The following is a 56634-nucleotide window of genomic DNA, read 5'->3' on the forward strand; positions in this document are numbered from 1 at the left end:
GCAAGATGGAGGACATGCTGCGGCAAGCGTTGGGGGAATTGATCGAAGTGCGGATCAGCGTCGCCGGCAATCTCTGGAATACGCTCGTCGATCCCAATCAACTGGAGAGCGTCGTGCTCAATCTCGCCATCAACGCGCGCGACGCCATGCCCGAAGGCGGCAAGCTGACGATGGCGCTCTCCAACGCGACGATCGACGCCCACGACAGCGCATTCGCTGCTGATCTTGCCGAAGGCCGCTACGTGCTGCTTGCGATCACCGATACCGGCACCGGGATGCCGCGCGCCGTGCTCGATCGCGCGCTCGAGCCGTACTTCAGCACCAAGCCCGAAGGCGAAGGCACGGGACTCGGCTTGAGCATGGCCTACGGCTTCATCAAGCAAAGCGGCGGCGACATGCGCATCTACAGCGAGTCCGGGCACGGGACGACAGTCAAGGTCTGGCTGCCGAAGTCGAGCGGGCACGTGGCGGACATCGAGACCCTGGCGCCCGCGCGCATCGAAGGCGGGACGGAAACCATCCTCGTAGTCGAGGACGACGAGTGCATCCGCTCGGCCGTGGCGGAGATGCTCGGCGACCTCGGCTACACCGTGCTCACGGCGGGCGATGCGCAAAGCGCCATGGCGATCGTGAAGAGCGGCGCGAAAATCGATCTGCTGTTTTCCGATGTCGTGATGCCGGGCCCGATGCGCAGCACGGAGCTGGCCAGCATCGCGGTGCGCGAGGTGCCGGGCCTCGAGGTGCTCTTCACCTCCGGATACGTGGAAAACGCCATCGTCCACGGCGGCCGCCTCGACGAGGGCGTGAATCTGCTGAGCAAGCCGTATGGCCGCGCGCAGCTCGCGGGCAAGATCCGGCGTGTGCTGGGGGGGCGGCGCGATGCGCAAGCGCCTGCCGCCGCGCGCGGGGAGGCGTCCGCCGGCGCGGCGCCCTTATCGGCGCCCACATCGGCGTCCTCATCGACGTCCTCATCGACGTCCTCATCAGCGCCGTTATCGGTGCTGGTGGTCGACGACGACGCCGCTTCTCGCGAAGCGGTGAGCGAACTGCTTTCGGAAATGGGCTACGACGCGCGCCAGGCGGGCGACGAGCAAGAGGCGCGGCGCGCCCTGGAAGAGCAGGCGGTGCAGGTGCTCATCACCGACATCGCCCTGCCGGGCGGTTCGGGCGTCGACCTCGCAAGGGGCGCGCTGCAGCGGTATCCATGGCTGAACGTCATATTTGCTTCGGGTAACGAAGCGCCTGCCGCGGACGAAACTGGCTTCGAGTGCGCGGCCCTGCGCAAGCCGTTTACCGCATCTCAACTCGGCGCGCTGATTGAACGCATCCGCGCTGCGACGCGCGATTCCTGAAGCCGCGCATCAGGCACTCACTCGCGCCTTGCGGCCCACCAGGCGCCGCATGCGATGCCGAGACCAACGGCCACGCCCAGTGCCGCGAGCGGATTTTCGACGATGGTCTCGCGGGTGGCGAGCGTCGCGTTGCTCGCGAGCCGCTGCGACTTCCCGCACAGTGCCTTGATGCGGCCGGCGGTTTGCATGTCGGTGTCGCCGAGCAGGTCGCCGGCGAGCGCCTGCGCTTTGCCAGCCGCTTCATGAACGGCGTCGCTTGCGTGTGTCCTTGTCATGATCGTGCTCCTGAGGGTGCCGGTGATGCCATTGAACAGCAGTCCTCATGCCCGTGCGCGCGGCGGTGGCAGCAGTGGCGGCGCGCATGGGCGAGCGCTTCGGCGCGGCCCCTTCGTTTTCGACTTTTCACGGCTTGCGCCCGAACGCCTCGCGCAGCTTGGCTTTCGCCTGTTGCAGGGTTTCGCGGCGCGACTTCGGCAGATTCTTGCCGGCGCGATTGATATAGAAGTTCAGCATCGACATTGCCGATTGAAACGGCGTGCCCTTGCGCCGGCGGCTACGCTCGGACGATTGCTTCAGCGAGCGCGCGATCGCGGCGGGATCGTCGAGTTTGAAGACGCCCGAATCGAGGTCCATGGCATCGCTCGTTTCGGCGACGCGATGCGACCAGCGCCGGCCCGAGCCGCGCGCGGTGCCGGCCGTTTTCTTCGCGGCGCTTGCGTGCGCGTGCCGCTGGCGCGCGGGTTTGCGATTGCGGGTTCGGGTGGAGGAATGCGGTTTCGTGGTCATGGCTGGTGTCCTGTCTCTCGCTGCAGGGCGGGCGCGCAGGCATCATGCCCGCGGCGTGCATCGAGGCGCGTGGGCATCCCGGTGGGCATCCCGATTGCGAAGCAAACGCAGGACACCGGATTCGAGGGAGAGGCGATCATGCCGCGTGCGATATGGAAGGGCGCCATCAGCTTCGGGCTGGTTTACATTCCGGTGGAGCTCTACCCGGCTACCCAGAGCGAGCATACCGAATTCAACCTGCTCGACCGCCGCACCTTCGACCCGGTGGGCTATCAGCAGATCAACAAGCGCACGGGAAAACCGATCGGGCGCGAGCATATCGTGCGCGGCTACGAGTACGAGAAGGGCTCCTGTGTCGTGATGTCGGACGAGGAGATTCGCGCAGCGAAGCCGGAAGCGACGCAGACGGTGGACATTCTGGCCTTTGTCGATGCCGGCAAGCTGTCGTTCGTCTATCTGGATACGCCTTATTGGCTGATGCCTGAGCGGCGCGCGGAAAAAAGCTACGCACTGCTGCGCGATGCGCTGGCCGAGAGCGGCAAGCTCGGCATTGCCAGCGTGGTGATGCACAGCCGGCAGCATCTTGCCGCCGTCGTGGCGGCGGGGCCGGCCCTGGCATTGGAGACCTTGCGCTGGTCCACGGAGGTCCGCGAGCTCGATGCGTCGCATTCGTTTCCGGCGAGCGCGAAAAGTGCGGGCGTGAGCGCGGGCGAGCTGGAGATGGCGCGCAAGCTCATCGACGATATGAGCGCCGAGTGGCAGCCGGATAGCTATCGCGATACGTTTCGCGGCGCGCTTGTCGAACTGGCCCGACGCAAGGCAAGCGAAGGGAAGTCACGCGAGCTCACGCATATCGAGGCGCCGGAGCCCGAGCGGCGCGGCGCCGATGTCGTGGATCTTGCCGACCTGCTCAAGCGCAGCCTGGGCAAGCGCACCGGCGCGAGCAGCGCCGGCGCGAAGCCGGGTAAGCCGCCCGCCAGGCGCGGCCGCCGGGCAGCCTGACGGGCCGGCAGCGCAAAGTCGCGACGTGCCGCGACGGCTGCCCAGGCCGCGCAGGTTCAGTGAGGAAGCACGCATGGGAATAGACGATGACAGGCAAACGCCATAGAGGGAAAGTCCTCGACGCCGCACAGGCGCGATTCGCGGGATACGCGAAGCCGCTCGTCAGCGAGGCGCTCACGCGCGCGGCCCGGCTGGACGAGAACGAGGACGACTATCACAAGCTGCGGGTTGCATTGCGCCGGCTTCGCACCTTGTTGTGGGCGTGGCGGCCGCTGTTCGGGCGCGACCTCGACGAACCCGGGCGCGCCTCGCTCAAGCGCATGGCAGCCGCAGCGGGCGACGCGCGCAATTGGGATATCGCCGCGGGCCTGCTTGCGCAGCAGGGCGAGGAGAGGATCGCCAACCGCCTTGCGGCGTCGCGCAGCGACGCGCGCGAGGCGGCGCGCCGGGTCCTGGCAGGGCGCACCTTCGGGCGCACCCTGCTTGAAACGGTGCGGCGCGCGAACCGGATGCTGAATGCGTCGCCGCGCCGTGTTCCCATGAAGCGCTTCGCGCGCGCACGCGTGGCGTCGGCTGAACGCGCGCTGGACAAACGCATGCGCCGCGCGAAAAAAGCCGGGCGGCGCGATTACGCCGCCTTGCACGACGTGCGCAAGCGCGCAAAGCGGCTGCGCTACCTGCTCGAATTCTTCGGCCCCCACCTGCCGCGCCGTCGGGGCAAGCGCATGAAGCGGTTGAAGAAGATTCAGGATCGGTTCGGTAACCTTAACGATGTCGTGAGCGCCGAACACCTGCTCGCCTGCCATCGCGAGATCTTCGACGCGGACGCCGGCGCGGATGCCGCACTGGCGTCGCTTGGAAAATTGCGCAAGCGACGCCGTCGCGCGGCGATGAAACTGCTGGCGTGAGCGTGCTGGCATGAGCGCCGAAAGTGCCGCATCCGCGTGATGCTCGAGAGGGCGAGATGGCCGCGCCCGCGCACCAGACGCGCTAGCGTTGTGTGTGACGCGCCCGCGCCGCGCGTGTTTGCGCCGCTTTTTTGGCCGCTGCCGAGCGCCCCGCTGCGCCCTTCGTTTGCGCCGCCTTCTTTGCGGCCTCCGAGCGATTCCGGGAGCCTTTTGTCCGGGCGGCCTTGCGGGCGGCTTCCGCCCGGCTCGCTGGCGAGCGTCGGGACGCCGCGTTCTTCGACTGCGTCGACATGGCTTGCGGCGACGCACCCTCGCTGCTCTCTTTCTGCAACACGGCCGTCGTGGTACGCGAGCGCCGCGCTTTCGATTCGGTGCTGGCACTGGTCATTTTGTTTTTCGCGTGGGCGGCGTCCTGTTTGGCCTTCTTGCGTGTTGCTTCGCTCGCCTTGCCTTTTGCCGGCGGCGGCAGATCGACGCCGGCTCGCCGCGCCTTGGACAAGCCGATCGCAATCGCCTGCTTCGCGGAGCGCACGCCATGCTTGCCGGCGCGCACGCGGTCGACTTCTTCCTTGACGAATTCACCCGCCTGAGTGCTGGGAGATTTGCCGGCGCGCTTGTCAGCCTGCGCTCGCTCGATGGTTTTCCGTTCGGGCATGGTCGCTCTCCTAAGTCAATGCATCTACCCCTGGTGAGCGCAACGTTTATGCCGGGCAAGAACGCTCCAGAAACGCTGATGGCGGATTATCAGCGTTCAGGAAAAGCTGGCCTGCGCACTGATTATTTGGCCTTCGCCGCGCTCGCGGGCACATCGCGGGACATGTTGTCGTGCGTGGGCTTCTCGGGCTTTTTAATCGGCATATGGTCGGGGTTGGTCGTGCTCGCGGCGCCCGACGCGGCCGCGGGCGGTTTCGCCATCGATGCGGCCGGTCGCTGATCGGCGGTCTGCGCCCGCGTCAGTGGGGAAAAAGCCGATGTGCCCAGCAACGCCAGAATGATTGCAGCCCATCGCCGGGCAAGGAGCGTGCTCATACGTTTCTCCGCTTCCGGTATTCGCCGCTTCATGCGCGAATCGCGTGCCCGGGCCCAGCATCCAGTCCGTTCGGCACGAGCCGTGCGCACGACCCCATACATACCGACACCATCTACGGGAAGAGGAGGTCTGCCATGAGCTCCCAGCCGCATTACCAGGTCAACATCTGTCGAGGCGATTTCCAGCACGTCTGCGAACGCTTTCTCGAGTGGAAGCATGAACCGCTCGTCTATCGACCAGGACAAACGATGTTTGCGGGAAGGGACGAAGTTCACATGCTGTCGAAACAACGCTACGAAGATGCCGAGCAGGCGCGCAAAGCGTTGCAGCGGGCATGCCGGCCCGAGGATCCCTATGCGCTGGCCGCCGAAGTGAGCAATGGCGAAAACGACTTGTGGATCGTGATGGCGGCCTACGCGGAATAGTGCGGCAATGCGCGCCTCGGCTTAGCGCGATTTTCCTCCGCCATCCAACCCCGCGCCCTTGCGCCAGACTTCCTTGCCGCGCTGGGAGAGTTCCCCGCTGCTGTGGGTGCGGTCCGGTTCGGTGTCGGGCACGGCCATCTCGCCGCCGGGTGGTTCCTGGGCACGCTGTCTGGTGCGCTTGCGTATGGCCACGCGTTCGTCCTGCGAGCGTCCGGCGTATTCACTCATAGCTGCCTCCATGGGTGGTGTTGTCACAGGTTTAGAGGCCGCATCGCGTGTACCCGGCGTTGGGCGCGTCCCGCAGGAACGGGCATGCCCCATGCTGCCGCGACCACATGCGCCGACTCGTCGGTTTTGCGGGACCCTCGCGTGATGCACGCACGCTGTCTGCACGTCTGGAGGAGCCATGGAACCGGTGCGAAACGTGTTGCCCGAATCGATGCGCGCGTGGCGCGCCACGCGCTTTGGCGGGCTCGACGCGCTCGCATGCGAGAGCACATCGGTGCCGCTGCTATACGGCGACGAAGTGCTGGTCGAAGTGCAGGCCGCCGCGCTGAACCCCGTGGACCTGAAGACTCTGCACGGGCGCTACCCGGCCGTCGCGCAGCACGATTTGCCGTTTACGCTGGGACGAGACGTGGCCGGCGTGATTGCGCAGGGCTCGCGGCGCGCGGCAGGGTGGGAGCCCGGCACGCGCGTGTGCGCATTCGTGGGCCAGGGGCCGGGCGCACTGGCCGACTACGTGGCGGTTAGCGCAAGCGCGCTTGCGAACGCGCCGTGCGCGGGCGCTGTCGATACGGCGGCGGCTTTGCCGCTCGCTGCGCTCACGGCGTGGCAAGGGCTCTTCGATTACGGCAAGCTGCAGCGCGGCGAGCGCGTGCTGATCCACGGCGCGAGCGGCGCGGTGGGGCGCTTCGCGGTGCAGTTCGCGCGGCACTGCGGCGCGCATGTGATTGTGACGGCATCGGCGCCTACGCATGGCGCGTTGCGTGCATTGGGCGCGGCCGAGACGATCGACTACCGGCACGACGAATTCGAGGACCGCGCGGGCGAGGTCGACGTCGTGCTCGATCTCGTGGGCGGGGTTGTGCAGGCGCGCTCGTGGAGCGTTTTGAGGCGCGGCGGCACGATGGTGTCGGCGCTCGACGAGCCGTCGCAGAGCGAAGCCGCGGTGCGCGGCGCGTGCGCCACGCGGTTTACGGCGCGCCCCGATGGCGCGCAGCTCGAGCATATCGTTGCGCTGTTCGATCAGGGGATCATTAAGGTGGAGGTCGTGTCGCGCTTCAATTTCGGCGACGCGCGCGATGCGTTCGAGCGCGTCGAGCGCGGGCATCCACACGGCAAGGTTGTCGTCATGGTCGAGTGGCATCAGCCGGTGTGAAGGCGCATCGCCGGTGCGGCGCGCTCGGGCGGCGCCTTCGAGGGCGGGTCGCCTTCGGGCAGCGGCGGCGGTTCGTCGTCCGGGCGCGGCGGCGGCGGGGGCGTGCGTTCGGGGTCGTTCACCGGGTCGGTCGTCGGCAGATGGAATGAGTGGGTCGTGGCCATGGCGCTTCCTCGCGGATTCCGGCTGGATCGTTCGCCGGGTCATTCAATGTGGCCGCATCGGCCGTGCCTCGATCACCCGAATCCCGGTCGATGGACTTCGGTTGTGCTGGTTGTAGCCATTACACGGAATGCCTGAAACGCATCTTTCGGCCTTGACCGCCGGGCCCGGCTGCATCGCGGCCGGCGCTTTTGCGGTACTTCGCGTAGCATGAGCGCTGTTTCGCTGCCGACCGGAGGACCTCCACGCTGGAGGAAAACGACATGAACACTCAATCGGACAATCGCGCATTACTGCGCTTGCTGGGCATACGCACGCCGATCATCCAGGCGCCGATGGCCGGCGTCAGCACGCCCGCACTGGCGGCCGCCGTGTCGAATGCGGGCGGGCTTGGCTCGCTGGGCGTCGGCGCGACCGATGCTGGCGGCGCGCGCAAGATGATCCGGGACACGCGCGCGCTGACCGGCAAGCCGTTCAACATCAATGTGTTTTGCCATCGGCCGGCTGTTGCGAACGCAGCGGTCGAGCGCGCGTGGCTCGACTGGCTCGCGCCGGTGTTCGCGCAGTACGGCGCGACGCCGCCCGAAACGCTCTCGGAGATCTATACGAGCTTCGTCGTCGACGAAGCCATGCAGCAGATGCTCGCCGAAGAAAAGCCGGCGGTCGTCAGTTTCCATTTCGGGCTGCCGGCGGCGGAAGTCATCTCCGACCTGAAGCGTGCCGGCATCACGCTGCTCGCGAGCGCCACGAATCTCGAGGAAGCGGCCCAGGTCGCGGACGCCGGCGTCGATGCGATCGTGGCGCAGGGGATCGAGGCGGGCGGGCATCGCGGCGTGTTCGATCCCGATGCCGGCGACGCGCGTCTCGGCACGTTCGCGCTCACGCGTCTCATCGCCAGCGAAGGGCGGCTGCCGGTCATCGCGGCGGGCGGGATCATGGACGGCGCGGGCATTGCGGCGGCGCTCGCACTCGGCGCGCAGGCCGCGCAACTCGGGACCGCGTTTGTCGCGTGCCCGGAGACGTCGATCGACGACGGTTACCGTCGTGCGCTGCTTGGCGAAGCCTCGCGTCACACGACGTTCACCGCTGCAATTTCCGGACGGCCCGCGCGGGCGATGGCCAATAAATTCACCGCGCTCGGCGACGATCCGCACGCGCCGCAAACGCCCGCGTATCCGGTCACGTACGACGCCGGCAAGGCGCTGCACGCGGCCGCCAAGGCGCAAGGCGAGTTTGGCTTCGGCGCGCAATGGGCGGGGCAGGCCGCGGCGCTCGCACGCTCGCTGCCGGCCGCCGAACTATTCGCGCAGTTGGAGCGTGAAACGCGACAGAGCATCGAGCGGATGCAGGCGTTACCGTTCTGACGTGACATAACTTGACATCGATTTCTAACGATTCCGTAATCTGCCAGCCGGAGACAGCGCCTACACTTGCGTTCCCGACGAGCCGTGAATCATGGCTTCGTCAATCGTGGAGAAAAAATGAAACGCATTTGTCTGATGTTGGCTGCCGCACTGATGGCGTCCTCCGCGTTTGCGCAGGACGCCAGGACGCAGCAGGCGCAGTCCCGCTTCGAAGCGGCCGATACGAATCACGATGGCAAGCTCACACCCGCCGAGGCGCAGGCCGGCATGCCGCTCGTCGCGAGGAATTTCGATTAGATCGATACGGCCCACATGGGGTATGTGACGTTCGACGAGATCGCACAATTCGCGGCCAGGCACCGGCAATAAATTCGTTCACGTCGCGACGCAAATCCGCACGGTGAGCCGGCTGCTTGCCACGCTGCCGCCCGCGGTGCGGGAGCAGCAGCTTCTGGCCATCAATGGCGTGGCGCAAAGCGAGGTGCCTCCCGCGAGCGCCACCGACGCGCGGCCGCAAGGCATGGCCGCCCGGTATTTCGTTGCGCGGATGTCGAGCGAACTGGGCGCGGGCGAGCAGATGCGCTTCGAGCACGGCGGCGCGCAACGTGTCTGGGTCCGCGTGCGGGTGGAGGACGCGTATTACTGGATGCTGCTCGCGGGCGCGCCGCATGCGATTCCGGGCCTGCCGTGGACGTTGATCAGTCTGCTGCTGTGTATCGCCACGGTGCCGCCACTGGTGGCATTCCTGATACACCGTCCGGTCGAACGGCTGCTGATGCGGCTCGCACGCGCAGCCGACACGATCGAGCAGGGGGCGTGGCCCGAGGCAGTGCCCGTCGAAGGCGCACACGAACTGGCGATGGTTGCGGACGCATTCAATCGCATGGCTGCGTCGCTCCAGGATCTGGAGACGACTCGCGCGCAAATGCTGGCGGGCATCTCGCACGACATCCGCACGCCGCTCACGAAGCTGCGCATGGTGCTGCTGGCGCCGGATTCCGTCGACGCGCCTCTGGACAGCGCCGAACGGTTCGTCGAGGAAATCGACATGATCGTGCAGCAGTTCATCGATTTCGCGCGCGGCTGGGACAGCGAACCCGCAAGGCGCGGCGACCTCAACGCGTTGATCGAGCGCCTTGCCGCCGACTACGTCGGGCTCGAGTACGTATTCGATCTGTCGCTGGAGGCGCTGCCCGAGTTCTCGTTCCGGCCCACGGGCATACAGCGGCTATTGATGAACCTGATGCATAACGCGGCCGTGCATGGCCGCGTCGGGCTCGCGGTCAGGACCCGGATGGCGGGCGGGTATATGACGATCGACGTCGAGATCAGGGCCCCGGCGTGCCGGCGGAACTGTTGCCGTTGATGACGCAGCCGTTCAGGCGGGGGCCGCAGAGCGATCAGCGCGGCGGCTCGGGACTTGGTCTGGCGATTGCGGACCGGATTGCGACGCAGCACGACGGTGCGCTCGATCTGTTGCCGAACCGGCCGCATGGCCTCGTGGCGCGCGTGCGCTTGCCGGTGCGCTGAACACTTGACGCAGCGGCGCGGTGCGCAGCGCGTTCTCCTCATTATTCTGCATTGCAAATCAAATAGAGCGTGAGCCGAATCACAAGCCGCGGCGCGCGATTCTGACATGCGTTGAAACAAGTTTTGAGCAGCTTGTAATGCCGCATGCCGGTAAATTGAGTCGAAGGCGTTGCCTGCCGCATTGTTCGGTATGCAACGAGTGCCACTCATTACCTTGATCATCGAGGTCAGAATCAAAGATGTCTTTTAAAATCGTGCGCCTGGCCGCTGTGCTCTCGGGCCTGTTCGTTGGGGGGTGTTCCAGTCTGGGAGCGCAGGCTGCTTCGTTCTCTTCGGCCAGTGACGCGTCTCACGCGAAACTCGAGCAGGATGCGCGCGCGGCGCTGGCGCGGCTGTATGCGAGCACGCCTCGCGCCAGAGAGTTGGGCGCCCATTCCGTTGCAATCCTGGTCTTTCCGGACATCCTGAAAGCAGGGCTGATGTTCGGCGGTTCGGGCGGCAATGGCGTGTTGTTCTCGCACGCAGGAAAGGTGCTCGGCTACTACAACACGAGCGCGCTTTCCTATGGGCTTCAAGCCGGCGCACAGAGCTTTTCCGAAGCGATGTTCCTCACCAGGGCTGCCGCCATGCGCTACCTCGACAGCAGCGCTGGCTGGTCGATTGGCGGCGGCCCGAGCGTGGTTCTCGCGGACACGGGCATGGGGCGGGATGTTTCCACTACGACCCTGCGCCCGGATGTTTATGCGTTCATCTTCGGACAAACCGGACCCATGGCGGGCATGGGCGTGCAGGGCCAGAAAATCACCCGGCTCGGTTCGTGACGCGCAAGCCGGCATCACAGGATCACGCACCGTGCCAATTTTCGGAACGCGATTGAGCCGCCCATCGGAAAGGCGTTTGCGGCGGAATCCGCCGTCTCATGAAACATGCGGGACGTCCGGCATCGCGAGCACGCCCGAAGTCGCGCGCGCCGGTCCGCTCACGCATGAAACGTACAGACTGGCCGCAGCGTGGCTCGATCATCTCTGGAATCAGGCGCCAAGCGAGCGGAACTCGCGGCTCATGGAAGGTTTGCTAGCCCTCGTCGACGAATTCGAAGGCGCTCACAGGGCGGCTTCTTTACCGTCAGCGATGGCTTCGTGCGCTACGCCTTCCACGTCAAAAGATTGCGGCGCGTACCAAGCGGATCAAGCGTTTTAAGCGTATCAGGCGTAACTGCTGTCCGCCGGGGACTCCCCGAGCAGGTCGCGCAGCGCGTGCAGCCGCTGCCGATCCAGCGGCGACAGTCTGGGCTTTTCGAGCAGATTCTCGATCTGCGATATCCAGTAGTCGCGGCGGATCAGCCGGGGGCGGCGAATCAGGGCGTCCAGGGTGTTTTCCAGTTGCCGGATCTCTGTTTTCACGATGTCCACATGCACCTCCCGGGTTGGCGCAAACGTTTGCGCTTTCATGTCAATACTTCGGGCAACAGCCTGGCTGTAACGAACGAGTCATATCGCGAGGTATTACGGCGCGACGCATGATTTCTTTAGAGGGGCTTTCATCTATTGCACGGAGATGCAATGGCCGGGATGCATTCGCGAGGCAAGCGATGGCGCTAAAGATTTGGCCCGAAATTGCCGACATAGTGCTTGTTGTGCCGGTCGTGCTTGCAGTATCGTGCGCTGTCGCGATGCCACTTCGAGATTGCGGCCGACCGCATGGATTGCACTGCGAATATTCATCTTGCATCGTGAGGAAGGTCCATGCGCAACAACCAGCCTGTCACCCAAAACGAATACGAATTTCCGGACGACGCAACGTTGATGTCGACGACCGACACTCAAAGTTGCGTCACATATGCCAATGCGGCTTTCATCCAGGTCAGCGGCTTTTCGCATGCGGAAATTCAGGGCCATCCGCATAATCTGGTGCGGCACCCCGACATGCCGAAGGAAGCCTTTGCGGACATGTGGGCGACGCTCAAAGGCGGTGAGCCCTGGAGCGCGCTGGTCAAGAACCGACGCAAGAATGGTGATCATTACTGGGTGCGGGCGAACGCGACACCTGTGGTGCGCAACGGTCAGCCGGTGGGTTACATGTCGGTGCGCACCAAGGCGTCGCGTGAAGAGATCGCCTCGGCCGAAGCGCTTTATCGCGAGTTCAGGGAAGGCAAGGCCGGCAGCCGCCGCTTCCACAAGGGACTTATCGTGCGCGGTGGCCTCATGGGCTGGACGAGCGCGTTCAAGACCATGCGCGTGCGCTGGCGTATCCGGTTTGCCTTGCTGACGCTCGTGCCGTTGATGGGACTGGCGGCCTGGCTGCTCGGTTTGCGCACATATGCCCTCGGCGGCATCACGGGGGCGGCCTTGCTGGCTTCGCTGGTGGTGGCATTGTGGCTGGAAAGCCAGATTTCGCGCCCGCTCGAGAAGGTGCTCGAGCAAGCGTTGCGTGTTGCATCGGGGGAAAGCCAGAAGGCCGTCCACATGGATCGCGTCGATGAAATCGGCATGACGCTGCGCACGGTCAGCCAGCTTGGGCTGATGTTCCGCTGGTTGATCGACGACGTCAGCGAACAGGTCATCAATGTGCAGCAGGCCATCAACGAAATTGCCCAGGGCACCGACGACCTGAGCAAGCGCACCGAGCAGGCGGCTGCCAATGTTCAACAGACCGCGACCTCGATGACGCAGATGACGGCAACCGTCAAGAGCAATGCCGAGACGACCCTGCAAGCCAACAACTTGTCGTCATCGGCCAGCGATGCCGCCGCGAAGGGAGGAGAGGCCGTATCGCATGTGATCACGACGATGAACGAGATCACCGACAGCTCGAAAAAGATCGCCGATATCATCGGCGTAATCGACGGGATTGCATTTCAAACCAATATCCTGGCCTTGAACGCGGCTGTGGAGGCCGCGCGCGCGGGCGAGCAGGGACGGGGATTCGCGGTCGTCGCGGGGGAAGTTCGCGCGCTCGCACAGCGCAGCTCGAATGCGGCCAGGGAGATCAAGAATCTCATCGGCGAAAGCGTCGGAAAAGTCGAAGCCGGTTCAAAAATGGTCGACGAGGCCGCGCGGACGATGGACGACATCGTCGCGCAGGTCAAGCGCGTGTCCGATCTGATTGCCGAAATCCGCTTCGCTACCGAGGAGCAAAGCAGCGGCGTTACGCAGGTAGACCGCGCAGTGAGCGACCTCGATACGATCACCCAGCAAAACGCCGCGCTGGTCGAGCAGAGCACCGCGGCGTCGGATAGTCTCAAGCAGCAAGCCGCGCGCCTGGTCGAAGCCGTGAGCGTTTTCCGCTAACGGCATAAAGCGATTACTTTCATTCGGGCAAGCGCGGCACGCCCGAGCAAACCGATGTCTCCACTTGCACCGGGCCTCACGGCCCCGGTGCGCCGCCCGGTATCACCACGCAGTGAAAACCCCGGAGGAGACACACCGTGCGCCCAACACGCCGATATCGCAGACTCGCCATCTCCGTCACGTGTGCCGCAGTGGCCGCATTCAGCAGTATCGTTGCGCACGCAACCGATGAGCCGGTGGAAACGATCACCCTCGAAGGCCTCGCGCACCCGGTCGATATTCTGATCGATCATTGGGGCGTGCCGCATATTTTCGCGGACAACGAAAGCGATGCCTTCTTGGCGGCAGCGCGTACACACCGAACCAGTCCACTTACCGCGAGCGCGATTTCCGGCAGACCAAAGGGCCGTCGTTTCGCGTGATCGTGGACGTGGGCAACTGGGACAACTCGCGCGCGATGAACCTGCCCGGCGACTCGGGCGACCCGGATAGTCCGCATTATCGGGACCTGGCGCAGATGTGGCTCGATGGCCGCTATTTCCCGTTGCTCTACACGCGTGCGGCGGTGGAAGCGGAGACGGAAAAGCGGATTCATCTCGTGCCGGGGGTTAGCACGCGCTGAACGGGGGGCGGGAAGAAAGCGCAACGATTCGAGGTGCCGCTTGACGAGTCATTCGCGCAATGCCCGTTACTTATTGCGGGCGCGGGCGATCTCGGCCGAGACGAGGCGAATCGCGTTGATGAGCTCGCGCGCGGCCGGCGAGGGCGGGCTGCCGGTGCGCGTGGTCAGGCCAATATCGCGGGTCGTGTCGCGCATGGGCACATCGAGCACGGCCAGCATTCCTGAAGCGCACTCGTAGTGCAGCTGCTGCGCCGAGAGCACGGCAATCATGTCGGTATGCAGCAGCAGCCCCCGAATGATGGCGAGGTCCGCCGTTTCGACCGTCGGCATCGGCGGCCTGATTTTCGCGCGGCGAAACAGCGTCTCGAACAGCCGCCGCGTGGGCGAGTCGCTGCGCGGCAGTACCCACTGGGCATCGCCAAGATTCTTGAGGGGGAGGTCCTTCACCTTGGCGAGTGGATGGTCGTGCCGCGCGAGGATGACCAGATTCTCCGACATCAGCTTTTCGTTTTCCAGGCCGCTGGTGGCATCGTTCACCCGCAGCGCACCCAGGATGAAATCGATGTCGCCCGCGTGCACGCCCGCGACCAGCGCTTCATAGGCGCTCTCGTCGGTGATCACGCGCACCTTCGGAAAGCGCGTGACGACGCGCGCCACCGCTTCCGGCAGGATCAGCGTGCGGCCGAGCGGCAGCACGCCCACGGTGACGATGCCCTGGACGCTGCCATGCAGCGCGGCGACGTCGTCGGCGACGTGGCGCAATTCGTTCAACGCGCGGCGCACGTGCAGCAGGAAGGTTTCGCCGTCGGCCGTCAGGAGCAGTCCGCGCGGATGCCGATGGAACAGCGGAAATCCCGCGCCGATTTCGAGAATTCGCACCGCGCTGCTGACCGCGGGTTGCGTGACGTTCAACGCACGCGCCGCACTGGGCATGTGCCGGTAGCGCGCGAGCGTTGAAAACAACTGCAGCCGGCGGGTGTTGAGCAGGTAGGCCGGCAAGCCGCCTGCCCGCGTTGCGCGCTTGCGCGATTGGCGCATCGCACACCAGCTCGCCAGCTCGTTGAGTTCGGCGAACACCCGCTCGCTGCGCTCGAGCACCGCTCGCCCCATGGGCGTCGCGAGCATGCCGGATGGCTTGCGCTCGAACAGCGGCGCGCCCAGCGCGGTTTCGATCTGCTGCACGGCCCGCGTAATGGCCGACTGGGCGCGAAAGAGGGCGGTGGCGGCGCGGCTCACGCTGCCCATCTCGGCCACGCGCAGTACCGCATACAGACACGCGAGATTAGGAAGGTCGTTGTTGTCCATGTCAGCGGTGTTCCATGGCCGTCGACTTTACCGGAACGCCGATGGGCAGGCTTGCGGCGTGCTTATCCAGGTATCGATTTTATTTATTGGCATGTCTGCTGGGTAAGGCGCGGCGACCGCAGGCGCGGGGCCTGGCGGCGAGCCATGAGCCTTGTCGGACGGCCTTTCCAGGCATGCGGGAGAACGCGCCGAGCCGCGCCATACCTTCATTCGATTGATCGTTACATTGATGAGCAGGGTTTTCCCTTGCTGGTTCCGAAGTCGCGTTGCGCGCGGCGATCCTGCGCGCCGGCAGGATCGGCTTTTCGTCCGGGTGTTCCGGTTGGCGCGTTGATCGCGAAGCGTCACGGTATTTCCCGCCGCGATGTGCGTCGGATCGCGGCGGCGTAACGCATCTGTACTAGTAAATTAGTTATTCGAAATAATTCATGGATCGACGAGATTTGCTGTCGGCGCCGGGATCATTCATCGGTTTTGACGCGCTTCACGGGGAGCTCGAAGCGTGAAAAGGGAGCTTCAATGTGCCGGTGCTTCCGATTGATGCGCGAGTTTCGCTTCTGCGGCCCGCATGCTGGCCTCGTAGTTGTAGTCGGTCGCTTCGTATCCGGCTTGCTTGAGCTGGACATACTCGTTGCGAACCTGCGCGCGGGTCAGCGGCTGGGTTTGCGCGGCGAAACTGAGTGCCGGCACGGCGAGAGCCGATGCGACGGCGATGGCTTGAATCAGGGTTTTCATTTCGACTACCTCGGGAACATGGAGCGAAGCGACCGGCCTGTCTGGCGGTCGTTGAGTGAAGCTTAGGATTGGACGGTGAGGTAATAAATGCCCTGCGCCTCAATTCACTGTTCCTGCCGGAGTAAAAGTGCCCGGGCCGCTACGTTCCCAAACGTTGCATGAGGAGCGACGGATCCGATTTGTTACAAAAAATTTCAGTCCAACCGCTTTCGTGTGATCTAAATTCAAATGCACTTCCTGCAGATCGATGGAGCCGAAGTACGGCGTTATCGAATGGGTGTGACCTAGGTAGCCAGCGGGAAAAGGCTGATAGCAGGTGGTGCAATTGCGTGACCGTCGCGCTGGCGATACCCGTGCTGACGGCCCATGGCTGTTGCGGGCCGCATAGAAATAAGGAGTCCTTTCATGCATCGCAACAAGTCTTGCGCCGTGCTGCTCGGCGTTTCGGCGGCTGCCACGCTCATGGTTAGCGCACCGGCCTCGGCCAGCCCCACACTGGTTTCGGGTCCAAGCCCCTTTGCCACGTGCACCATTGGCGGATCATCGAGCAGCACTGTGTTTGTGAATAGCGAGGTCGAGCCGTGGGTGGCCGTCAACCCGAAAAACTCGTCCAACCTCATCGGCGCGTGGCAGCAGGACCGCTGGTCGGACGGTGGCTCTCATGGCCTCGTTGCCGGCTTCTCCTTCGACGGCGGTCACACATGGGGGCAAACGTCCTTGCCCTTTAGCGCATGTGCGAACGGGCTCGGATACGAGCGCGCCTCTGACCCATGGGTGTCCATCGGCCCCGACGGCACCGCCTATGCCGTCTCCATCTCGTTCAACAACTCCAACAACAGCAATGCCGTGGCCGCAGCGGTTTCCAGCGATGGCGGTCAGACCTGGGGAAACCTCAGCGTGATCATCGCCAACAACGAGCCTACCTTGCAGTACTTCAACGACAAGGAATCGGTGACTGCGAATCCGATCAAGGCCGGCGTGGCGTATGCGGTATGGGACCGGCTCGAACTGCCGAACGGCAACCCCTACGCGAATCTCCATACGGCCGCTTACCGCGGCCCGACATTGTTCTCGAAGACCGTGGATGGCGGCAAGACCTGGAGTACCGCCGCGGAAATCGTGAAGGTGCCCTCGCGGCAGCAGACGATCGGCAATCAGATCGTGGTCAATCAGCAGGACGGGACGCTCTACGACTTTTTCGATCTGATCACGCCGCCATTCAACCAGGGGGCAGGCAGGGTAGCGTTCATCAAATCCACCGACGATGGCGCCACGTGGACCCAACCTCAGATCATTTCGACGCTGCAAACGGTTTCGGTTTTTGATCCCAATTCCGGCACGCCGATACGCACCGGGGACATCATTCCCGAACCGGCGATCGATCCGGCGACGGGGCAGCTTTATGTCGTCTGGCAGGATTCGCGCTTCAATGGCGGGAAGTACGACGAGGTGGCGCTATCGACGTCCGCCGATGGTGGCAAGACATGGAGCGCGCCCATGCGGGTGAATACGCCTTCGGGCCGACCCGCATTCAATCCTGCCGTGCGGGTCAACCCTGCGGGCGTGGTGGCCGTCACGTACTATGACTTCCGCACGCTCAAGTCCACGGACACCACGCTGCCGACGGATTACTGGCGCATCACCTCGCCGCGCGGGGGCCAGAATTTCGGCAATGAACTGCATATCGCGGGGTCCTTCGATATGAAAACCGCGCCTTATGCCGAAGGGTACTTTATCGGGGATTATGAAGGGTTGGGTGCAACCGATACGGAGTTCGTGCCGTTCTTCGTGCAAACGACCGGGAATGCAAGCAATCCCACCGATATCTTTGTAGCGCCAGCGCCGTAAATCGCTCGACTAGTCAATTGCGCCGGATCCGCGCGACCCTTTCAGGGCGCGCGGATTCGCGCGCGCCAACGATGGCTTGAAGGGCATGGACTGAAATGCCGGATTGATTATTCAAGAAAATCAACTATTTGGCATTTGTTTTCGGCTATTCGGCGGCCATTTCCCGCGTGTCTGTCATGTCCCTGATTGAGCATAAGATCAGATTTTTTGCATATGTCCCTCTAAAGTTCCCTGGTGGGCGGTCGTTACCCCAAACATGGCGGTCGAAACAACGCGTTTGACAGTCCGCCGACGCCACGGTCGCCGTGGCGCAAACGGGCTCAGTCCCAATCAGGAGAATTTCCATGCTCGGAATCAACAGCAACATTAACTCGCTCATCGCGCAGCAGAATCTGACCGGCTCGGGCAGCGCGCTGTCGCAAGCGATCACGCGCCTCTCGTCGGGCAAGCGCATCAACAGCGCAGCGGACGATGCAGCGGGTCTTGCGATCTCGAACATCATGCAGACCCAGATCAACGGTCTGAACCAGGGCGTGTCGAACTCGAACGACGGCGTGTCGATGGTGCAAACGGCATCGAGCGGTTTGTCGTCACTGACGAACAGCTTGCAGCGTATTCGCCAACTCGCGGTGCAAGCATCGAACGGCAGTATGACCAACAGCGATCGCGCAGCCCTGCAACAGGAAGTGTCGCAGCAGGTTTCGGAAATCAACCGTATTGCGTCGCAGACGACATACAACGGTATGAATATCCTGAATGGCTCGCTGGGCAGCGTGTCGTTCCAGGTCGGGGCGAACGTCGGCCAGTCGATCAATCTGAATTTGACGCAAAACGTGTCGGCTGAAACCTTGGGCGGTGGCTTTGCGAGCTCCGGCTCCGTGCTCGGCTCGGTTTCCGGCCTGAGCCTGAATAGCAGTGGCACCGCTGTCACGTCCGGTGCAACGATTACTTCGGTGAACATCGTCGCAGACGGCAAGGGCGGGTTCACCTTCACGGACCAGAACGGCGTTGGCATTAGCTCGACGGCTTCCGGCAACCTGTTCACGGTTACGGCGAACGCTAACCCGAATCTTCCTTCGACGATCGAAGCGAAGGTAGGCAGCGCGCTTGATCCGTCGTCCGCGATCAGCACGATCAACACCAACAATGGCAGTGGTGGAACAACGATCATCGCTGCGGGTACCACGCTCGGCACCATCCAGAACATCAGCATCGACTCGACCGGCAAGCAGGTGCCTGCCGGTACGGCAAACGCCATCACGTCGGTCACGGTGAAGGCTGACGGCCAGGGCAACATGCTGTTCTACGATCAGAACGGCACCGCGCTGACCGCGCCGGGCGCGGGCGGGTCGCCCCTTACAAACTATATGAGCTACACGGCCGCGACCGGCTACACCGCGGGACCGCCGGCGACAATTACCGCGTCGGCCAAGCTCGTTGTGGGCGGGACGGATTTCACGAACACGGCGGTCGACAGCGTGAACACGGTGAACACTCCTGAGCAAGTGTCGAACATCGATATCAGCACTGCCGCTGGTGCTAGCGCAGGGATCTTGTCGATCGACAGCGCACTGAACACGGTGAACAACCTCCAGGCAACGCTCGGCGCCGCGCAAAACCGCTTCTCGGCAATCAGCACGACGCAGCAAGCCCAGGCAACCGACCTGTCGACCGCTCAATCGCAAATCCAGGACGCCAACTTCGCCCAGGAAACGGCCAACCTCAGCAAGGCACAAGTGCTGCAGCAAGCCGGCATCTCGGTGCTCGCGCAAGCGAACTCGCAGCCGCAGCAGATCCTGAAGCTCCTGCAGTAACAAACGCTTCATGTGAGTCAAGCAGTACGCGCCGCGCGCTCCGCCCACCATACCCGGGGCGCGCGGCGCTTGCCAACCGGGAGGACTACCTCCCGTTTGGCGTTTTCAAACCTGAACCGTACTTGAACCGATCCACCCGGCATCGCCGACGCACGGAGCCCCTTCATGTCCACCGTATCCGGTACCTCGAACGCGAATCTGGCCTCCAGCGCCGCAGCGTCGGCCAACACCGCGCTGCAGCAAGCCGCGCAGTCGGTCATCAGCGGCTCGACCGGCAATTCGTCGATGGACGTGAGCTCGCTCGTCACGGCGCTCGTCAACAGCAAGATCGCGGGCCAGGCAGCGACACTATCCACTCAGCAGCAACTGGACAACACACAGATCTCCGCATACGGTACGCTCTCGGCCGCGCTTTCGGCGTTGCAGGCGGGCCTTACCTCGCTCTCGAACGGCACGACCGTCAATGCTTTCACGGCGAGCGCGAGCGGCACGGGCATCGCGACCACGGCGGCCAGTGGGGCGGTGGCTGGGACGTATTCGATCGACGTCGCGCAGATCGCGGCCGCGCAGGTGCTTACGTCGAAGGGCTATGGCGCTAGCCAGCCGCTGGCTTCGGTGCCGAGCACGATGACGCTCTCGATCGGCGGCGCGAGCACCACGATTTCGCTGGACAGCAGCAACAGCACGGTTTCCGGCATTGCGGCGGCGATCAACAGCGCGAGCAATAATCCCGGCGTGACGGCCACGGTCGTTAATGGCGCCGATGGTGCGCACCTCGTGCTGCACGCGAACGCCACCGGATCGCAGAACGCCATCAGCATCCAGATCAGCGATACGGCTACGGGCGACCCGCTGAACGGCCTCGCGGTGACCGGCAACGCCGGCACGTCGCTTGACGGCAATGCGAGCGCAACCAGCGCGCAGCTCAAGGCCAACCAGTCGACGCTCAGCAACGTGCAGTCTTCCGGCTCGCCGGCCACGCCCAACTGGACCCAGACCACCGCCGCGCAGGATGCGTACTTCACGCTCGACGGCACCGGCGTGACCAACGCGACGAACTCGGTGACTACCGCGCTCGCGGGCGTCACGCTGAGCCTGAGCGCAGCATCGGTGGACACCACGGGAACATCGCCGCAAACGCTCACGATCGCACAGGACACGAGTTCGCAGTCGAATGCGATCAACAATTTCGTCACGCTCTACAACACGCTCGTGACGACCATGGGCACACTCACCGCGTACAGCTCGACTGCGACTTCGCAGGGACCGCTGCTCGGCGACTCGACGCTGAACCTCGTGCGCAACCAGTTGGCCTCGATCGTCGCAACCGGCGTGAAGAACGGCAACACGACCACGAGTCTCGCGACGATCGGCGTGACGCTGAACGCAGACGGTTCGCTCTCGGTCGACAGCAGCACGCTGAGCAGCGCGCTGCAAAACAACCAGGCCACGGTGGCCAAGTTGTTCAGCTCGACCAACGGCGTGGCCGCGCAGTTGAACACCAATATCACGAGCTACCTTTCGAGCAGCGGTGCGATCGAGACGCGCACCACGGCGCTCAACACGGACCTGACGAATCTCTCGACGCAGCAGGCGTCGCTGGCGACGTATCAGTCGCAGCTCACGAGCATGTACAACGCGCAATTCACGGCGCTCAACACGCTGATGGCGACGATGAACAACAACCAGCAATATCTCACCCAGCTATTCGGCGGCCAGAACAGCGCGGGCGCGATGGCCACCAACAAGAACTGACGAGGTCACCGGTCATGCAAGCACTGGCCCAGATCGAACGCATCCAGCGGTTCACGAAAGACATCGAGCAGGCGGCGGCCGTGGGCGAATGGGAGCGCGCCGCGCAGCTCGCGAGCGAGCGCTCGCCGCTGCTGATGGCGCTTTCCGCGCAGCAGTCAGCCGATGCGCTCGCCATGCTGCGGGAAATCCAGGCGATCGACCTGCGCATTGCACAAGCCGCGCAAGCTGCCCAGGAGTCCTTGAGCGCCGAATACCGCACGGCCATGCAGGCCACTAGCAACGCCAATCAGTATCAGCGCATCGCTCAGTTCTGAGCCTTTGGGCGGCGCCCGCCGCTCCAATCCCGACCCAATTCCCGCCAATGGGGCATCTCCCGGGTATCTCCCGATACCTCACCCTCCCTGTAGCACCTCGTTGAATCCCTCATTTCCCCGGGCTTGATGACTAAAGCGCATCAGGTCGTGCATAGATATCGGTTGATGCCGGTCCGGTGGCTGCCGACAATGCCACTGCATCTTCAAAACACATTAGTTTCCGATACGAAAATTTCCGAAAACCGCGGCCGCGGCTTGGCTTGCCTGGAGCATTGCCGGGGCTTCGGTCTGCGTGTATAGTCTGTTTCAGCAACAATATTTCCTATCGGAAACATCGACGAGGTCTCCTAGTGAACGCATCCACCATCCTTTCGGAACTTGGCATTTCCCATCTCGCCGAGGCCGGCGACATCGCCGTGCATTCGCCCATCAATGGCGAACTGATTGGCCGCGTGGCGAGCCAGTCCGTCGCTCAAGCCGACGCCGCGCTGGCGAAGGCGCACGAGGCATTCAAGACCTGGCGCAACGTGCCGGCGCCGCGACGCGGGGAACTGGTGCGCGTGCTCGGCAACAAGCTGCGCGAGCGCAAGGCCGCGCTGGGCGCCATCATCACGCTCGAAACCGGCAAGATCCTTCAGGAAGGGCTGGGCGAAGTGCAGGAGATGATCGACATCTGCGACTTCGCCGTGGGCCTGTCGCGTCAACTGTACGGCTTGACCATCGCTTCGGAGCGCCCCGGCCACCGCATGGCCGAAAGCTGGCATCCGATGGGGGTGTGCACGGTGATCTCGGCGTTCAATTTTCCGGCAGCCGTGTGGTCTTGGAATGCCGCGCTCGCGCTGGTGTGCGGCAACGCGGTGATCTGGAAGCCGTCGGAAAAGACGCCGCTGACCGCACTGGCCGTCGACAAGATTCTGCAGGACGCGCTCAAGGAATTCGGCGGCGCGCCCGAGGGGCTTACGAGCCTCGTGACCGGCGGGCGCGACGTAGGCGCGAAGCTGGTGGCCGACCCGCGCTCGAATATCGTGAGCGCCACGGGCAGCACCGAAATGGGCCGCGCGGTGGGCGTGGAAGTCGCGCGCCGCTTTGGCCGCACGATTCTGGAGCTCGGCGGCAATAACGCGGGCATCGTTTCGGGCACCGCCGACATGGAGCTCGCGCTGCGCGGCATCCTGTTCTCGGCGGTCGGCACCGCCGGCCAGCGCTGCACGTCGCTGCGCCGCCTGTTCGTTCACGAAAGCGTTTATGAGCAGACCGTGGAGCGCCTGAAGACGTTCTACGGCAAGGTTTCGATCGGCAATCCGCTGGAGCAGGGCACGCTGATGGGGCCGCTCATCGACGAGCAATCGTTCAAGCGCATGCAGGCCGCGCTGGAAAAGGCCCGCAGCGAAGGCGGCAAGGTCTTCGGCGGCGAACGCCATGTGGTCGCGGGCAACGAGAAGGGCTTCTATGTGCGCCCGGCCATCGTCGAGATGCCCGCGCAAACCGAGGTCGTGCTCACCGAGACCTTCGCGCCCATTCTTTACGTGCTCAAGTACAGCCGTTTCGAGGACGCCATCGAAGCCAACAACGCCGCGCATCACGGCCTGTCGTCGTGCGTGTTCACGACCGATCTGCGCGAAAGCGAGCGTTTCCTTTCGGCATCGGGCAGCGACTGCGGCATTGCCAATGTGAACATTGGCCCGAGCGGCGCGGAAATCGGCGGTGCATTCGGCGGCGAGAAGGAAACCGGCGGCGGCCGCGAGTCGGGCTCGGACGCGTGGAAGGCCTATATGCGGCGCGCGACGAACACCGTGAACTTCTCGTCGGCGCTGCCGCTCGCACAAGGCATCGACTTCAACATCGACTAAAAAAACGCAATCTGGAGCGAGTCGTGAGCGCAAAAGTCGTAATCGTTGGCGGCGGGGTGATCGGTAGCTCTATTGCGTACTTCTTGCGCGCAACGGACCCCACGATAGGCGTGACGGTGATCGAGCGGGATCCGAGCTATGCGAGGTCGTCGTCGGCGTTGTCGGCGGCCTCGATCCGGCAGCAGTTCTCTACGCCGCTGTCGATTCAGATGTCGCTGTACGGCATCGAATTTCTTCGCGATATCGGCGAGCGTCTCGCGGTGGACGGCCACAAGCCGTCCATCGACCTGCACGAGGGCGGCTATCTGTTTCTGGCCACGCCCTCGGGCGAGGCCACGCTGCGCGAGAACCACGCGCTGCAAACGCGCCTGGGCGCGGATATCGCGCTGCTCTCGCCGGACGCGCTCAAGCAAAAGTTTCCGTGGCTGAACGTGGACGATATTGCCGCCGGCGCCTATGGCGTGAGCGGCGAAGGCTGGTTCGACGGCTATGGGCTCGTGCAGGCGCTGCGCAAGAAGGCGCAGTCGCTGGGCGCGCGCTACGTGGCGGCGGATGTGCATGGTCTCGAGCTCGATGGCCGCAAGGTCACGCACGTGCTGGCGAGCAACGGCGAGCGTTATGCCTGCGATACGCTCGTGAATGCCGCGGGTGCATGGGCGCGCCGCATCGCCGAAATGATGGGCATCGACATTCCGGTGTATGCGCGGCGGCGCAGTATTTTCAATGTGTCGTCGCCGGCGCGTCTTGCGAATAGCCCGCTGCTGATCGATCCCACCGGCGTTTACTTCCGACCCGAAGGCACGACGTACATCACCGGGACCTCGCCGGGCGAGGAGAACGACCCGAACGATCTGCCGCTCGACGAAGTCGATCACAATCTGTTCGACGAAGTCATCTGGCCGACGCTCGCGCACCGGGTGCCGGAATTCGAGGCGCTGCGCGTCGAGCATTGCTGGTCCGGCTACTACGAATATAACGTGTTCGACCACAACGCGATCATCGGCTATCACCCGGCGATCGAAAACTGCGTGTTCGCCAATGGCTATAGCGGCCACGGCTTGCAGCAGGGGCCGGCGACGGGGCGCGGCGTGAGCGAGCTCATTATCGGCGGCAAGTACGCGAGCCTCGATCTGTCTTCCCTGAGCTGGGACCGTGTGCTGGAGAATCGTCCCATCGTCGAAAAGAACGTCGTGTAGTTCGTCGTGTAATTCGGGCGTATTTCACCCTTCCTTACTGGACTGGCTGGCTGGCGCTTCTCGGCGCTTCCTGGTGCTTGAAGCGCAACGCCAGCCAGCAGACTCCCACGCCCAGCCCGCCCACGAGGCCGCCAAACGTGCCGGTCCACGGCAGCCCGAAATCGTGGGCGATATGGTTGCCAAGCAGCGCGCCGGCGCCAATGCCCACGTTATACAAACCTGAATAGATCGACACGGCGAGATCCGTTGCTTCGGGCGCGAGCTTCAGGATCCAGGCCTGCATCGCCAGACCGAAACACACGATTGCGCCGCCCCAGACCACGGTATGCACGGAGAGCATGACGATGCCGAGCGCGCACGGAAACAGGACCAGCAGGCACGAGGCCAGCGTGACGATCGACGCCAGCAAAAATTGTTTCGGATACCTTGGGAAAATGCGGTTGAAGCAAATCGCAGCGGGAATGCCGGCGCTGCCGAACAACACCAGAATATAGGTAATGCGGCTTTCGCTCGCGTGATTGACGGCCTGCACGAAGGGCTCGATATACGTGTACGACGTAAAGTGCGCGGAGACGACCAGAATCGTGATCAGGTAGAGCAGGGCGAGCGTCGGCTTTCTGAATAGCGTGGGCAGGTTCCTGAGCGAACCCGATTGCAGGCTATGAAGCTGGGGCACGGTGGCGCGCAGCATCAGCAAGACAATGGCCGCCGCGCCCGCAATCGCGAGGAACGTGACGCGCCAGCCCAGCGTCTCGCCAATGACGCGTCCGAGCGGGATGCCGGCCACCATGGCAATCGAGGTGCCCATGGCGAGCAGGCCGAGCGCCTGGCCTTTCCTCGATGGCGGCGCGATCCTCACCACGAGCGAGACTGAGATCGACCAGAAGATCGCGTGCGCGCAGGCAATGCCCAATCGGCCCGCTATCAGCGCGGGAAAGTTCCAGGCGATCGAAGTGACGATGTGACTGACGATGAACAGCACGAACACGCCGGTCAGCAGCTTGCGGCGCTCGACGGCGCGCGTGAGCACGGTCAGCGGAAGCGACACCACGGCCACCGTCCACGCATAAATCGTCAGCATGAGGCCGACGTTGGTGGCCTGCATGTGAAGGCTGTCGCCAATCGCGCTGAGCAGAGCGACGGGCACGAATTCGGTGGTATTGAAAATAAAGGCGGAAAGCGCCAATGCCACCACACCCCACCAGGCGTGTTCGGCGGGCGCCAGTTCAGATTTGGACATACCCGGATCGGACAAAAAACGACGAAGGCGAATTATCGCGCGTATTGAGTCGTTTACTCCGGAGCGCGTGCGGCGGCGGTGAGGCACGGCGCGATCCGGCCCGCCGTGCGGGCATGAATGGTAAGCTTGCCGGTGTCAAATCGCCGGGGTCCGGAAAATCCGGCGCCCCACGCCCACCCTGTTTCTTTCGTCAGATGGATACGCTCAACTGCATGCGGATCTTCGTCCGCGTTGCCGAAGAAGGCGGCTTTACGGCTGCCGCCCACCGCCTCGACATCACGACCGCATTTGCGTCGCGCGCGGTGGCGAGCCTCGAAACGCATCTGCAAGCGCGCCTGCTCAATCGCAGCACACGCCGCGTCGCGCTCACCGAAGCCGGCGAGCGCTATTTGCGGCGCTGCGAGCAGATTCTCGCGTACATCGATCAGGCCGAAGCCGAGGCGGGCGACGCGCAAGCGCTGCCGTCCGGCAGGCTGCGGGTTCATGCCACTACGAGCTTCGGGCAGGCTTATCTGGTGCCCGCCATCATGGAGTACCAGAAGCGCTATCCCTCGGTAGCGGTGGAACTCACGCTCTCGCAGCACGTTCCCGATTTGCTCGACGAAGGGTATGACGTGACGCTTCAACTGAGTTCGGCGGAGCTGCCCGACTCGGCGCTCGTTTCGCAGACGCTAGGCTGGGTGCATAGCGTGCTGTGCGCTTCGCCCGGCTATCTGGGCGAGCGCGGCGCGCCGAACAGTGTGGCCGAGCTGGCGGACCATGCATGTCTTCAGTTGATCACGCCGGTTTTCCCGCGCGATCGCTGGCATCTCGAAGGGCCGGACGGCGCGGAAACATTTGAATTGCCGCCCTCGACGTTTCAGGTGAATGTTGCGGACGCGCTCGCCGGTGCATTGCGCGAGGGCGCGGGGATTGGGTCGTTGCCCATGTCGAGCGCGGTGCCTGCGCTGCGCAGTGGGTCTTTGCTGCGGGTATTGCCCGATTATCTGCTGCAGAAGCTCACGGTGTATGCGATGTATGCATCGCGGCAATATCTCGACGCGAAGATCAGAACTTTCGTCGACTTTCTCAAGGAGTTCATTCCGCAGGCGCTCATGGCCGACGAGGCGGCGCTGCGGATGCCGGATCATTGCTCGCGGGCGGCGTAGGGTAAGGGCGGTGGCCGAATCCTGGTTTTGGTCGCCGGTTTTCCTTGGCTACGTACCCGCGTGCATACCGCAATGGAGTCGTTCAGTAGTTCACGCTCATTCACGATGAGGTAGAGGCTCGTCAATATTCGGGTACATGGACCCGATTACGATGTTGAACCTGGTTAATCGCGGCTCGCTGTTCTCGGGTAAGCCGCAAAACGTTCTGCTTGCTCCTGGTACGCACAGCAGAGACAGTCCAAGGTTCAAAGTCCATGAGCACGCGCGTTCCTCCTGTACCCACAGCATCGCCAGCGCCCGCCTATACCCCGCCGAACTGGGCCTTTCCATTCACGCCGTCCGGCAAATGGTGGCGCCACCGACCCGTTGACGTACATGAAGGCGCTGGCGAAGACCGACGACGGTTTCTATCCGCTTGGCGTCAGCGGAATATGGCACGGCGGCGTGCACTTCGACCGCAACACCGCGGCGATGCTCAAGCAGGACGAAGGCGTGCGGGCCATCGCGGATGGCGAGGTCGTGGCCTACCGGCTCGACAGTAAGTATCCCGAACAGATCTGGCGGGACAATCGCAAGGCGCTCTACTCGACGGGCTTTGTGCTGATCCGTCACAGGCTGCCGTTGCCGCCGGCGCCTGGTGTTACGGGCAAGCCCGCGTCGGACGAAACGCTGACGTTCTTCAGCCTGTACATGCACCTGATGGACTGGAACAGCTATCAGGCTGCGAAGAAACAACCTGATCCGGCCATACCGCACCTGGAGCCGATGCCGTTCTGGGAAGGCGAGCGCTACTACCGCGTGGGCGACAGGTCGAACGACATGCAAACGCTGCCGAAACCCAAGCCGCCGCAGCCCGTGCCGGTGGACATCGCGAACCGGGACCTGCTTGGCGAATTCATCGATGCGGATTTCGTCGTTCCACCCCAGCCGCCCGTCGTCCAGCCGGTTGACAACACGCCGCCCCCCGTGCCCGTGAAGGGCATCCACATTCGCGACCTGGCGAACGGCAGAATCATCGGCATCCTGCCCCGTGGCGCTGAACTGCTGCTGTCCGAATCGGACCCGAGGCATCCCGGCTGGCGAAAGATCAAGGCGCTCAGAAGCGGCGGGCCGGTTGCGCCGGTTGCCGGCCAGCGGGTATCGGAGCACGCCCGGTGGAGCTGGGTGTATGCGAAGGAACTCGACGAGGTTCTCGATCCGAAGCCACTCGATACGGTGGTGGTGCTGAAACAGCCCTATCCCGTGAAGGCCGGCGACGTGGTGGGCCAGATGGGCCACTACGTGCGCTACACGGAAGCGAAGCTGCTGCCGCCGAAGCCGACCCGGCCGCTGCTGCATCTCGAAGTATTCGCGGGCCCGGAATTGCCGGCGTTCATCGAAAAGAGCCGCGCACGCGCAAAAGCGTTGCCGGCGGCGAAGACGTTTCTGGAGATTTCGCCCGGCGCGCGGCTCGTCATGGAGATCCCCGAGCCGGACCGGACGCTGCCCCAGAGCGCAGGCGGCCTGAAGCTCGTGCCAGTGGGCAAGGCGGAGGGTTCGCGATGGGTCAGGGTCCAGCCGAAGACGGTGACGATGCCCGCCCGTGGAGGACACCGGGGCCAGCGCCCAACCCCGACGCTGACGAACGCCGGTTCCCCGGTGTGGGTGGAAGCCCAACTCGCGAACACAACGGCAACCGGCATCGTAAAGGGATGGTCGGATTTCCCGCTGAATATCTCCAATGCGAAAGGCCCAGGCGCGGACTTCCGCGACGTATTCCGGCGCACCGATCTGGACCGGCTGGGCGCGGGCAATGTCGCCGTCGACGACAAGGGGCTGCGCTGGTGGAACATCACGATCGGGACGAAGGATGGCTCAACCCTGCAAGGCTGGGTGTGCGAGGCACATCATCCGCTCGCGCGCCTGTGTGGCCCGTGGGACTGGCCGGGGTTCGAACTCATCGACAACATCAGCTTCAGACCGGTCGACCTGTTCAAACGGCACCTCCATGTCACGGACCAGTATCTGGCCGACGAGGACAAGACGGCGTTCGAGCCGAGCGCGCTGAAGGTGAATGCTGGCGATCTGATCGTCAGGCTGGAGAAGGCGATTGATACGAACCACGACGGCAAGGTGACGGCGTACGAGTTGCAGCAGGCGCGGGAAACCCCGTGGATGGCCGAGGCGATCACGCATCTGGTGGTGCGCTCGGAAACCGAATGGGGCGGCGGGATGGGCAAGTGGGAAGAGATGTCGCCGCTGATGAAGAATCTGATGTGGCTGTGGCAGTCCGAGATAGAGCGGATCGGCAAGCTGCAGTGGTGGGAGCAGGTGGCTTCCGTCGAGGGATTTCCGCAAGAGCCGACGCCGTGGCATTTTCATCCGGTGGGGGTGGTGGGGAATTTTTTACAGCGGTGCCAAAATGGTTGCATTCACTACGATGTAATGTATGCACCCCGCGGCCCCGCGTACAGAGATGAGCAAATCAGGTCGTATAGCCATTACAACGTACCCATAGACAACTCCCCCGGCCGTCTTGCAGGCAACAGTCGACGGCATGGTGATGCGAATAAAGAAGTGCAGAAAGGTGTTATTGATCTTATCGTCGATGCTGCAAAAGCGCATGGACTTGATAGAAACGATACGGTGATGGTTCTAGCGATGGCGCGTGTTGAATCGGGATTTAACCCTGATGCTGCGGCTGGAACGACTTCTGCGTCAGGTGTGGGTCAATTTGTTGACTTGACAGCCAGGCCATACCGAATCGTTACTGATGCGCAGCGGTTTGATGCAAAGATTGGTGCTGACGCATTAGTCAGGCATTACCTGGAGAACAAACAACTGGCAAAAAATTACTTGGGCAGAGAATTATACGTGATGATTCACGCTTACCAACATGATGGTCCCTCATTGGCTTATGGCGGGAGAGGTATATCGGAATCACATGTAATGCCGTTTTTTTAATTTATTTCAGAAAAATATTTGCGATGATGTTTTGAGATAAAGGTCATGCATTATTTTAAATATTCTTTCCTCGTCTTGCTGGCTATTTGTAAAAACACTTTTTCAGAGGGTGTCAATCTTACCATCGAGGATACTGCCTTGAGCCGTATCGATAGAAAGGCAAATGCAGCTATTGCGAATGATCCATCTTTCTCCCCTTTTAAAAATATGGGGTGTAAGCTTGCAGGAACAAAAATTCCACTGACTCCATCACTCACAGTCACCACATACTTTGTCACTACCGAGAATGCCTGTGGTTGGGGGGCTGCGCTTGGCCCCATCTGGATCGTAGACGAATCACGCGAAAAAGTAATTCTGAATACCGGGGGCTACGCGGTAGCAGTCAAGCACCGTCTGCAGAACGGCTTCATGGACATTGATGTGTCATCAGGGACTGCGGGCGAGGTGAACAATGTTTACTATTATTTCAATGGCAATAAATATATGTCAGATATGAGACGTGCAAAGCGCCGTACTAAATAATACGAAAGATGGGAAAAGATGTCGCCGCTGATGAAGAATCTGCTGTGGCTGTGGCAGTCCGAGCTAGAGCGGATCGGGACGCTGCAGTCGTGGGCACAGGTGGCTTCCATCGAGGGATTTCCGAAGGAGCCGACGCCCTGGCATTTTCATCCGGTGGGGGTGGTGGGGAATTTCAGTTTTGCTACAGACAACCTGGACGAATTCATCAAGAAAATAGGCGATGCTATATCGGACGGTGAGGGAACATACGAATCATATAACACGGGAACCAAGAACGTTCCAGGCGGGCGTGTTGGCCATTCATATATGAGCCCCCCTTCTGGAACAGTTACGTCAAGAACAATTGATGAAATCCTGGCAACAGATCCACTATCTGGCACCAATCCAAACCGAATGTTCGCAACAGGAAAATATCAAACAACCTTATATTCTCTTAGAATTGGAAAATTAGCTTTGGGGCTAACGGTTAATGAAAAATACGATGCCGAAATGCAGGAGCGCTTTTTCAGAGACTATCTCTTCAAAAAGGCTTGAGGTGGTGCATTGGCCGCCTTTGTAAAGAATGGGCGGGGAACCATAGACGGCGCCCAGTATGCGGCTGCTCAGGAATGGGCTTCCATCTCGGCCCCGCGCGGTCGCCCAATTCAAGATGGCAGAATATCGAACGGCCATATGTCATATTACCAAGGCGTGGCTAACACGAACAATGATGCATCCACAAGGAAATTGAGAGAAATTCTCAATGAAATTGACGAAATTCGGAGATAAATATGAAGTCCGGCTTGATTTGCAAATGCCACCTTCTCGCCCTCTCGCTTGTTATTTCTTCTTGTGTACTTGCAGAACCTGACGCCAACACATTGAATATTCCATTCATAAAAATGGAGACGCCATATAGCAAGGTTCGTGAGATCATGCTAAAGAATCGATGGAACCCACACCATAGCGTCAATGCTTTACCGTGTACTCCAGAAGACCAGCGATGCACAGCGCGCCCTGAGATGCAAGCATGCTCCGATGTGGGACTTGGCCAGTGTTCGTGGCTGTGGAAAAAGAAAGGGAAAATTGTTCTGATAAAAACACAGGATGATGATTTATTTTACGGCGCTACACGATACTATGGCCAATGAAGTAAATATTTGATACCTGCATAATTGCCTAACCATTGCAACCAAGCCATATAGAAATTGGCAGTCCCATCTGGAGGCCCGGCGCGCTTCATTATTATTTTTGTGCGAGATTGCGTTCGTTGAACCGAATACAAGCTCATCGCGCCCACATTAACATGCTATCCCGTGATCAACCTAATCCGCATCAACGACAAAACCACCCACGGCGGCAAAGTAGAAACAGGCTCGCCAACATGCGCTTCGAGGGACGCTACGTCTTCAGCGCTCTTGTATTTTTCTTTACATATTCAATTCGTTTGGTGCGACGCTGCCAGACTTCCTCTCTGGCACATGGCAGGTCAAGGAGATTCACCTTAATACGGAATTCGGACGTACCACCCAGTACACATGGAACGATCCACGCCTGACAGGGCGCATATTCAAGTTCACGCGCAACGATGTCACTGACGACACCGACGACTTCCCGGACGGTTGCGTGAACCCCGAGGTGCGTTACATCGGAACATCGTTGAATGATCTGATGCGTTCGAAAGGCGTGTGGCAAGGCGACCTCGGCGTGTCCTATGCCGCACTCGGAAAGGAAGCCGTGCCGGGCGCCTGGATCGTCCTAAATGTTCGCGAAAAGATGTACCTGCGCTGGCACGACGAGACCATTCTCGTGCTCAGGAAGATCCCAAACAACGCGCCGATCGAAGTTTCGTTTCGATGTGATAAGGCGTCCACAGCAACCGAGCACGCGATTTGCAATTCGTACCAGTTGGCCGCTTTCGATCAGAGTATTGCGGAAGCCTACGGACGCGCGATGGTGCAGGCAAAAACATCGGGAACACAGACAGTCACGCTCAGCCGCAGTCAGCGTCAGTGGATCAAGCACCGAGACGCGTGTGGTCCGGATGCAGCATGCATACTCAAGTCAATGCGAGTGCGTCTCGAAGCACTCCCCACAACGAACCCCAATTGAGCTTGACGCGCGGATACCTATGCAGCCAGATCTGCAAAGTGCATACGGAAGCGCTGAAAGTAAATGCCGGCGACCTGATCGTCAGGCTCGAGTCACTGCCGGTCAGCCGCGCTCAGTGCATCAGCATCATCCGCACAACCTTCACAATCACCAGAATCACAGCGATAAGTAAATAGCCGCGCAGCACGCCCATCCACACGCGCTTGGCCAACGTGAGATTAGGCGGCGGCAACTCGACAAGCGGCGGCATGCGCCACATATCGCGCGCGCCCTCGGGCCAGCTCTGGGCAGCGGGCGCGCTTTCACCGCGCAGCCAGCGCCACGCAAGCATGGCGGCATGGCCGGCCACGGCCAGCAGCGTGCCGGCCGCGAGGATGTCGATGATGGTTTCGCCGCTCATGTCGGGGTACATGACCGAAGCGGTGAGGACGATCGAAAGCATCACCAGCACCCAGACGACCGCGCCCGTGAACAGATTGAGCGCCTTCGAATTGACCCATGGGCCGAGCACCGCCCGGTCGTTGCACAACAGCAGCAGAAACACGGTCGCGCTCGGCAGCAGCACGCCCGCAAGGGTCTGCACGGCTTCGGTCAGGAGGCCCAGCGGGCTGCCCGGAATCAGCACGATGGCCGCTGCGGCAGCCACGATGCCGAAATAGACTAGGTAAAAGCCCTTCGCGTCGGACACGCCGCGATGCAGCGAATGGCGGATCTTGAACACGTCGCCGATCGCGTAGGCCGTCGAAAGCGACACCGCCGCCGCGCCAATAATGGCCGCATCGAACAGCGCGATCGCGAACAACACGGCCGAGGTGTGTCCCGCATACTTTTCGAGGCCGGCGATCACGCCGCCCGCGTCGGTGAAGCTGCCGACCTCGGGCTTGCCGGCAAAGAGCTGCGAGCAGAATGCGATCATGGCCACGGCGCCAATCAGCACGAAGAAGATGCCGATCCACAAATCGGCTTTCTCGTACTTCATGAAACGCGGCGTGATGCGCTTGTCGATCACATAGCTTTGCTGAAAGAACAACTGCCACGGCGCAACCGTAGTGCCGACGATGCCGATCACGAGCAGCATCACGTCCGAAAGCTTCGAGTGGGCGGGCCAGCCAGGGATAAAGAAGTCGCGCGCCATTTGCACAATGGGCGGATGAATTGTCACGAGCACGGGCACGAGCAGCAGGCTCAGCAGGCACAGCACGACCGCAAAGCGCTCGAAGCGTCGGAAATCGCCTGTGCTGACGGCCGCCATGGTCAGCGCAGCGGCAATGCACACGCCCAGAATCTTCGGGATACCGAAGAAATCGAGCACGAAGGTAATGCCGATGAACTCGGTCACGATCGTGAGCGCATTGAGGATGAACAGGTCTATCACGCTAAACGCGCCCCAGAACTTGCCGAAGCGCTCGAAGATCAGGCGTGCGTGGCCGACGCCCGTGACCGCGCCAAGGCGCAGCACCATTTCCTGGTTCACGTAGAGCACCGGAACGAGCAGCAGCAGCGTCCAGAGCAGGGTGGTGCCGTAATTCTGGCCGGCCTGCGTATAGGTACCGAAGGCGCCCGCATCGTTGTCGCCCACCATCACGATGAGGCCGGGGCCGATAATGGCGAGCAGCGTGCGCAGGCGCGCCCACCACCCCGAGCGCGGGGCGAGGTCGTAATGGGAGATGGTGCCGAGCGCACCTTGGATATCGCCAAGGTGGGCTTCGTCGAGCACCGCGCTGCGTGGCGGCGATACGTTCGCTTGCGTGAAGTGGGTTGGAGTGGACATGGCGATCCCGTCTTTTGAGTTGTCTGTGTGAATGGCGAGGGTGTGCCGCTTACGAACGGAGATGCTTGAGGCGCTGCCAGAGGCGTGCGCGCAGGCTTGGCGCGGTCTCGTGCAGCGCGAGCATGCTGGTGTAATGGTCGCGCGCCAGTTCGACTTGGGGCAGGCGGGAAAGCAGGAGTGCGTATGACATGATGTTGCTCCGGGCGTCTGGCTCGACGCGTTCGGCGAAAAACCAGCAGGCCCGGTTGGCCATGCGCGCGGAGCGCAGGGTGCGGATACCTACTCGCTTTCCGTGTTCAGAAATAGAAAATTCAAAATCGTTGGACGTATGGGATGACTGTCGCTATCCGGCATGGCGGCTCCCTCATGCGTGAGGCGCGTACATGGAGTACGCGCGTGTTGATCCACGCGCTCGTGCATGGCCCTTTCGCGACACAGGCAGAACCCGGCGAAAGGGCGCGCGCGAACGCAGTTGCGAGCGCAGGCTCGCAACGCCTGCCGTGCGGACGCGCGAAAGCGCTGCCCATACGGCGCTAAATGGTGGGGTGCACGGGGAGTGTTGCTGCGGCGCGCACCGTCTGCCTGCTGGCAGGACGGCGGCTGTGAAAAGGGAGCGCGGACGTCGTGCCGGTCAGGCAGCGAAACAGTTCGAAGATCGACTACTGCAGGTGTCCAAGGCGTTAGCCCCTTTTTGTCAAGATTTCTAAATTCTAGGTAGCGGACCTGCGGCGCGTCAACACGTTTTTCGAGGCAGAACAAAAAAGCATCGCGCCGTACAGGCAATTGAAAGAAAGGGGATCGATTTCCACAATAATCTAATTCACCGATTCGACCGCAACGTCGCGCGATTGCCACACGCCCATGACATGCCGGTGACAGTGCGAGCTTCGAATTTTCCTTTCCGCACAAAGTTTTAAGCAGGGGAATTCCGATATTTCCATATTCTGCAATTGACTGTTCCAGCGTGAGGACACGCCGTTCCCTGAGCATGCGCACTTAAACTTCGCTCCAGGATTGACGGGGTGGCTCCAGTACCCGGACCACTTCAGCTCGGTCTGAATGTCACAAAGGAAAGTCATGAAGCACACTTTGATTATTGCGGGCGTCCTCAGCGCATTCGCAGTTTCGGCTCACGCGCAAAGCAGCGTCACGCTGTATGGCGCGCTGGACGCGGGTATCGTCTATGCGAACAACGCGGGCGGCCACGCCGCGTGGAATCAGGGCAGCGGTGCACTGTCCGATACGTACTTCGGCCTGAAGGGCAGCGAGGACCTGGGCGGCGGCGTGCATGCCATCTTCAGGCTGGAAAACGGCTTCAACCTGAACAACGGCCGCGACACGGAAGCCGGCACGATGTTCAACCGCCAGGCCTGGGTTGGTCTGCAAAGCGACCAATATGGCGCGCTGACGCTGGGCCGCCAGTACGATTCGATGGTCGATTACCTGTCGCCGCTCTCGGAAGCCGGTTCGGGCTTCGGCAACAACATGGCGGCTCACCCGTTCGACAACGACAACCTCGATCACTCGTTCTCGATCAAGAACTCGGTCAAGTACTCGAGCGCCAACTATGCGGGCTTCAAGTTCGGCGGCCTGTACGGCTTCAGCAACGATGCGGGCCAGTTCGCGAATAACCGCGCATGGAGCCTTGGCGCATCGTATGGCAACGGCCCGCTGAACTTCGCGGCGGCTTACCTGCAGATGAACAATTCGCGCACGAACAGCAATGCGAATGGCGCGAACTCGCCGGGCAATGGCAATAACTTCAACCTGGCGGCGGAAACGCAGCGCACCTTCGGTGCGGGCCTGAACTACACTTATGGCCCCGCAACGGTGGGCTTCGTGTGGACCCACACGCAATACCAGGGGCTGATGTCGGGTGGCCAGGGGGGCAATACGCAAATCGTGTTTACGCAACCGAACACGGGCCTGCGCCTCGACAACTTCGAGCTGAACGGCCGCTATGCGCTGACGCCGGCACTGAGCCTCGACGCCTCGTACACGTACACCGACGGCAAGCTCACGAGCAACGTGGGTTCGGCTGATCCGAAGTGGCACACGGTTTCGCTGCAAGCCGACTACTCGCTCTCGAAGCGCACCGACGTTTACGTCGAAGGTGTCTATCAGCACGCTTCGGGCCAGTTGAACGGCGTTTCGAACGTTGCCATGATCAACACGCTGTCGCCTTCGACCACGCCGAACCAGGTCGCCGCAACGGTGGGTCTGCGTCACCGCTTCTAATCGAGGCGATCGTCCGATTATCCGATCGGAATTCGGCCCGCTATGCGAAATGCGCTCACGAGGTGCATCTCGCCGGCGGGCCGGTTGTTTTTCCCGGACTGGCTGCGCCGGTTCAATTCGGCGTGATGGCCGAGGGATGCTGGGCCAGCGGCGTTACCGCGATTTTCATGAACGGGAAGAGCGGCAGCGCGGCAAGCAGCGTATGCAGTTCGTCGTTCGACTCCACATCGAAAACGCTGTAGTTTGCGTACTCACCCGCGACGCGCCACAAGTGACGCCACTTGCCTTCGCGTTGCAGCTTCTGCGAGAACGCCTTTTCTTCTGCCTTCAATGCATCGGCGTAGCCGGCGTCGGTGCCGTGTGGAATTTGCACTTCCATGTGCACGAGATAGAGCACGTTCGGTCTCCTGTGAATAGCGAGTGGGGTTTTAAACGTTCCGGGATCAGCCCCAGACGAGAATCGCCACCGAATAGACAATGCCGATCCAGAACATCATGATGACCGTATAGCCCATGATGTCCTTGAGCTTGAGTCGCGAGAGCGCGAGCGCCGGCAGGATCCAGAACGGTTGCACCAGATCGTTCCAGGCGTTGCCGAGCATCACTGCAACGGAGGTGTGACCCACGGATGCGCCGATCGTCTTTGCGGCCTCGATCATGAACGGACCCTGGATGACCCAGTGGCCGCCGCCGGAGGGCGCGAAGAAGTTGATGACGAACGAGCTGATCAAGCCCCAGAACGGCAGCGTGCTGGGCGTAGCGACCTTGACGAAGGCCGCGGAGAGTGTGTCGACGAGCCCCGAGGACGCCATGATCGCCATGATGCCCGCGTAGAACGGGTATTGAAGAATGATGCCGCTGATCGTGCGAATGCCTTCATTGAGTTTCTCGACATAGCGGATGGGCGTGCCCAGCAGCAGGATGCCGAGGAACAGAATAAAGAAGTTGATGAGGTTCAGATCGATCGAGCCGCCCTGGACGAAGTGCAGCGCCACATAGCCCATGCCGATTGCGCCGATCACCAGGCTCAACAGGCGGCTGTTGTTCAGGCGATGGGCGAGGGTGCCGTTCTCGTCGGTGTCGAGCACGGGAGCGGCGGCCTTGGGCGCCGCGTCCAGCGCGCGATCGATCTCCTTTACCGGCTGGCCCGCTTTCGGATGCAGCCACGCGTTCAGGAGCGGCAGCGTCACGATGGTCACGAGGCTCGTGATCAGCATGGCGGGCGAGAAAATCGTTTCGGAGAGCGGAATGATGCCCATCTGTGCTTCGAGCGGATGGCCCTTGGTCGAGATCAGCACGGGAATGCTGGCGGAAAGGCCGAGGCCGTAGAGCGTGAAGCCGCTGTATGCCGACGCGATGATGAGCGGATAGTGCACGCCCTTCACGCGCAGTGCGAGCTTGCGCGCCACGATGCCGCCTACCACGAGGCCGAAGCCCCAGTTGAGCCAGCTGCCGATGCCGCCCACCAGCGTCGCCACGATAATCGCCGTGCGCGGCGAGTTCACCTGCGAGACGAGCCGGTCGAGAAACCGGTCGGTGAGCGGGGCGGTGGCGAGCACGTAGCCCATCGCGAGAATCACGGCCATCTGCGTCGTGAAGGCGAGCAGTGCCCAGAAGCCCTTGCCCCAGCTCGCCGTGAGCGCGGTGATGGCCTGGCCTTGCACGGTCACGGCCAGCACCATCGTAAGCAAGGTGAGGCCGATCGCAAAGACAAAGGGATCGGGCAAGTACCGGCGCATCAGCTCGGTGAAAAACGCGGTGATTCTTTGCATGGGTATGTCTCTTTTCAGTCGTAATAGTCGTGTGGTCTCTCTTGCGGTGACGTCGCGTTCGCGCGAACGTTCACTTCAATCCTTCTCGGGCGGCGTGCTCTTGCGGTGTTTCGCGAGCCGCATGAGCTGGCGGTCGCGCCACGCCACGCGCGCCTCCCATTGATCGAGCGGCAGCGCCGCGCGCCGCGCGGCTTCCACTTGCGCGACGAGTTCGGGCGTCCACGGATCGTGCTGGCCGCGCTCGGCGCCCATCCGTTCATAGGACGGTCCCATCTTCAGCGCATGCGAGGCGATGCCGCCGCGCGTGTTCAGGTCGGCGGTCTCGAACGGGCCGATCACGGACCAGCGCGGCGCGAGTCCTTCTCGCACCACTGTGTCGATGTCGTCGACGGAGGCCACGCCATCGCGCACGAGGCAATACGCCTCGCGCAGCAGCGCGCCTTGCAGCCGGTTGAAGATGAAGCCGGCCACTTCTTTTTTCACGCGCACGGGCAGCAGGCCCGCTTCGGTATAGAGCGCGATGGCGCGCATGGTGGCGGCCGGCGATGTGAACGGCGCCGGCACGATCTCGACCACTGGCATGAGATAGGGCGGATTGCCGGGATGCGCGACGAGGCAGCGCGCACGGCCCGGCAAGGTTTCATCGACGAATTTCGACGCCGCGAGAAACGACGAGGCACTCGCGAGAATCGCATGCTCCGGCGCGGCGCGACCGATCTGTGCGAAGAGTTCGCGTTTGAGCTCGGCGCGCTCCGGCGCGCATTCCTGCACCAGATCGGCGTCGGCGGCCGCGGCTTCGAGCGTGTCGACCACCTCCACGCGCGCGGCGATTCGAGCCGCGCTTTCGTCGATCAACACGAAGCGCGAGAGGTCCGCGAGACGCGCGGCGAGTTCGGCAGGCGCTGCGGCGCGCCGCGCTGCGTCGGGATCGAAGAGGCGCACGCGCCAGCCCGCGCGCGCGAACTGGAGCGCGAACGCCACGCCGATGCTGCCCGCACCGACGATGCCCGCGCGCCGCGTGCCGGGGACCGTCGCAGCCGCGCCGCTGTGCGCTTCGAGGTGGTCGGCGGATTGCATCGTCAGACTCCCGCGACGCCGACCGTCATGCCGCCGCACACATAGAGCACCTGGCCTGTGACGAAGCCGCTGCGCGCGTCGAGCAGATACGAGGCGGCGTGAGCGACGTCGTCGGGCGTGCCCACGCGCTTCACCGGCACGGCGTTGACGATGGCTTGCGTGCGCGGCGCGCCAGGCGGGTTGGCGCGATCGAACAGTTCGGTGCGGATCGGGCCCGGGCCGATGGCGTTGGCGGTGATGCCGAACGCGCCCAGCTCCAGCGCCCAGACGCGCGTCATGCCGATGAGCGCCGCCTTGGTGGCCGAGTACGCGGTGCGCAACTCCTTGCCGAGCGCCGCGCGCGACGACATGTTCACGATGCGCCCGAAGCCCGCGGCTTTCATGCCCGGCAGCAGCGCCTGCATGCACTGCTGCGCGCAGCGCACATTGAGCGCCCACGCGAGTTCGAGCTCTTCGAGCGTCTGGTGTTCGGCGTCCGCCGGGACCACGATGCCCACGTTGTTGATGAGGCGCGTGATCGGGCCGTCCGCGAGCGCACGCGTGAGCGCGTGCGCCGTGGCCTCGATGTCGGAAAGGTCGGCGATGATGCCGTCGCCCACGCGGTCGATCACGACCGCTTCGTAGCCGTCTGCCTCGCAGCGGGCGGCGCATGCGGCGCCAATGCCGGCGGCGCCGCCAGTGATCAAAACTCGTTCTTTAGCCATATCGGGAATGCGAATCGAGATAATTTTGGAATGCGAATGAACTCAAACGGTGGCGACCGGCGTGACCGGCGAGCCCATCGCGCCCGGCAGCCGCAGCGGCGGCGCGGTGAGCATGAAGCGCGAGCGCTGGTGCTCGCGCAGCCACGCGGCGAGATCGCGCAAATACCACAGCTCGCCGAGCGGCAGCCCCAGCTTGAAGAGACAATGGTGGTGCAGCGGCATGAGCGGGTGCTCGCCCGGCGTGGCGGGCTCGCGCGCGGGGTAGCGCTCGACTGCGTAGTTGTCGGCGGCGAGCGCTGCAATGCCCGAGTCGGTGATCCACCGCAACAGTCGCGCGTCGCGGCCGTCGAGCGCGCTGCAATGGCTCGCGAGCACGGCTTCGTCGGGCTGGCGGTTCATCTCCATCACCATTTCGGCGAAACCGGTGCGCAGCACGAGCATGTCGCCGCGCTCCACTTCGATGCGCTCCGCCTGGATCACGCGCATGAGGTCGTCGTAGCCGACCGTGCGGCATTCGCGCCCGAAATGCGCGGCCAGATCGATCAGCACGCCGCGGCCCTGCATGCCCTTGACCGCGAGGTTCTCGATGCCGAGCACATCGGCATGGCTGTGCGCGCCGCCGCAGGCGTGCGGCGCGAAGCCGCTTTCCGCGCGGTATTCCATCGGGCCGACGATATCGCGGTTCGCGCGATAGCCGTTGTAATAGACGCTTTCGGCCACGCCGTCACCATCGGCGTCGAAACGCGCGCCCACGTGCGCGAGCGCATCCCATTGCGTCGAATACTGCAGCGAGAGCAGCACCTGGTCGTCGCTCACGACATCGGTGGCGCCGGGCTGGTTGCGCGCGAACGGGAAATTCACGTAGGGCAGGCCGTCGCGGAAGGTCGGCCGCAGCACGGGCGGATGGCGGCGCACGTTGAGCTTGCTCTCGCCGGGAAAGTCGAGCGGCAGCGAGAGCGTGAAGCTAAGCCCTGCGCGAATTTCGCGCGCGCCCTTGAGCACCTGCTCCGCACCAATGAGATTGGGGCGGCCCAATTGATCATCAGGGCCGAAATCGCCCCAGTTCGAGCCTTCCGGCCGGTTCTTCCAACGCATGCTCTGTTCCTCTCCGTCCTTGCCGGACGGTTGCGCCATGACTGCCGCCGGCGCCGGGCCTTCAGGCGGCCAGCAGCGACGGCGGGATTTGCGCGAATACCTCGAGCAGCGCCTGCACGGCGTGCTGCTCGTTGCTTAGAAGACGCGCCTTGGGCGCGCCGATGACGAGCGCGAACGCTTCGCCGTGAATCAGAAAACCGCGCGCGAGGCCGGCCACGTCCTCGATGCTTTCGCCCGTCGAGCGATGCCAGCCGTCCGCCACGCCTTGCTCGATCTCGTGCTCGAAGGTTGCGCGATCAACGAACGAACCGCCTGGCGCCACCGTCAACGGCTCGCAGCTGTCGAGCAGCTTGCGCCGCGCCGTGGGCGCAAGCGCGCCGAGCAGCGCCTTGCCAGCCGCGCTCGTGACTGACATAAAGCCGCCGGGCTCGTCGCTGTAGCGGATCTTCTGGCGCGACTCCATCACGTCGAGATAGACGACGCGGTTGCCCGCGAGCGTGGCGAGCGCGGCGGTCTCGCCGGTGGTGTCGCGCAGCGCGGCGAGCAGCGGCTGGAACATCAGCGTCAGCGGGTCCTCGCTGCAGATGTCGCGCGCGACATGCAGGAGGCGCTGCGTGGGGTAATAGCCGGCCTTCACGCCCGGAGCGTAGAGATAGCCCTTGGCCACCATCGTCTGCAACAGCGCGTGGCAGCTCGATAGCGGGATCTCGGTTCGACGCGCAATCTCGCTGTAGATCATCGGTTGCCGGACTTCGGCAAAGAGGTTGATCACGTCGAAGACGCGCACTGCAGTTTTCACATCCATGAGAGCATTATCGACATATCGATAATGCGCTGACAATATGCTTACGGGTAAACACCTAAATCGCGCGGCCTGGGGCCCAGACTGGGAACGGAGCGGATTCGGGTTATCCCTTGGTTGACGCTATAAAGCGAGCGCTTCATAGTCCGCACCGCCCGGCAACTGTTCGATAAATGAAAGCTTGTTCGTCAATCGAACGGCGACGATGTGCCTGCCACCTGCCTCGAAGCGGGGTGTTTCGCATCGGAAAGGCCCGGGTTCTGCGCGTTTCATATCGGAAACGCGGCGGCTGAAATCGATTTCTGGAGACGTAACGTGGCAGCTTCCTCTCTCGACAACCCGCATCACCAGGCCCGCCAGGCCCGCAAGGCTGGCATTGCCTCGTTCGTCGGCACGACGATCGAGTGGTACGACTTCTACGCATACAGCACGGCCGCGGCGCTCGTGCTCGGCAAGCTGTTTTTCCCTTCGAGCTCGCCGATGGTCGGCACGCTCGCGGCGTTCGCGTCGTTCTGGGTGGGTTTTCTCGCGCGCCCGATCGGCGGCATCGTGTTCGGTCACCTGGGCGACAAGGTAGGCCGCAAGAAGACCCTCATCATCACGCTCATGCTGATGGGCTTTTGCACCACGGCCATGGGCTTTTTGCCTACCTATGCGCAGGCGGGCGTGATCGCGCCGGTGCTGCTCATCTTCCTGCGGCTGCTGCAGGGCATTGCGATGGGCGGCGAGTGGGGCGGCGCGGTGGTGCTGTCATCCGAGCACGCGCCCAAGGGCAAGGAGATTCTCTATTCGGCCTTCGCGCAACAGGGCTCGCCCGCGGGCAACCTGCTCGCGACGGTGGCGTTTCTCGTGATCTCGATGCTGCCTGACCATCAGTTCATGACGTGGGGCTGGCGCGTGCCGTTCCTGATGTCGGCGCTGCTGGTGATGGTGGGCATGTTCATCCGCATGAGCGTGGACGAATCGCCGGCCATGAAGGAGCTGCAGGCGAAGAACAAGGTGGTGAAGCTGCCGATCGGCGAAGTGCTGCGCCACCACAAGTCGCTCGTGGCGATGGGCGTGGGTGCGTGCGTGATCGCGCTTTCGGCCACTTACTTCAAGACTACGTTCGCGCTGTCGTGGGCCGTGACTTCGATCGGGTTCGACCGCACGCAATTCCTGAGCGTCATCACGTTCGCCATCGTCGTGCAACTGATCGTGCAGCCGTTCGGCGCCGTGCTGGCCACGAAGCTCGATCTCCGGAAGGCGATCATCTACATGCTGGTGCCCGAGATCGTGGCGTTGCCGATCATGTTCATGATGATCGCCACGGGGTCGACCAAGCTCGCGATGTTCGGCATGGCGCTGGCCTCGATTCCGCATTCGCTGTACTACGCGGCCATGGCTGGCATGCTCGCAAAGGCCTTTCCGGCGCAGGTGCGCTACACAGGCATCTCGCTCTCGTACCAGATTTGCGGCATGGTGTTCGCGGGCACGACGCCGATTCTCGGCCAGTTCCTGCTGGGCGCCACGGGCAGCATTCTTTCGGTGGTCGCGCTCGGCATCGTACACGTGATCGTCACGCTGGTATGCGCGCTGATGCTGGTGTCGCGCATGCACAGCCAGCAGGCGATGCCCGAGCGCAGCGCGGTGGCGCAGCGGGTTTGACGCACGAGGCGGGGCGCAACGCGCGCCCTGGTATCACCGCCGCCCCGCCTCCACTTCCAGATAAAGCTCGCGCAACGCCTGCCCGAACACGGTATCCACTTCGCGCTGCACGCCCGCGCGCGTGAAGAGCGCAATGGGCGGCAGCGTCCAGTCGAAGGTGTAGGGCACGATCGCCACGCCCGCGATATGCACGAGTTCCTCGGCGATATCGGCGGGCACGATCGACACCGCATTCTCGTTCGTCGCGATCATTTCGCCGATCAGCCGCGACGTATAGCTCTCCATGATCGGCACCGGCGGCGCCACGCCCGCGTGCAGGAAGAGGTCGGAAATCTGCTCGCGCATGGGCGTGTTCGGCGCGCCCAAAATCCATTCCAGTTCCGCGAGTTTCTGCCAGCTCGACTTGCCGCGGCCGAGCCGCGCGGCGAGGCGTCGGCTCGCGATCAAGCGCGGCGTCTGCTGGTACAGCACGTCGAAACGCACCTGGTTCACGTCGGCGGTGGACGATGCGCGCCCGATCACGAGGTCGAGCGTGTGGTCGCGCAGGCGCGGCAGCAGCGTGTCGGTCGTGCCTTCGTGAATCGTCATGGTCACGCGCTGTGGCAGGCGCGACTGCGCGAGCCGGATCGCCGCGGCAAGCGTGCGCCCCGAAATGAACGGAATCACGCCCACGTGCATGCGCGTGGCATGGCCCGCATGCACCGCTTCGATGTCGCGCGCGAGGTGGTCGAGGTCGTGCAACATGGCCTGCGCGCGGGCCAGCACGACATTGCCGAGCGCCGTGGGCGTCATGCCGCGCGGCGAGCGATCGAACAGCGGCGCGCCGAACAGGCTCTCCATCTCGGCCAGCGCGTTGGTCACCGCCGGCTGGCTGGTGGCCATGTGCTCGGCCACCCGCGTGAGCGAGCCGTGCTGGCGGATCTGCAGCAGCAGCACCAGATGGCGTATTTTCAGGCGCGCGTTCAGGCGCCTCGTGACTTCTTCGGTACTGAATGACACGGCCGGCAAGCCCCGGGAGGGGTATCAGGAAAAAATAATGGCCCCATACTAAATCAAAATGGGGTCGTTATGCCGGCTCTCTAGAATGGCCCTCATTCGAACACAACCGTTGCGCCGCCATGGCGGCCGGCACCATATTGGAGTGAGGAACATGAATAAGACCGAACGTCAGGCCGCCCTCGAGTACCACGAATTCCCCACCCCGGGCAAGATTTCGGTCACGGCCAGCAAGCCGCTGGTCACCCAGCGCGATCTCGCGCTCGCCTATACGCCCGGCGTGGCCGTGGCCTGCGAGGAAATTGTCACCGATCCACAGAACTCGTTCCGCTACACGGCGCGCGGCAATCTGGTGGGCGTGATCACGAACGGCACGGCCGTGCTGGGCCTCGGCAATATCGGCGCGCTCGCTTCCAAGCCGGTCATGGAAGGCAAGGCGGTGCTGTTCAAGAAGTTCGCCGGCATCGACGTGTTCGACATCGAAATCACCGAAAGCGATCCCGACAAGCTCGTGGACATCGTCGCGAGCCTCGAAGCCACCTTCGGCGGCATCAATCTGGAAGACATCAAGGCGCCGGACTGCTTCACGGTCGAGCGCAAGCTGCGCGAGCGCATGAAGATTCCGGTCTTCCACGACGATCAGCACGGCACCGCCATTACCGTTTCGGCCGCGTTCCTGAACGGCCTGAAAGTGGTGGGCAAGGACATTTCGAAGGTCAAGGTCGTGGCCTCGGGCGCGGGCGCAGCGGCGCTCGCGTGTCTGGACCTGATGGTGGATCTGGGCCTGCCGCTCAAGAACATCTGGGTGACCGACCTCGCGGGCGTGGTCTATCAGGGCCGCACCGAACTGATGGACCCGGACAAGGAGCGCTTCGCGCAGGACACCTCTGCGCGCTCGCTTGCCGAAGTGATCGAAGGCGCGGACGTGTTCCTCGGCCTCTCCGCCGGCGGCGTGCTCAAGCCGGAAATGGTCAAGAAGATGGCGGACCAGCCGTTCATTCTCGCGCTCGCCAACCCCACGCCGGAAATCTTCCCCGAGGTCGCGCTCGAAGCGCGCCCGGACGCGGTGATCGCCACGGGCCGCTCGGACTTCCCGAACCAGGTCAATAACGTTCTATGCTTCCCGTACATTTTCCGCGGCGCACTCGATGTGGGCGCAACGACCATCACGCGCAACATGGAAATCGCGGCGGTGCACGCGATCGCGAAGCTCGCCGAAGAAGAGGTCAATGACTCGGTGGCCGCGGCCTACGGCGCTTACGATCTGCGCTTCGGTCCGAAGTATCTGATTCCGCGTCCCTTCGACTCGCGCCTCATCGTGCGCATCGCGCCGGCGGTGGCGAAGGCCGCGATGGAAGACGGCGTGGCGACTCGTCCGATCGACGACTTCGGCGCCTACACGAACGAGCTCCAGCAGTTCGTGTATCACTCGGGCGCGTTCATGAAGCCGATCTTCGCGGCGGCCAAGCAATTCGTGCGCGATGGCGCGAAGGCGCGCATCGTGTTCGCGGAAGGCGAGGAAGAGCGCGTGCTGCGCGCGGTGCAGGTGATCGTCGACGAGAAGCTCGCGCGTCCGATCCTGATCGGCCGTCCCGAAGTGCTGCTTGCGCGCATCGAGAAGTTCGGCTTGCGCCTGAAGCTCGGCGAAGATGTGGAAGTGACGAATCCTGAGTACGACGAACGTTTCCATCAATACTGGACCACGTATTGGGAACTGCGTTGCCGCGACGGCATCTCGAAGGAAATGGCGCGCGTGGAAATGCGCCGCCGCCTCACGCTGATCGGTGCAATGATGGTGCGCCTGGGCGACGCGGACGGCATGATTTGCGGCACCGTGGGCGCGTATCACGATCACCTGCGCTTCGTCGACGAAGCGATCGGCATGCGCCGTGGCGCGAAGACCTACGCAGCGATGAACATCCTGCTGCTCGACAAGCGCACGGTCGCCATCGTGGACACACACGTGAACGACAACCCGAATGCCGAGCAGATCGCCGAGTTCACGCTCGCGGCGGCGCGCCAGATGGAATGGCTCAATCTCGCACCGAAGGTCGCGCTGCTCTCGCGCTCGAACTTCGGCTCGGGCAGCTCGGCATCGGGCGCGAAGATGCGCGAAGTGCTCAAGCTCGTGACCGAGCAGAACCCCGATCTGGAAGTGGACGGCGAGATGCACGGCGACTGCGCGCTCGACGAAGCGCTGCGCCAGCGCATCCTCCCGCATTCGAAGCTCAAGGGCGCGGCGAATCTGCTGGTGTGCCCGAACGTGGACTCGGGGAACATCGCGTACAACCTGCTCAAGACCGGCGCGGGCAGCAACGTGGCGGTGGGGCCGTTCCTGCTCGGCGTGAATGCACCGGTGAACGTGCTCACGTCGAGCTCGACAGTGCGACGCATCATCAATATGACGGCGTTGACGGTGCTTCAGGCCAATCGCGACTGAGTTGCGTATGAGTCATGTCTGAATCGCGTCTGATCAGGCACGATCGATGAAGAAAGGCAGTGGTCCGCAAGGACTACTGCCTTTTTTGCCTGGGTGCCGATTTCCCGATTTCCCGATTTCCCGATTTCCCGATTGCGATACGCGGTCCGGTTCACAGACCTCGGGGTGGGGTGATCAAGCCCGTTGCGTAGCGCCGGTAGATCCAGCCCGAACCGGCACCGGAGATGCTCAACGCGGCGACCAGAACCAGAATCTGCGCGAACTGGAGAACGGGGCCGTGGCGGCCGTCGCGAAGAGCGTGGGAGATTAGTGCGGCGATCCCCATGATCAGGACCGCGGCAATACATATCGTCAGGGCGATCGTGAGCCAGGTGCCGATGATGGTCATGGCGTGCCCGTGAGTGTCACGCCAGGCGGCGCGCCAGCTTAGCGGCCTGCCGATCGCGACGTGACTCGACAGGAGGCATAGCCTCACATTCACCCAGATTGCGGCTAACGCCATGGCGCATGCGCTTGTCATGGAGAGCGCACGCGCATGCCCGTGGATGCCAAGGAAGCGCGACGCCGTTGCAACGAGCAGGGCGCCGGCCACCACCGCGACGATCATGACCACCGTCAGGCCATACGTCAGCCCCAAATAGCGCCAGTAATCGCGGCCAACCAAGGTGTCGATGGCGATGGCGTCATCGCCGAGCACCACGTAGCGCATCGCCTGTACGACAACGGCATTCGTGAGCAGGAGCTTTACCAGCCACAATGCGCCGATCGCGAGCATCACCTGCATGGAATGCGGTGCGGGAAGGTCACCCAGCGAGACCTGAATGAAGCGTGTGAAAAAAATGGCGGTGGTGCATACGGCAATGAACAGCGGCCGCTGCAGCACCATGTTCCCGGCGTCGCGCCATGCCCCAGCGACGCATTCCCCGAAAGAGATTGTCTGCATCCCAGACTCCCGCGCCGTTTCGACGGCGTTCGATTACCGTTTTATCGAAGTACGCACACGATGCTTTGAGTCGTTTTTCGTCGATGCATCGGTAGTGTCGCGATATTGTCATATCTGCCAGGAGGAGGCGACTGTTCATTAGCGCGCATTGGGTGCAGCAAATCCGGCTTTTCTTCGCCCCCTTCAGTTTTTCATGCGAATGCCGATACCACCGGCGTGGCGCGAATGCGTCACGAAAGGCAATCGAAAATGAAACATGAATGAAGCGGCAAGGAAACAAAGATGAAGTTGACCCTGAAGATTCCGCTTGCGTTCGCGGCGGCCCTCGTCTTGATGTTCGCCGGCGCGCTCTACGGAATCTATTCGCTGAATCAGTCGCTCAATGTTTACGGCACGACGGTGCAGGACAGCGTAGCCAACGAGCGTGCGGCGACGGCTATGCTGGTCGTCTTCAAGGTGCAGGTGCAGGAATGGAAGGACACGCTGCTGCGCGGCAAGGATCCCGCGCTGCTGGAGAAGCACTGGTCCGCGTTCGAGGCGCGTGAGCGCGAAGTGGACGCGCTCGCCTCACAATTGAGAACGAATTTGCCCGCAGGCGAGAGCCGCGACCTGGTCGAGCGGTTTGCCGCTGCGCACACGGCGATGGGGCAAGGTTATCGCGCGGGGTTCGCGGCCTTCAAGGCAGCGGGCTTCGATGCCGCCGCTGGCGATCATGCAGTGGCCGGCGTCGATCGCGCGCCCGCCGCGTTGCTCGGCGAAGCGGCGCGCCGGATCGCGGCGCAGGCCGCCCAGGTATCGGCCGATGCGGCTAGCGATGCGCGTCGCGCGACGGCGATCAGCGCCGTGTTGATGGTGGCTGCCTTGATCGTTTCCATGACGGGCAGCTGGCTCTTCAGCCGCACCGTGACGCGGCCGCTCGCTCGCGCGCTCGACTGCACGCGCGCGGTGGCCAACGGCGATCTCGCCTTCGAAGTTCAAACGGGCGGCCGCGACGAAACCGCAATGCTGCTCGCGGCGCTCAAGAGCATGCAGCGCAGCCTTGCGGGCGTGGTGAGCAAGGTGCGCGGCCATGCCGAGGGCGTGGCCTCGGCGAGCGGTCAAATCGCGGCGGGCAACCACGGGCTTTCATCGCGTACGGAAGAGCAGGCCGCTTCGCTCGAAGAAACGGCGGCGAGCATGGAAGAGATCACGGTCACCGTGCGCCGGAATGCGCAAAACGCGCAACAGGCAGCGCGGCTGGCCGGCGACGCGGCACAGACGGCGGCGCGCAGCAGGCAGTTGATGACCGAGGTGGTCGACACCATGCGCGGGATTGCGTCGAGCTCGGGCGAGATCGTCGATATCATCGCCGTGATCGATGGCATTGCGTTTCAGACGAATATGCTGGCGTTGAACGCAGCGGTCGAGGCCGCGCGTGCCGGCGAGGAGGGGCGCGGCTTTGCCGTGGTGGCCGCCGAAGTGCGTTCGCTCGCGCAGCGCAGCGGCGCGGCGGCGAAGGAAATAAAGGCGCTGATCGAGGCTTCCGCGCAACGCGTCGATGCGGGCTCGGCGCTCGTGAACGATGCGGGCAACGTGATCGGGGAAATGGTTGGCGCGGTCGAGCGCGTGACGGCAATCGTCGGCGAGATCGCCACGGCTTCGCGGGAGCAAAGCACCGGCATCGAGCAGGTGAACGTGGCTGTCACGCAGATGGACGAGACCACGCAGCACAATGCGGCGCTCGTCGAGGAGGCCTCCGCGGCAGCGCATGCGCTCGCCGAACAGGCGGTGGAATTGCGTGAGGCGGTAGGGGTGTTCAGGCTCGCATGAGTCGCGAGCCTTTCAAGCCGAACAGGAGATCAACCCACGGACTCCAATGACGGCTTAGTCCCCAATCAGGGCTTAGTCCCAATGATGATGCTTGCCATGGCGATGGTGACCGCCATAGCGGTAATCGTTGGAATAAGAGTTGGAGCGCGAGATATTGCCGCCGAGCGCGGCACCGGCGCCGCCGCCCAACGCCGCGCCAACGAGGCCGCCGCTGCGTCCGCCCATGGCGTTGCCCGCTGCCGTGCCGCGCGCCGCCGCCCAGCGCGCCGCCGATGATGGCGCCCGTGCGCTCGCGGCGGTTCGACGTGACTGCGCCGCCTGCGCCGCCGCCCACCGCGCCGCCGATCACGGAGCCCGTGGGGCCGCCCACTGCGCCGCCGATTGCCGCGCCGGCCAGACCGCCCAGCCCGCCACCCAGCGCGTTGTTCATGTCGCCAGCCGTGGCGGGCAACGAAACCGCAGCGGCCAGCGCCGCAATCGCAACCATCGGGATGAATTTTTTCGACATGGTTAGCCCACTTGTTTTAAGACGGTGCTGAGTATAGCGACCAACATGAAAGGTCTCTGTAACAAGCGTGGGTTCGTGGCGTAAGACGTGTAACAAAATAATCCCGGCTTTCGTAATGCAATCGCGGGCCATTGCACGCATCGAAATAATCGGATTGAAACTGGGTCGGTATTGCTCTGATGAAAGCGCTGGAATAAGCGCCGTGTGTGAATGGAGTTGTAGGGTTCGCAGAAATTTGGCTGTAAGTGCCGGCTGCTAGAGTCGCTGCAGGTGTCGTGCCTTCCGTGGCAGTTCGAACCAGATCGACCACTTCATGCATACAGCCCGCGCGTTTCGGCCCATCAAGTCTCTCGCGCTACTTCTGGCCTCGCTTTTCGCGCTGGGCCTGAGCGCGCCTGGCTGGGCCTTCCAGACGAGAATCGTCTCGATCCCCAGCGCGGCGATGAATCGCGCATTCGGCGCCACCGTGGTGTTGCCCGGCGACTACGCGCGCGGCAACGGCACGGCGCGCTATCCGGTGATTTACGTGCTGCACGGCTCGGGCGGCAATCATGCGGACTGGACCTCGAATACGCGTATCGGCAAGCTGGCGGACCGCTATCACGTGATACTCGTGATGCCCGACGGCGGCCGTGAAAGCTGGTACATCGACAGCCCGTTCGATCCCGCGAGCCGCTACGAAACCTATGTGGGCACCGAGGTGGTGTCGTATATCGACGCGCATTTCCGCACGCTCGCCTCGCGCGAGACGCGCGCAATCACGGGTCTGAGCATGGGCGGCTTTGGCGCGCTGCGCATCGCGCTCGATCATCGCGAGACGTTTGGCGCCGCCGGCAGCATCAGCGGCGCGGTCGATCCGCGCAATTGCGAGGACGAACCCGGCATCGACCGCGTATTCGGCAATCCGGCGCTCCACGCCGACTTCTGGACCCGCAATGCCATCGTGGAGGACGCGGTCGGTTTCGAGCATGCGCATATCGCGCTCACCATCGATTGCGGCGTGAGCGATTATTTTGTGCAGTCGAACCGCGCGCTGCACGACAGGCTCATTGCGCTGGGCGTGCCGCACGATTACGCCGAGCGCCCAGGCGGGCATACGTGGCCGTACTGGTCGAATGCCATTCGCTATCAGGTCTTGTTCTTTGCCACCTCGTTCAGGCATAACGGGTGGCACGCGCCCGCGCGGCAAGTCTGATGTCGATTCGACTCGCGCGTCAGCGAACCGGCAATTCGAGCCGCGCGAGCTCCGCGAAATAGCGCGCGCCGGTCACCAGAATGTCATCGTTGAAATCATAGCGCGCGTTGTGGAGCGGCGTGCCGCCGCGCTCGGGCACATCGCCGTTGCCGATGAAGACGAAATTGCCGGGCACGGCCTGAAGAAACGCCCCGAAATCCTCTGAGATCATCATCGGCTGGACGTTCGCGTCGACGGCCGCTTCACCGGCGACGTTGCGCGCGGCGTTGACGGCGACATCGAGATATTCGGGCGAGTTGACCGTGGGCGCGAACTCATGCGTGTATTCGAAGCTGCATTCCACGCCATGCGTCGCGCACAGGCCCACGCTGATTTCCCGCATGCGCGTTTCGAGCAGCGTTTGCACTTCTTTCGAATAACTCCGTGTATCGCCTTTGATGATCACATTCGACGGAATGACATTGCGGATACCATCCGTGATGAATTCCGTGCATGAAATCACGGCTTGCAGGCCCGGATCGAGATTGCGCGAAACGATCGTCTGCAAGGCGAGCACGATTTGCGAGGCGATGACGATAGGGTCCACGCCCATGTGCGGGCGCGCTGCGTGCGTGCCTCGTCCTTTGATGTGGATAACGAAATTATCCTCGCTCGCCATGATGCCGTCCGCGCGCGTCGCAAAGGTGCCGGCGCGCATGCCGGGCATGTTGTGCGCGCCGAAAATCGCGTCCACGGGAAAGCGCTCGAACAGGCCGTCGGCCATCATCGCTTTCGCGCCACGGCCATGCTCTTCGGCGGGTTGAAAGATAAAGCGCACGGTGCCGTCGAAATCGCGACGTTCGGCGAGCAGGCGGGCAGCGCCGAGGATCATCGACATATGGCCGTCGTGCCCGCACGCATGCATCTTTCCCGCATTGAGCGAGGCATGTTCGCGGCCCGGCGCGCATTCGGCGATATTCAGCGCATCCATGTCGGCGCGCAGGCCGATTGCGCGCTTGCCGCTGCCGACCGTGAGGTTCGCCACCAGCCCCGTGCCGCCGATGCCGCGATGGACCTCGAGGCCCAGCGTCTCCAGGATGCCGGCGATGTAGTCGGACGTGTCGACTTCCTCGAAGCCGGTTTCCGGGCGTTGGTGCAGATACCGGCGCCAACTTTTCAATTGTCCTTGCAGGGTGCTTTCCATGGATGCGTCCTTGTCGATGCCGGTTCAGGGTTAGCGCGCCGGTTGTGAGTTCGATTGTGCGGTCCGTTCGTCGCGGCGTGCGGCCACCGTGCCGGCGCTTTCGCCAACGAGCTCCGCATACACGCCGGGAGCCGTTGCGCCTTCGGTGCTGATCAGCAACACGCGCGATTGCGCATTGAGTTCCACCGCATGAGCGAGAGCGGGGTCGTGCAGCAGCTTCGCGAGACCGGCGAGGCCGGCCGCGCCCGATTCGCCGGAAACGATGGGCACGTCGTCACCCGACCCGGCGGCGAGCGCGCGCATGGCCGCTACCGCGTCGTCGTCCTCGATGAGCGTGAAGTCGTCGATGCACGCTTGAACGATCTTCCACGCGAGCGGCGAGGTCTCTCCGCACGCGAGGCCGGCCATGACGGAGTCGACCGAACCCGTGGCTTTCGCGGCGTGTCCCGCGAGCGCGCTTTGATAGAGGCAATCGGCCTGGCGCGGCTCGACCACGACGAAGCGCGGGCGATTCGCGCCGTAGTGCTCCCACAGGTAGCTGGCTACGCCCGCTGCGAGACCGCCCACGCCGCCTTGCAGGAAGACGTGCGTGAAGGCCGGTTCGCCCGAGGTTGTGCTCGATTGCTCGACGACTTCCGCCGCGATCGTGCCGTATCCCTGCATGACGTCGCGCGGAATGGCTTCGTATCCTTCATAGGAGGTGTCGGACACGACGTGCCAGCCGTTGTCCCTGGCGAGTTGCGCCGCATGCTCCACCGATTCGTCGTAATTGCCCGCAATGCGCACGATGCGCGCGCCGTAGGCCGCAATGGCTTGCTCGCGCTCCGAGCTGACGTTCGCGTGCAGGACGATCACGCAGTGGCATCCGATCGATTGCGCCGCTGCGGCAAGCGCTTTGCCGTGGTTGCCGTCGGTCGCGGTGATGACGGTGAAGTTCGACACGAGTTCGCGATGTCGGCCGGCGATCAGCGCTTGCGGATCGATGTCGTGGGTGGGCCAGAGGCGCACGATCAGCCGCATCAACGCAATAGGCGCGCCGAGCGCCTTGAAGCTGCACAGCGGCGAGCGCAGCGATTCGTCCTTTACGGCGAGCCGCGCGATGCCGAGTTGCGCGGCGGCGTGGGGCAGGTCCCAGAGCGGCGTCGGCTCCGGGCTGATCAAATCCCAATGGGCGAGCCAGGCGCGGCTTTGATCGGCCGATTTCACGTTCAGGATTGCGCGAAGCGTCTCGGGGTAAGGGCTGCGGGCGGCGCGGGAATGGGCGAGCGGCATGTGACGGGGGCTCCTGGGCCAAAGTGGCCTCGACGATTTGAATTCACGGCGCGAACGCCGTCGACCCGGAAATGATATTGCGCATGCCATGCGAAAAAGTCTCATAATCGCGACCGTATACGCAAAAAAATATCGTTTTTCCAGGCGAAAACGAACCTCGGGTCAATGGTGAAATGGCGACAAATCTCGACGCTTTCGATTGCAAATTGCTGATGGAGGTGCAGCGCGACGCGCAGATTCCGCAGAACGAATTGGGTGCGCGCGTGAATCTCTCGACCGCTGCGGTCAACCGCCGGTTGCGGCGACTCGCCGACGAAGGCGTGATCGACCACTACGCGGCCATCGTGGCGCCCGAAAAAGTCGATCATCCGATCACGATTGTCGCGACCATCGAGGTCGAGAGCGAGCAGATCGATTTGCTCGACGCCATGAAGCGCACCTTTGCGCAGTGTCCGCAGATTCAGCAGTGCTATTACGTAGCGGGCGAATGGGATTTCGTGCTGATTCTCGCGGTGCGCAATATGGACCAATACACCGAACTTACGCGCCAGCTATTTTTCTCGAACAACAATGTGAAGCGCTTCAAGACGCTCGTGAGCATGAGCCGCGTGAAGGTGGGGCTCGAAGTCCCGGTCGCGCCGGCCGTGCCGGGCGAGGGCTGAGGCGATGTTGCGCTGCCCGCGGGCGACGCGGCAACCGTTCACGAGCTTCCCGCCTCACACCTTGCGCAGCGTCTCGATCGTCAGTTGGCGAAACCAGCGGTTGCCTTCGTCATTCTCGAAGGTTTCGTGCCAGTGCACGGTGACCTCCACGCTCGGCATTGCCACCGGCAAATCGTAGATGACGAACTGATCGTACTCGTTGAAGAAGCGCGCGACGCGGCGCGGCAAGGCCACCATCCAGTCGGTGCGCCGCAGAATTTGCGGCACCACCGAAAAATGCGGCACGCGCAGCGCGATCTTGCGGTCGAGTCCCGCCGCGCGCAGTGAGTCGTTGATGGTGCGATGGCTGCTTTCGCTCGATACCACCATGATGTGCTGCATATCCAGGAAGCGCTCGCGCGACATGCGCCTCGCGGGTAGGCCCGCGCGCCGGCGCGTCATGCATACATAGGGTTCGTCGAAAAGCAGGGCGCTGTGCGTGTGCGGCTTGAGCGCCGGCAGATTGCCGATGGCCAGATCGAGCTGCCCAAGGCGCAGCTGCTCGGTCACCTCGGCCACCGGTGCCTGGCGCGCCTCCAGCTTCACATGCGGGGCCACGCGCTGAAGCATTTCGCACAGCGGTGGCAGGAAGAACTGCTCGCCGGCGTCGGTCATCGAAAGATGGAACTCGCGCGAGCTTGTGGCTGGGTCGAACGGCTCGCCGTGGCGCAGCGCCTCGCGTATCGACGCAATCGCGCGACCGAGCGGCAGCGCGAGTTGCTGCGCCGTGGGCGTGGGCAGCATGCCATCAGGAGAGCGAATGAAAAGCGGGTCGTCGAACATCACGCGCAGCCGGCCGAGGGCATAGCTGATGGCCGGCTGAGAGAGGCCCAGGCGCTGGCCCGCGCGCGTGAGACTGCGTTCTTCGAGGATCGCCTGGAACACGCGCACCAGATTCAGGTCGGCTTCGTTGAAATCAGCCATGTTTATGATGTTGATAATATTGATGAATTTGACAGATATCTTAGCCCAAACCTAGACTGGGCTCATCGATTTTGGTGAGACTGCGAGGAGGCTGATTTATGGGCTGCATGAACCCGGGCGCCGCGCTTGCCGGCGAGACGGCGCAGGCGCAATCGCTTGCATTGCCGGCCTTGCTGGCGGCGCGCGCCGCACGCAACGGCGATGCTGCGCTGTTCTCGGACCGCAGGACAAGCTGGAGCGGCGCACAGGCACTCGAGATCGCGGCACGGCGCGCGGGTGCGCTGGCGGCGCACGGCATCCGGCGCGGCGACCGCGTCGCGCTGCTGTGCACGAACCGCAGCGAGTTCATGGAGATCGTGCTGGGCTGCGGGTGGCTGGGCGCCGTGGTCGTGCCCGTCAACACCGCTTCGCGCGGCATGCAACTCGAACACATCCTGCGCAATTCGGGCGCGCGCCTCATGGTGGCCGAAACGCATCTCGTGGGCGCGGTGCACGCCATCGATGCGCAAACGCATGCGCTCGAATCGATCTGGCTGATTGAAAGCACCAGGGGCGGCGAGAGCGCTGAAACGCACAACGGCAGCGGCGCTCCGGCGGCCGGTATCTCCGCGACGCGTGAAATCGTGGTGCAGTTGCTGCCGCCGCTGGGCGAGCCGCTCCCCGCGCCGCGCATAGGCGACGGCGAAGCGCTTGCGATTCTCTATACCTCGGGTACGTCGGGCCTATCGAAGGGGGTGATCTGCCCGCACGCCCAGTTCTACTGGTGGGCCTGCCTTACGGCGGGGCATCTGGGCGTGGTGCCCGGCGACGTGCTCTATACGTGCCTGCCGCTTTTTCATACGAACGCGCTCAACGCGTTTTTCCAGGCACTGGTTTCCGATGCGCAACTGGTCGCGGACCGGCGCTTTTCGGCGAGTGGCTTCTTCGCCTCGCTCATCGAAACC

At 63.1% G+C, this 56634-nt stretch carries 53 protein-coding genes and 4 pseudogenes (2 of these 57 running past the window's edge); 34 read left to right on the plus strand and 23 right to left on the minus strand.

What is annotated here, in order from left to right:
- Nucleotides 1-1352 carry the 3' portion of a PAS domain S-box protein gene (locus PWP93_RS33525; RefSeq protein WP_421047862.1) on the plus strand. It extends 1063 nt beyond the left edge of the window, so only the last 1352 of its 2415 coding nucleotides appear in the window; the start codon falls outside the window, past its left edge; the stop codon is at nt 1350-1352.
- Between the two features lie 17 nt (nt 1353-1369).
- Here the strand turns inward: PWP93_RS33525 and PWP93_RS33530 are convergent, their stop codons facing one another.
- Together PWP93_RS33530 and PWP93_RS33535 are read right to left on the minus strand one after the other, a co-directional pair.
- Nucleotides 1370-1627, minus strand: a complete 258-nt coding sequence (locus PWP93_RS33530) for a CsbD family protein (protein ID WP_421047863.1) — start codon at nt 1625-1627, stop codon at nt 1370-1372.
- 127 nt (nt 1628-1754) lie between these two features.
- Nucleotides 1755-2138, minus strand: coding sequence for a DUF3175 domain-containing protein (locus tag PWP93_RS33535; protein WP_421047864.1), 384 nt, complete (start codon nt 2136-2138; stop codon nt 1755-1757).
- 69 nt (nt 2139-2207) lie between these two features.
- Here PWP93_RS33535 and PWP93_RS33540 point away from each other — a divergent pair, with 69 nt between their 5' ends.
- The gene (locus PWP93_RS33540; protein ID WP_421047865.1) at nt 2208-3140 is read left to right on the plus strand and encodes a Ku protein; all 933 of its coding nucleotides are present in this window, start codon (nt 2208-2210) and stop codon (nt 3138-3140) included.
- A gap of 86 nt (nt 3141-3226) precedes the next feature.
- Nucleotides 3227-4048, plus strand: a complete 822-nt coding sequence (locus tag PWP93_RS33545; RefSeq protein ID WP_421047866.1) for a CHAD domain-containing protein — start codon at nt 3227-3229, stop codon at nt 4046-4048.
- 82 nt (nt 4049-4130) lie between these two features.
- Here PWP93_RS33545 and PWP93_RS33550 read toward each other — a convergent pair whose 3' ends face one another.
- On the minus strand, nt 4131-4703 hold the full coding sequence (locus tag PWP93_RS33550; protein ID WP_421047867.1) for a DUF6496 domain-containing protein: 573 nt from the start codon (nt 4701-4703) through the stop codon (nt 4131-4133).
- On the opposite strand from PWP93_RS33550, the gene PWP93_RS33555 reads away from it, so the two are divergent.
- Both PWP93_RS33555 and PWP93_RS33560 read left to right on the plus strand, forming a co-directional pair.
- The gene (locus PWP93_RS33555) at nt 4584-4982 is read left to right on the plus strand and encodes a hypothetical protein (protein WP_421048090.1); all 399 of its coding nucleotides are present in this window, start codon (nt 4584-4586) and stop codon (nt 4980-4982) included. The two genes, PWP93_RS33550 and PWP93_RS33555, sit on opposite strands and share 120 nt — an antisense overlap.
- A 230-nt stretch (nt 4983-5212) precedes the next feature.
- On the plus strand, nt 5213-5503 hold the full coding sequence (locus PWP93_RS33560) for a hypothetical protein (RefSeq protein ID WP_421047868.1): 291 nt from the start codon (nt 5213-5215) through the stop codon (nt 5501-5503).
- A 21-nt stretch (nt 5504-5524) separates the two neighbouring features.
- On the opposite strand, the gene PWP93_RS33565 is transcribed toward PWP93_RS33560, so the two are convergent.
- Entirely contained in the window at nt 5525-5731 is a 207-nt protein-coding gene (locus PWP93_RS33565; protein WP_421025723.1) for a hypothetical protein, read from the minus strand.
- Nucleotides 5732-5909: 178 nt separating this feature from the next.
- Here PWP93_RS33565 and PWP93_RS33570 point away from each other — a divergent pair, with 178 nt between their 5' ends.
- Nucleotides 5910-6884: an NADP-dependent oxidoreductase gene (locus PWP93_RS33570; protein ID WP_421047869.1), complete on the plus strand. Its 975-nt coding sequence runs from the start codon at nt 5910-5912 to the stop codon at nt 6882-6884.
- On the opposite strand, the gene PWP93_RS33575 is transcribed toward PWP93_RS33570, so the two are convergent.
- Nucleotides 6872-7048 carry a hypothetical protein gene (locus PWP93_RS33575; protein ID WP_421047870.1) on the minus strand — a complete coding sequence of 59 codons (177 nt, stop codon included), beginning with the start codon at nt 7046-7048 and terminating at the stop codon, nt 6872-6874. The two genes, PWP93_RS33570 and PWP93_RS33575, sit on opposite strands and share 13 nt — an antisense overlap.
- A gap of 261 nt (nt 7049-7309) precedes the next feature.
- Here PWP93_RS33575 and PWP93_RS33580 point away from each other — a divergent pair, with 261 nt between their 5' ends.
- From PWP93_RS33580 to PWP93_RS33600, 5 genes are all read left to right on the plus strand, one after another.
- Entirely contained in the window at nt 7310-8410 is a 1101-nt protein-coding gene (locus tag PWP93_RS33580; protein WP_421047871.1) for an NAD(P)H-dependent flavin oxidoreductase, read from the plus strand.
- Between the two features lie 117 nt (nt 8411-8527).
- A complete protein-coding gene (locus PWP93_RS33585; protein ID WP_421047872.1) occupies nt 8528-8707 on the plus strand; it encodes an EF-hand domain-containing protein in 180 nt (59 codons plus the stop codon).
- A 103-nt stretch (nt 8708-8810) separates the two neighbouring features.
- On the plus strand, nt 8811-9776 hold the full coding sequence (locus PWP93_RS33590; RefSeq protein WP_421047873.1) for a HAMP domain-containing protein: 966 nt from the start codon (nt 8811-8813) through the stop codon (nt 9774-9776).
- A complete protein-coding gene (locus PWP93_RS33595; protein ID WP_421047874.1) occupies nt 9776-9940 on the plus strand; it encodes an ATP-binding protein in 165 nt (54 codons plus the stop codon). The genes PWP93_RS33590 and PWP93_RS33595 overlap by 1 nt, the downstream gene beginning before the upstream one ends.
- A 239-nt stretch (nt 9941-10179) precedes the next feature.
- Nucleotides 10180-10761: a twin-arginine translocation pathway signal protein gene (locus tag PWP93_RS33600; RefSeq protein ID WP_421047875.1), complete on the plus strand. Its 582-nt coding sequence runs from the start codon at nt 10180-10182 to the stop codon at nt 10759-10761.
- 384 nt (nt 10762-11145) lie between these two features.
- On the opposite strand, the gene PWP93_RS33605 is transcribed toward PWP93_RS33600, so the two are convergent.
- Nucleotides 11146-11391, minus strand: a complete 246-nt coding sequence (locus tag PWP93_RS33605) for a hypothetical protein (RefSeq protein WP_421047876.1) — start codon at nt 11389-11391, stop codon at nt 11146-11148.
- Between the two features lie 294 nt (nt 11392-11685).
- Here PWP93_RS33605 and PWP93_RS33610 point away from each other — a divergent pair, with 294 nt between their 5' ends.
- The 3 genes and pseudogenes from PWP93_RS33610 to PWP93_RS33620 all read left to right on the plus strand — a co-directional run.
- Nucleotides 11686-13230, plus strand: a complete 1545-nt coding sequence (locus PWP93_RS33610; protein WP_421047877.1) for a methyl-accepting chemotaxis protein — start codon at nt 11686-11688, stop codon at nt 13228-13230.
- Between the two features lie 236 nt (nt 13231-13466).
- Entirely contained in the window at nt 13467-13652 is a 186-nt protein-coding gene (locus PWP93_RS33615) for a penicillin acylase family protein (protein ID WP_421047878.1), read from the plus strand.
- Nucleotides 13571-13852, plus strand: a pseudogene (locus tag PWP93_RS33620) (penicillin acylase family protein); the annotation flags it as partial. The gene PWP93_RS33615 and the pseudogene PWP93_RS33620, both read left to right, overlap by 82 nt.
- A 66-nt stretch (nt 13853-13918) precedes the next feature.
- Here the strand turns inward: PWP93_RS33620 and PWP93_RS33625 are convergent.
- Nucleotides 13919-15157, minus strand: a complete 1239-nt coding sequence (locus PWP93_RS33625) for a LysR family transcriptional regulator (protein ID WP_421047879.1) — start codon at nt 15155-15157, stop codon at nt 13919-13921.
- A gap of 516 nt (nt 15158-15673) precedes the next feature.
- Complete coding sequence (locus PWP93_RS33630) at nt 15674-15892, minus strand: DUF4148 domain-containing protein (protein WP_421025709.1); 219 nt, start codon at nt 15890-15892, stop codon at nt 15674-15676.
- 462 nt (nt 15893-16354) lie between these two features.
- Here PWP93_RS33630 and PWP93_RS33635 point away from each other — a divergent pair, with 462 nt between their 5' ends.
- From PWP93_RS33635 to PWP93_RS33660, 6 genes are all read left to right on the plus strand, one after another.
- On the plus strand, nt 16355-17740 hold the full coding sequence (locus tag PWP93_RS33635) for a sialidase family protein (protein ID WP_421048078.1): 1386 nt from the start codon (nt 16355-16357) through the stop codon (nt 17738-17740).
- Nucleotides 17741-18084: 344 nt separating this feature from the next.
- The gene (locus PWP93_RS33640) at nt 18085-19554 is read left to right on the plus strand and encodes a flagellin (RefSeq protein WP_421047880.1); all 1470 of its coding nucleotides are present in this window, start codon (nt 18085-18087) and stop codon (nt 19552-19554) included.
- Nucleotides 19555-19719: 165 nt separating this feature from the next.
- Nucleotides 19720-21309: a flagellar filament capping protein FliD gene (gene fliD / locus PWP93_RS33645; protein ID WP_421047881.1), complete on the plus strand. Its 1590-nt coding sequence runs from the start codon at nt 19720-19722 to the stop codon at nt 21307-21309.
- A 14-nt stretch (nt 21310-21323) separates the two neighbouring features.
- On the plus strand, nt 21324-21623 hold the full coding sequence (fliT, locus tag PWP93_RS33650; protein ID WP_421047882.1) for a flagellar protein FliT: 300 nt from the start codon (nt 21324-21326) through the stop codon (nt 21621-21623).
- Between the two features lie 350 nt (nt 21624-21973).
- Nucleotides 21974-23473 (plus strand): aldehyde dehydrogenase family protein, encoded by a 1500-nt coding sequence (locus tag PWP93_RS33655; RefSeq protein ID WP_421047883.1) that lies wholly within the window; start codon nt 21974-21976, stop codon nt 23471-23473.
- A gap of 23 nt (nt 23474-23496) precedes the next feature.
- Entirely contained in the window at nt 23497-24669 is a 1173-nt protein-coding gene (locus PWP93_RS33660) for an NAD(P)/FAD-dependent oxidoreductase (protein WP_421047884.1), read from the plus strand.
- Between the two features lie 34 nt (nt 24670-24703).
- Here PWP93_RS33660 and PWP93_RS33665 read toward each other — a convergent pair whose 3' ends face one another.
- Nucleotides 24704-25909: a sugar transporter gene (locus PWP93_RS33665; RefSeq protein ID WP_421047885.1), complete on the minus strand. Its 1206-nt coding sequence runs from the start codon at nt 25907-25909 to the stop codon at nt 24704-24706.
- A 194-nt stretch (nt 25910-26103) separates the two neighbouring features.
- On the opposite strand from PWP93_RS33665, the gene PWP93_RS33670 reads away from it, so the two are divergent.
- From PWP93_RS33670 to PWP93_RS33700, 7 genes and pseudogenes are all read left to right on the plus strand, one after another.
- Nucleotides 26104-27057, plus strand: coding sequence for a LysR family transcriptional regulator (locus tag PWP93_RS33670; protein ID WP_421047886.1), 954 nt, complete (start codon nt 26104-26106; stop codon nt 27055-27057).
- 375 nt (nt 27058-27432) lie between these two features.
- Complete coding sequence (locus PWP93_RS33675; RefSeq protein ID WP_421047887.1) at nt 27433-30000, plus strand: lytic transglycosylase domain-containing protein; 2568 nt, start codon at nt 27433-27435, stop codon at nt 29998-30000.
- A 45-nt stretch (nt 30001-30045) separates the two neighbouring features.
- On the plus strand, nt 30046-30522 hold the full coding sequence (locus tag PWP93_RS33680) for a hypothetical protein (protein ID WP_421047888.1): 477 nt from the start codon (nt 30046-30048) through the stop codon (nt 30520-30522).
- 6 nt (nt 30523-30528) lie between these two features.
- Nucleotides 30529-31290, plus strand: a pseudogene (locus PWP93_RS33685) (lytic transglycosylase domain-containing protein); the annotation flags it as partial.
- A 2-nt stretch (nt 31291-31292) separates the two neighbouring features.
- On the plus strand, nt 31293-31652 hold the full coding sequence (locus PWP93_RS33690; RefSeq protein WP_421047889.1) for a hypothetical protein: 360 nt from the start codon (nt 31293-31295) through the stop codon (nt 31650-31652).
- Nucleotides 31653-31817: 165 nt separating this feature from the next.
- A pseudogene (locus PWP93_RS33695) lies at nt 31818-31909 on the plus strand (PAAR domain-containing protein); the annotation flags it as partial.
- Nucleotides 31910-32127: 218 nt separating this feature from the next.
- Entirely contained in the window at nt 32128-32613 is a 486-nt protein-coding gene (locus PWP93_RS33700) for a lysozyme inhibitor LprI family protein (RefSeq protein WP_421047890.1), read from the plus strand.
- Nucleotides 32614-32725: 112 nt separating this feature from the next.
- Here PWP93_RS33700 and PWP93_RS33705 read toward each other — a convergent pair whose 3' ends face one another.
- Both PWP93_RS33705 and PWP93_RS33710 read right to left on the minus strand, forming a co-directional pair.
- Complete coding sequence (locus tag PWP93_RS33705; RefSeq protein WP_421047891.1) at nt 32726-34384, minus strand: NRAMP family divalent metal transporter; 1659 nt, start codon at nt 34382-34384, stop codon at nt 32726-32728.
- A 49-nt stretch (nt 34385-34433) separates the two neighbouring features.
- The gene (locus tag PWP93_RS33710; RefSeq protein ID WP_421025697.1) at nt 34434-34574 is read right to left on the minus strand and encodes a hypothetical protein; all 141 of its coding nucleotides are present in this window, start codon (nt 34572-34574) and stop codon (nt 34434-34436) included.
- Between the two features lie 887 nt (nt 34575-35461).
- Between PWP93_RS33710 and PWP93_RS33715 the strand changes: the two genes are divergently transcribed.
- Nucleotides 35462-36622, plus strand: a complete 1161-nt coding sequence (locus PWP93_RS33715) for a porin (protein WP_421047892.1) — start codon at nt 35462-35464, stop codon at nt 36620-36622.
- Nucleotides 36623-36734: 112 nt separating this feature from the next.
- On the opposite strand, the gene catC is transcribed toward PWP93_RS33715, so the two are convergent.
- The 6 genes from catC to PWP93_RS33745 form a co-directional block, all read right to left on the minus strand.
- Nucleotides 36735-37019 carry a muconolactone Delta-isomerase gene (gene catC / locus PWP93_RS33720; protein ID WP_421047893.1) on the minus strand — a complete coding sequence of 95 codons (285 nt, stop codon included), beginning with the start codon at nt 37017-37019 and terminating at the stop codon, nt 36735-36737.
- Nucleotides 37020-37065: 46 nt separating this feature from the next.
- Nucleotides 37066-38394: a short-chain fatty acid transporter gene (locus PWP93_RS33725; RefSeq protein ID WP_421047894.1), complete on the minus strand. Its 1329-nt coding sequence runs from the start codon at nt 38392-38394 to the stop codon at nt 37066-37068.
- Between the two features lie 75 nt (nt 38395-38469).
- Nucleotides 38470-39471, minus strand: a complete 1002-nt coding sequence (locus PWP93_RS33730; RefSeq protein ID WP_421047895.1) for a 3-hydroxyacyl-CoA dehydrogenase — start codon at nt 39469-39471, stop codon at nt 38470-38472.
- 2 nt (nt 39472-39473) lie between these two features.
- Complete coding sequence (locus tag PWP93_RS33735; protein ID WP_421047896.1) at nt 39474-40175, minus strand: SDR family oxidoreductase; 702 nt, start codon at nt 40173-40175, stop codon at nt 39474-39476.
- Nucleotides 40176-40217: 42 nt separating this feature from the next.
- The gene (locus tag PWP93_RS33740; RefSeq protein WP_421047897.1) at nt 40218-41270 is read right to left on the minus strand and encodes a cyclase family protein; all 1053 of its coding nucleotides are present in this window, start codon (nt 41268-41270) and stop codon (nt 40218-40220) included.
- Between the two features lie 61 nt (nt 41271-41331).
- Nucleotides 41332-42075: an IclR family transcriptional regulator gene (locus PWP93_RS33745; protein ID WP_421025691.1), complete on the minus strand. Its 744-nt coding sequence runs from the start codon at nt 42073-42075 to the stop codon at nt 41332-41334.
- 312 nt (nt 42076-42387) lie between these two features.
- Here PWP93_RS33745 and PWP93_RS33750 point away from each other — a divergent pair, with 312 nt between their 5' ends.
- The gene (locus PWP93_RS33750; protein ID WP_421047898.1) at nt 42388-43719 is read left to right on the plus strand and encodes an MFS transporter; all 1332 of its coding nucleotides are present in this window, start codon (nt 42388-42390) and stop codon (nt 43717-43719) included.
- A gap of 33 nt (nt 43720-43752) precedes the next feature.
- Here PWP93_RS33750 and PWP93_RS33755 read toward each other — a convergent pair whose 3' ends face one another.
- Nucleotides 43753-44718: a LysR family transcriptional regulator gene (locus PWP93_RS33755; protein WP_421047899.1), complete on the minus strand. Its 966-nt coding sequence runs from the start codon at nt 44716-44718 to the stop codon at nt 43753-43755.
- Nucleotides 44719-44869: 151 nt separating this feature from the next.
- Here PWP93_RS33755 and PWP93_RS33760 point away from each other — a divergent pair, with 151 nt between their 5' ends.
- Nucleotides 44870-47155, plus strand: a complete 2286-nt coding sequence (locus PWP93_RS33760; protein WP_421047900.1) for an NADP-dependent malic enzyme — start codon at nt 44870-44872, stop codon at nt 47153-47155.
- 151 nt (nt 47156-47306) lie between these two features.
- On the opposite strand, the gene PWP93_RS33765 is transcribed toward PWP93_RS33760, so the two are convergent.
- Nucleotides 47307-48098, minus strand: coding sequence for a hypothetical protein (locus PWP93_RS33765; RefSeq protein WP_421047901.1), 792 nt, complete (start codon nt 48096-48098; stop codon nt 47307-47309).
- Between the two features lie 282 nt (nt 48099-48380).
- Between PWP93_RS33765 and PWP93_RS33770 the strand changes: the two genes are divergently transcribed.
- A complete protein-coding gene (locus tag PWP93_RS33770; RefSeq protein ID WP_421047902.1) occupies nt 48381-49907 on the plus strand; it encodes a methyl-accepting chemotaxis protein in 1527 nt (508 codons plus the stop codon).
- A 72-nt stretch (nt 49908-49979) separates the two neighbouring features.
- On the opposite strand, the pseudogene PWP93_RS33775 reads toward PWP93_RS33770, so the two are convergent.
- A pseudogene (locus tag PWP93_RS33775) lies at nt 49980-50415 on the minus strand (hypothetical protein).
- A 313-nt stretch (nt 50416-50728) separates the two neighbouring features.
- On the opposite strand from PWP93_RS33775, the gene PWP93_RS33780 reads away from it, so the two are divergent.
- Nucleotides 50729-51610, plus strand: a complete 882-nt coding sequence (locus PWP93_RS33780) for an alpha/beta hydrolase (RefSeq protein ID WP_421047903.1) — start codon at nt 50729-50731, stop codon at nt 51608-51610.
- A gap of 19 nt (nt 51611-51629) precedes the next feature.
- Here PWP93_RS33780 and PWP93_RS33785 read toward each other — a convergent pair whose 3' ends face one another.
- Both PWP93_RS33785 and PWP93_RS33790 read right to left on the minus strand, forming a co-directional pair.
- The gene (locus PWP93_RS33785) at nt 51630-52793 is read right to left on the minus strand and encodes a M20 aminoacylase family protein (protein WP_421047904.1); all 1164 of its coding nucleotides are present in this window, start codon (nt 52791-52793) and stop codon (nt 51630-51632) included.
- Nucleotides 52794-52823: 30 nt separating this feature from the next.
- A complete protein-coding gene (locus PWP93_RS33790) occupies nt 52824-54065 on the minus strand; it encodes a diaminopropionate ammonia-lyase (RefSeq protein ID WP_421047905.1) in 1242 nt (413 codons plus the stop codon).
- A gap of 173 nt (nt 54066-54238) precedes the next feature.
- On the opposite strand from PWP93_RS33790, the gene PWP93_RS33795 reads away from it, so the two are divergent.
- Nucleotides 54239-54727 (plus strand): Lrp/AsnC family transcriptional regulator, encoded by a 489-nt coding sequence (locus PWP93_RS33795; RefSeq protein WP_421047906.1) that lies wholly within the window; start codon nt 54239-54241, stop codon nt 54725-54727.
- 54 nt (nt 54728-54781) lie between these two features.
- On the opposite strand, the gene PWP93_RS33800 is transcribed toward PWP93_RS33795, so the two are convergent.
- Nucleotides 54782-55690, minus strand: a complete 909-nt coding sequence (locus tag PWP93_RS33800; RefSeq protein WP_421047907.1) for a LysR family transcriptional regulator — start codon at nt 55688-55690, stop codon at nt 54782-54784.
- A gap of 107 nt (nt 55691-55797) precedes the next feature.
- Here PWP93_RS33800 and PWP93_RS33805 point away from each other — a divergent pair, with 107 nt between their 5' ends.
- On the plus strand, nt 55798-56634 hold the 5' portion of the coding sequence (locus PWP93_RS33805; RefSeq protein WP_421048079.1) for an ATP-dependent acyl-CoA ligase. Its footprint extends 822 nt past the window's final position; only the first 837 of its 1659 coding nucleotides appear in the window; it begins with the start codon at nt 55798-55800; its stop codon lies beyond the right edge, outside the window.

It is taken from the genome of Paraburkholderia sp. A1RI-2L, assembly GCF_048957375.1.
Taxonomy (GTDB): Bacteria; Pseudomonadota; Gammaproteobacteria; order Burkholderiales; family Burkholderiaceae; genus Paraburkholderia.

Excerpts from the sequence above, each read along its gene's own strand:
- PWP93_RS33555 (WP_421048090.1), top strand. The coding sequence starts at position 4,584 with ATGCTTGCCGGCGCGCACGCGGTCGACTTCTTCCTTGACGAATTCACC.
- PWP93_RS33675 (WP_421047887.1), top strand. The coding sequence starts at position 27,433 with ATGAAGGCGCTGGCGAAGACCGACGACGGTTTCTATCCGCTTGGCGTC.
- PWP93_RS33745 (WP_421025691.1), bottom strand. The coding sequence starts at position 42,075 with ATGGATGTGAAAACTGCAGTGCGCGTCTTCGACGTGATCAACCTCTTT.
- PWP93_RS33535 (WP_421047864.1), bottom strand. The coding sequence starts at position 2,138 with ATGACCACGAAACCGCATTCCTCCACCCGAACCCGCAATCGCAAACCC.
- PWP93_RS33565 (WP_421025723.1), bottom strand. The coding sequence starts at position 5,731 with ATGAGTGAATACGCCGGACGCTCGCAGGACGAACGCGTGGCCATACGC.
- PWP93_RS33545 (WP_421047866.1), top strand. The coding sequence starts at position 3,227 with ATGACAGGCAAACGCCATAGAGGGAAAGTCCTCGACGCCGCACAGGCG.
- PWP93_RS33610 (WP_421047877.1), top strand. The coding sequence starts at position 11,686 with ATGCGCAACAACCAGCCTGTCACCCAAAACGAATACGAATTTCCGGAC.
- PWP93_RS33625 (WP_421047879.1), bottom strand. The coding sequence starts at position 15,157 with ATGGACAACAACGACCTTCCTAATCTCGCGTGTCTGTATGCGGTACTG.
- fliT (WP_421047882.1), top strand. The coding sequence starts at position 21,324 with ATGCAAGCACTGGCCCAGATCGAACGCATCCAGCGGTTCACGAAAGAC.
- PWP93_RS33570 (WP_421047869.1), top strand. The coding sequence starts at position 5,910 with ATGGAACCGGTGCGAAACGTGTTGCCCGAATCGATGCGCGCGTGGCGC.
- PWP93_RS33765 (WP_421047901.1), bottom strand. The coding sequence starts at position 48,098 with ATGCAGACAATCTCTTTCGGGGAATGCGTCGCTGGGGCATGGCGCGAC.
- PWP93_RS33640 (WP_421047880.1), top strand. The coding sequence starts at position 18,085 with ATGCTCGGAATCAACAGCAACATTAACTCGCTCATCGCGCAGCAGAAT.
- PWP93_RS33740 (WP_421047897.1), bottom strand. The coding sequence starts at position 41,270 with ATGCGTTGGAAGAACCGGCCGGAAGGCTCGAACTGGGGCGATTTCGGC.
- PWP93_RS33600 (WP_421047875.1), top strand. The coding sequence starts at position 10,180 with ATGTCTTTTAAAATCGTGCGCCTGGCCGCTGTGCTCTCGGGCCTGTTC.
- PWP93_RS33795 (WP_421047906.1), top strand. The coding sequence starts at position 54,239 with ATGGCGACAAATCTCGACGCTTTCGATTGCAAATTGCTGATGGAGGTG.
- PWP93_RS33800 (WP_421047907.1), bottom strand. The coding sequence starts at position 55,690 with ATGGCTGATTTCAACGAAGCCGACCTGAATCTGGTGCGCGTGTTCCAG.
- PWP93_RS33785 (WP_421047904.1), bottom strand. The coding sequence starts at position 52,793 with ATGGAAAGCACCCTGCAAGGACAATTGAAAAGTTGGCGCCGGTATCTG.
- PWP93_RS33635 (WP_421048078.1), top strand. The coding sequence starts at position 16,355 with ATGGTTAGCGCACCGGCCTCGGCCAGCCCCACACTGGTTTCGGGTCCA.
- PWP93_RS33550 (WP_421047867.1), bottom strand. The coding sequence starts at position 4,703 with ATGCCCGAACGGAAAACCATCGAGCGAGCGCAGGCTGACAAGCGCGCC.
- PWP93_RS33730 (WP_421047895.1), bottom strand. The coding sequence starts at position 39,471 with ATGCAATCCGCCGACCACCTCGAAGCGCACAGCGGCGCGGCTGCGACG.
- PWP93_RS33690 (WP_421047889.1), top strand. The coding sequence starts at position 31,293 with ATGAAGTCCGGCTTGATTTGCAAATGCCACCTTCTCGCCCTCTCGCTT.
- PWP93_RS33710 (WP_421025697.1), bottom strand. The coding sequence starts at position 34,574 with ATGTCATACGCACTCCTGCTTTCCCGCCTGCCCCAAGTCGAACTGGCG.
- PWP93_RS33585 (WP_421047872.1), top strand. The coding sequence starts at position 8,528 with ATGAAACGCATTTGTCTGATGTTGGCTGCCGCACTGATGGCGTCCTCC.
- fliD (WP_421047881.1), top strand. The coding sequence starts at position 19,720 with ATGTCCACCGTATCCGGTACCTCGAACGCGAATCTGGCCTCCAGCGCC.
- PWP93_RS33735 (WP_421047896.1), bottom strand. The coding sequence starts at position 40,175 with ATGGCTAAAGAACGAGTTTTGATCACTGGCGGCGCCGCCGGCATTGGC.
- PWP93_RS33595 (WP_421047874.1), top strand. The coding sequence starts at position 9,776 with ATGACGCAGCCGTTCAGGCGGGGGCCGCAGAGCGATCAGCGCGGCGGC.
- PWP93_RS33770 (WP_421047902.1), top strand. The coding sequence starts at position 48,381 with ATGAAGTTGACCCTGAAGATTCCGCTTGCGTTCGCGGCGGCCCTCGTC.
- PWP93_RS33665 (WP_421047885.1), bottom strand. The coding sequence starts at position 25,909 with ATGTCCAAATCTGAACTGGCGCCCGCCGAACACGCCTGGTGGGGTGTG.
- PWP93_RS33580 (WP_421047871.1), top strand. The coding sequence starts at position 7,310 with ATGAACACTCAATCGGACAATCGCGCATTACTGCGCTTGCTGGGCATA.
- PWP93_RS33680 (WP_421047888.1), top strand. The coding sequence starts at position 30,046 with ATGCATTATTTTAAATATTCTTTCCTCGTCTTGCTGGCTATTTGTAAA.
- PWP93_RS33790 (WP_421047905.1), bottom strand. The coding sequence starts at position 54,065 with ATGCCGCTCGCCCATTCCCGCGCCGCCCGCAGCCCTTACCCCGAGACG.
- PWP93_RS33605 (WP_421047876.1), bottom strand. The coding sequence starts at position 11,391 with ATGAAAGCGCAAACGTTTGCGCCAACCCGGGAGGTGCATGTGGACATC.
- PWP93_RS33530 (WP_421047863.1), bottom strand. The coding sequence starts at position 1,627 with ATGACAAGGACACACGCAAGCGACGCCGTTCATGAAGCGGCTGGCAAA.
- PWP93_RS33760 (WP_421047900.1), top strand. The coding sequence starts at position 44,870 with ATGAATAAGACCGAACGTCAGGCCGCCCTCGAGTACCACGAATTCCCC.
- PWP93_RS33670 (WP_421047886.1), top strand. The coding sequence starts at position 26,104 with ATGGATACGCTCAACTGCATGCGGATCTTCGTCCGCGTTGCCGAAGAA.
- PWP93_RS33575 (WP_421047870.1), bottom strand. The coding sequence starts at position 7,048 with ATGGCCACGACCCACTCATTCCATCTGCCGACGACCGACCCGGTGAAC.
- PWP93_RS33630 (WP_421025709.1), bottom strand. The coding sequence starts at position 15,892 with ATGAAAACCCTGATTCAAGCCATCGCCGTCGCATCGGCTCTCGCCGTG.
- PWP93_RS33705 (WP_421047891.1), bottom strand. The coding sequence starts at position 34,384 with ATGTCCACTCCAACCCACTTCACGCAAGCGAACGTATCGCCGCCACGC.
- PWP93_RS33780 (WP_421047903.1), top strand. The coding sequence starts at position 50,729 with ATGCATACAGCCCGCGCGTTTCGGCCCATCAAGTCTCTCGCGCTACTT.
- PWP93_RS33715 (WP_421047892.1), top strand. The coding sequence starts at position 35,462 with ATGAAGCACACTTTGATTATTGCGGGCGTCCTCAGCGCATTCGCAGTT.
- PWP93_RS33725 (WP_421047894.1), bottom strand. The coding sequence starts at position 38,394 with ATGCAAAGAATCACCGCGTTTTTCACCGAGCTGATGCGCCGGTACTTG.
- PWP93_RS33560 (WP_421047868.1), top strand. The coding sequence starts at position 5,213 with ATGAGCTCCCAGCCGCATTACCAGGTCAACATCTGTCGAGGCGATTTC.